Raw genomic sequence first — 55,327 nt, forward strand, 5'->3', positions numbered from 1 at the left:
CCGTTCGCGGGATGAGCGAGCGCCTCAGCCCTCTGGGAGAGGAAGACGTAACACAGGTGATCGACGTCCCGCTCCCACTTGTAGTACCACCTGCCTTTCGCGAAGCTTTCGGGCGGGGTGTCGCTGGCGAACTCGCCGCCGACCGGATGCTCGCCGCTGATCCGCGGATACATCTGCGAGTGGGTCGGCACCGCTCCGTCGTTCTCCCACCAGTCTCTGGCGTCGAATCCAGCGACCGGAATCGGCGGCCGCAGGAACTGCTTCTGGCCGATGTAGGTGGCATGGGGGAGCATCGCCGGGTTCATCCGTAGGCGCGGGTAGTATCGTCCACTCAGCCAGCTGCGCTCGCTCTGCTCGGTGATGTGCGAGAAGTACCAGGTCTGCGGGTGCGTCTGCCAGACGGCATTGTCGGCGTAGGCGCCCTGCAGCGTCAGCGAGTGGCAGGCGTTGTCCTTGCCCTTGAGGAAGCGGGAGCGCGCAACCCGCGCGAGGTATTCGACAACGCTTTCGCTCCTGCCGCGCGCGATTTCCCAATGATCCAGATCGAAGTTGTAGATGGCGTCCTGCACGCCGCGGGTGGCGTGGCCATAGGCCTCGACGGCCAGCAGCAACAGCGTTGCGAGACTCGCCTTCTTCACCAGCCCGGTCCGCTCGTCTGCGCCGAACAGATAGGTCACTGTACTGCCGTTCGACACACCCGAAATCGTCGTGATCGAGCGGATCCAGGCGGCGTTGCTGCCCCAGCCCCAGTAGTCCAGCGCCAGCAGGTGCTGCAGGCAGCGAACGGTCGGCGAGCCGAGGCTATGCCCGACCAGATGCACCGGCGAGGGCCCGTCCCAGCCGGGGACGGAGCCCATGCCGGTGAAATCATGACCGTACCGCGACGCCGACGGTTCCTTTCTGCGGTCGCGGCGTCAATCGCCGCAGACCTGCTGCAGGATCTACTGAGCTAGCGCCAGCGGGCTGTCGGCGTTGCCCGGACGCACGCGCGAGCCATGGCCGATGAGAATCTTGAGAGTGGTCACGGTCGGTTTCGGGGGGCGGTGCGGTGCTGCATGGGACGCCGCGTGCGCCTTGCAGACTGGCACGCATCGCGGCCGGAGGCAAGCCCGCGGCGATGATCAGCCTGTCGCGCGCCAGGTCCTGGCTTGGCCGGCCGCGCGGTGGCTGCGAGGCCCGGTGCCGTACGGGATTCGCCAGTCCCGGCGTCGGCATCTCGGTCGGAGAGCGGCTTCCCGCCGTGGCTTTGGCAACAGCGCCGCTTGCATCGAAGAGGGCAATCGCCGATAATCCAACAAGCGCTTGCTTGCCTAAAATTTGATCGGCCCAGCCTCGACTACCTGTCCCAGGAGAACCCCTGCATGTACCAGAACGCCTATCCCCATCTGCTCGCCCCGCTCGACCTCGGTTTCACGACGCTCAGGAATCGCGTCCTGATGGGTTCGATGCACACCGGTCTCGAAGAGGCGCCGCAAGGTTTCCACCGTCTCGCCGCCTTCTACGCCGAGCGCGCGCGCGGCGGCGTCGGCCTGATCGTCACCGGCGGCATCGCGCCCAACCAGGATGGGGTGGTCATGCCCGGCGCGGCGGCGCTGGAGAACGAGGCACAGGTGGTCAAACACCACCTGGTCACCGATGCCGTGCATGCGGCCGGCGGCAAGATCGCCATGCAGATCCTGCACACCGGCCGTTACGCCTACCATCGCGGGGCGGTCGCGCCGTCGCCGGTGCAGGCGCCGATCTCGCCGATTCGCCCGCGTGAGCTGAGCGCCGAGGACATCGAGCGGACGCTCGACGATTACGCCCGCTGCGCCGGGCTGGCACAGGCGGCCGGTTACGACGGGGTCGAGGTGATGGGCTCGGAAGGCTACCTGATCAACCAGTTCATCGCCCGCCAGACCAACTTCCGCGAGGATGGCTGGGGCGGCAGCTTCGAGAACCGCATCCGCTTTGCTCTCGAAACGGTGCGCCGCGTGCGGGCGACGACCGGGCCGAATTTCATCATCATCTTCCGCCTGTCGATGCTCGACCTCGTCGAGGGCGGCAGCACCTGGGACGAGATCGTCGCGCTCGCCAAGGCGGTCGAGGAGGCCGGCGCAAGCATCATCAACACCGGCATCGGCTGGCACGAGGCGCGCATCCCGACGATCGCGACGATGGTGCCGCGGGCGGCCTTCGTCTGGGTGACGAAGCGGCTGATGGGGCAGGTGGGCATCCCGCTGGTGACCACGAACCGCATCAATGCGCCGGAGGTGGCGGAGGAGGTGATCGCTTCCGGTTGTGCCGACATGGTGTCGATGGCACGCCCCTTTCTCGCCGACGCCGACTTCGTCAACAAGGCTGCGGCCGGCCGTGCAGGCGAGATCAATACCTGCATCGCCTGCAACCAGGCCTGTCTCGACGAGATCTTCGAGGGTCGGCTGACCTACTGCCTGGTGAACCCGCGGGCGTGCCGCGAGACGGAACTGGTGATCGCGCCGGCGTCAACGCCGAAACGGCTTGCCGTCGTCGGTGCCGGTCCCGCCGGCATGGCCTGTGCGCTCACCGCCGCCGAGCGCGGCCACTGGGTGACGCTGTTCGACGCCGCGGCGGAAATCGGCGGCCAGTTCAACCTGGCGCGTCGCATCCCCGGCAAGGAGGAGTTTGCCGAGACGCTGCGCTATTTCGATCGCCGGCTGAACGGCGCCGGCGTCTCGCTGCAACTCGGCAGGGAGTGCACTGCCGCCGAGCTGGTGGAGGCTGGCTTCGAGCACGTCGTTCTCGCCACCGGCATCGTGCCGCGGTGGCCCGAGCTGCCGGGAATCGAGCACGAGAAGGTGATTTCCTACGTCGATCTGATCGAGGGCTATCGCGTCGCCGGCGAGCGTGTGGCGATCATCGGTGCCGGTGGCATCGGCTTCGACGTTGCCGAGTTCCTGACGCATGTCGAGGACGATCGCGATGAACTCGATCGCTTCCAGAGCGAGTGGGGAATCGACCCCGACTTCGGCAACCCGGGTGGCCTCAAGCCGCCCAGCGCCGAACGCGGCCGGCGCCAGGTCTGGCTGCTGCAGCGCAAGGCGGCGAAGGTCGGCGACGGCCTGGCCAAGACCACCGGCTGGATTCGCCGCACCCTGCTCAAGAAGCGCGGTGTGCAGATGCTCTCGGGGGTCACCTACGAGCGGATCGACGACGCCGGCCTGCACATCGTCGTCGATGGCCAGCGGCAGTGCCTGCCGGTCGACCACGTGGTCATCTGCGCCGGCCAGGAACCCCGGCGCGAACTCGAGGAAGGGCTGCGTGCTGCTGCCGTACCGTTGTCACTGATCGGCGGCGCCGACGTTGCGAACGAGCTCGACGCCAAGCGCGCGATCGACCAGGGAACCCGCCTCGCGGCGACGCTCTGAGCTGGATGTCGGCCGGGCACAGAAGGGCGCGTGCGGCGCCCGAGATCAACCGCCGCGACGACCTGCTGCGCGCCGCGGCGCGCCTGTTCGTCGAGAAGGGGTTTGCCGCGACGACGACGCGCGACATCGCGCAGGCAGTCGGCATGCGTTCGGGCAGTCCCTTCTATCACTTCCGCAGCAAGCAGGATCTCCTCAAGGCGGCGATGATCGAAGGGCTGGAGGCGGGAAACCGGCGCCTGCAGGCCGCCATCGCAGGGGTCAACGATCCCGAGCGACGCCTGCGGCTGATGATCCGGATCCATTTCGGCAATCTGCTCGAGGGCGATTGCCATACGCCGATGCTGATTCACGAATCCCGTTCGCTCGATGCCGTGGCGCGGGCCGAGATCGCCGCCGCCAGCGACCGTTACCAGGCGGCGTGGCAGGGCACGCTCGACGAGCTGGCGGCATGCGGCCGGTTGCGCAGCGCGGCGAGCCCGGTTCGGCTGCTGCTCTTCGGCATGCTCAACTGGAGTGGCCAGTGGTATCGGCCTGATGGCCCGCTGTCGCTCGATGAGATTGCCGACGCGGCCAGCGAGCTGCTGTTGCGGTGAAGGCACCGCTCGCACGCCGCTTTCGCTGCCGCTGCGGTCAACCGCACGCGAGGCGGCCGCCGCGCTCATCGGGGAAGTGACATCGGCCGGCGTGCCAGGGGCGTCAGGCGCTGATGGCCGACGTGCGACAGGCCATCGGTCGTGCCGGGTCGCTGCACCATTCGCTCCACGAACCCGCGTACAGGCGGGCGCCCGGGAGGCCGGCGAGCTCCATCGCCAGCAGGTTGTGACAGGCGGTGACTCCCGATCCGCAGGACATCACCACATCGCGTGCGTCGAAGCCGGCGAGGAGCTCGTTGAACTCACGCCGCAGGTCGGCGGCCGGCCGAAAACGGCCGCCTGCATCAAGGTTGTCGCGAAAGAAGCGGTTGTCGGCGCCGGGTATGTGTCCGCCGAGCGGATCGAGGGTTTCGTTCTCGCCACGGAAGCGGTCGGGGCTGCGGGCATCGATCAGCCGGAATTTCCGGCTTGCGAGATTGGCCAGCACGTCGTCGGCGCTGACGACCCAGTCCTGCTGCTGGATCGCGATGGTCGCCGGTTGTTCCTCCGGCACTGCCGTCGTCAACGGGCGACCCTCGGCCAGCCAGGCGGCGATGCCACCGTCGAGGACGGCGACGCGATCGTGGCCCAGCCAGCGAAGCAACCACCACAGGCGAGCGGCAAAGGCGCCACCGGCATCGTCGTAGGCGACCACCTGCGTGCCGCACGAGACGCCGACAGCGCCGAGCCTGTCGGCAAGTCCTTGCGGGTCGGGCAGCGGGTGGCGCCCGTTGCGGCCGTTCGTCGGGCCCGACAGGTCGTCGTCGAGGTGCAGGAAGAACGCACCCGGCAGGTGCCCGGCGGTGTAAGCCTGCCGCCCGGCAGCCGGATCGCCGAGCAGGTGACGGCAGTCGAAAATCCGCCACTCAGGGTCCCGCAGGTGCGCGGCGAGAACTGCGCCATCGACCAGCGTGCGGTAGCTCATTCCGCCTCCCCTCCGGCCCCGGCATCGTCGGCCAGCCAGGCGCGCGCCTCCGTTTCCTCGGCGAAGATGCGCATCTCGGCGCGGACGAAGATCTGCGACAACCAGGCGCTCCAGGCGACCCACTGGCTGTCGGTCAGCACGGCAATGCGGCTGAAGTCGTTGGCATGGGCGCGGGCGAAGACGATGTCTTCCCAAGCGACGTCGAGGGTGAAGTCAGCCATCTCGCGCAGGTCGAAGAGCAGGTCGACCGGTCCTTCGAAGCGGATCGCGTCGTTGACGACACTCTCGAATTCCCTGTAGTCGGACAGAGTGAACTCGGCGTACACGGTGACTTCGACGCGCTTGGGTTGATGCTCGATGACGATCATGTTCGGCTCCCTTCGTGTGCAGGGCAAGTTTAGCACCACTGTCGGGCGGGGAGTTCGCGGCCATGGCTGCCGACCGACCCGTTTTTGATTTGACCGCAAGCCCAGTAATAGGCTATTTTTGCCCGTTTGATTCGAGCCCTGCCCATGTCCCGACCGAAACCCGAGCCTGCTGCCGGCACTGACAGCGCCATCGTGTCGCCGACTGTCGTCGGCGAGATGAAGTTCGAGATGGCTCTGGCCGAACTGGAAGGCATCATCACCAGCATGGAGGGCGGCCGGCTGCCGCTTGCCGAGTCGCTGGCCGCCTACCGGCGGGGCAGCGAACTGCTGCGGCATTGCCAGCAACAGCTTGCCGATGCGGAACGCGAGATCCAGATTCTCGAGAACGGAAGCCTGCGCGATTTCGCGGCAGGCAACGGGCAGGCGGGATGAGCCCAATGGATACGACGTCGGGCGCGGCGACGCGGCTTCCCTTTCCGGACTGGATGCGCGGCGTGCAGGGACGCGTGGAAACGGCGCTCGCCCGCAATCTGCCAGCCGCCGAGGCGATCCCCGCCCGTCTGCACCAGGCGATGCGCTATGCCACGCTGAACGGTGGCAAGCGGGTGCGGCCCCTGCTGGTGTTCGCTGCCGGTGAGCTGAGCGATGCGCCTCTGCTCCGACTGGAGGTCACTGCCTGCGCCGTCGAGCTGATACATAGCTATTCGCTGGTGCATGACGACCTGCCGTGCATGGACGACGACGTGCTGCGCCGCGGTCGCCCGACCTGTCATGTCGAATACGACGAGGCGACCGCGCTGCTCGTCGGCGACAGCCTGCAGTCCCTGGCGTTCGAGATCCTCGCGCGCAGCGATTTTGCTGACGGTCCGCGGCAACTCGAGATGCTGGCCCTGCTCGCCCGAGCCAGTGGCTCCTGCGGCATGGCGGGCGGCCAGGCGATCGACCTCGCGGCCGTTGGCAGGACACTCGATCAGCCCGAACTCGAGTTGATGCACGCGCTCAAGACGGGGGCGCTGATCCGTGCCTCGGTCCTGCTTGGCGGCCTCTGCGGCACGGCGCTCGCTACCGAGGAAAGGGATTCCCTCGACCGCTTCGCCAAGCGCGCCGGCCTGCTCTTCCAGGTCGTCGACGACATTCTCGACTGCACGGCCAGCACGTTGACGCTGGGCAAGACGGCCGGCAAGGATGCCGCTGCGGCGAAGCCCACCTACGTCAGCCTGATGGGGCTGGAGCGGGCCCGCGAGTTCGCTGCCGACCTCGGACGGCAGGCCCTTGCGGCGCTGAGCTCATTCGGTGAGCGCAGCCGGCGCCTCGTCGAGTTGACCGATTTCATCACCCAGCGGAAATTTTGACCCGTTCGTGTGTGGTCAGTCGCTGCAGCAGGACAAGACAAGCCAATGATGCGTTATCCCCTTCTAGACACGATCAGCGATCCGGCGCAACTGCGCAAGCTCGATCGCCGACACCTGCCGCAACTGGCCGACGAGCTGCGCACCTTCCTCGTCGAGTCGGTGGCCAGGACCGGCGGCCACCTGTCGTCGAACCTGGGCACGGTCGAACTGACGATCGCGCTGCACCACGTCTTCGATACGCCGCATGATCGCCTCGTTTGGGATGTCGGCCACCAGACCTACGCGCACAAGGTGCTCACCGGGCGGCGTGCGGGCATGGCGAGGCTGCGCATGCAGGGTGGCGTCTCGGGCTTTCCGAAGCGCAGCGAGAGTCCTTACGACACCTTCGGTGTCGGTCATTCGTCTACTTCGATCTCGGCCGCGCTCGGCATGGCACTCGCCGCGAAGACCAAGGGCGAGGCGCGCAAGGTGGTGGCGATCATCGGCGATGGGGCGATGTCGGCGGGCCAGGCTTTCGAGGCCCTCAACAATGCCGGGGTTGCGGACGCCGACATGCTCGTCATCCTCAACGATAACGACATGTCAATCTCGCCGGCTGTGGGAGCCCTCAACCGCTACCTGGCCCGCCTCTTTTCCGGCAGCAGCTTCAACGCCGCCCGCAAGGCGGGGGAAAAGATCCTCGATTTCTCGCCGTCGCTGCGCGAGTTCGCCAAGCGCGCCGAAGAGCACGTCAAGGGAATGCTGACGCCGGGCACGCTGTTCGAGGAGATGGGCTTCAACTATATCGGGCCGATCGACGGCCACGATCTGGAGTCGCTGGTCCCGACGCTGCACAACCTGAAGAACCTGAAGGGGCCGCAGTTCCTGCACGTGATCACCAAGAAGGGACAGGGGTACAAACTGGCCGAGGTGGATCCGGTGCTCTATCACGGGGTTTCGAAGTTCCAGCCCGATGTCGGCATTGCCGGCGGATCAGGCGGTGGCAAGCCGAGCTATACGCAGGTTTTCGGTGACTGGCTGTGCGACATGGCGGCGGCCGACTCGCGGCTCGTCGGCATCACGCCGGCGATGCGCGAAGGTTCCGGGTTGCTGCGCTTCAGCGAGCGCTTTCCCGAGCGCTACTACGATGTCGGCATCGCCGAGCAACATGCCGTCACCTTTGCCGCCGGTCTCGCCTGCGAAGGGCTGCGGCCGGTACTGGCGATCTACTCGACTTTCCTGCAGCGGGGCTACGACCAGTTGCTGCACGACGTCGCACTGCAGAACCTGCCCGTGGTCTTTGCGCTCGATCGCGGCGGTCTCGTCGGCGCCGACGGTCCGACCCACCACGGTGCCTTCGATCTGTCGTTCCTGAGCTGCGTTCCCAATCTGCTGCTGATGACGCCTGCGGATGAGGATGAGTGCCGCAAGATGCTGACCACGGCCTTCTTCCACGACGGACCAGCTGCGGTGCGTTACCCGCGTGGCAGCGGCACGGGCGTCGCCGTCGACCCACAACTCGTCGGTCTGCCGATCGGCAGGGGCGAGATTCGCCGACATGGCCAGGCGGTGGCGCTGCTGGCCTTTGGCAGCATGCTGGTGCCGGCGCTGGCGGCAGCGGCCGAGATCGATGCCACGGTGGCCAACATGCGCTTCGTCAAGCCGATCGATCGCGAGCTGATCGTGTCGCTGGCGGCGGAACATTCGCTGCTCGTCAGCGTCGAAGAGAATGCCGTCATCGGCGGCGCCGGGGCCGAGGTCGCACGCGTGCTTGATGAGGCCGGCAGCGCCGTCCGTCTGTTGCGGCTGGGAATTCCCGATCGCTTCATCGAGCATGGCGACCAGGCGATGCTGCTGGCCGACATCGGGCTGGACAGCGCCGGCATCGTGCGTGCGGTTCGCGCCTGCCGGTCCTCGCCGGCAGATGCGGGCGATGCGCCGGGCGCACGCCCGGACTGACAACTACTTGGAGCAGCAATGAACGCCCCCGAAACACCGCGCAGTCCGGCCGTCATGGCCGATGTACAGGGCTCTGCCGATACGCGTCGGATCGCCATCAACAAGGTGGGAATCAAGGCGATGCGGCATCCGGTGCGGGTGCTGGACAAGTCTGGCGGCATCCAGCACACGATCGCGCTCTTCAACATGTACGTCGGCTTGCCGCACAATTTCAAGGGCACCCACATGTCGCGCTTCGTCGAGATTCTCAATGGCCATGAGCGGGAGATCTCGGTCGAGAACTTCCCGGCGATGTTGCGCGAGATGGTCAATCGGCTGGAGGCCGAGACCGGCCACATCGAGATGAGTTTTCCCTATTTCATCAACAAGGCGGCACCGGTTTCCGGTGTGCAGAGCCTGATGGATTACGATGTGACGCTCACCGGCGAGATCTGCCATGGGCGGATCGAGTCGACGATCCGGGTGGCGGTGCCGGTCACCAGCCTGTGCCCGTGCTCGAAGGAGATCTCGGAACGCGGTGCGCACAACCAGCGATCGCAGGTGACGGTGACGGTGCGCATCAACGAGCACCTGTGGATCGAGGAACTGGTCGAGATCGTCGAGGCGCAGGCATCCTGCGAGCTGTATGGCCTGCTCAAGCGTCCGGACGAGAAGTATGTCACCGAGCGTGCCTACGACAATCCCAAGTTCGTCGAAGACATGGTGCGCGACGTTGCCGCGCGACTCGGCAGTGAGGCCAGGATCGATGCCTTCGTCGTCGAGTCGGAGAATTTCGAGTCGATCCACAACCATTCGGCGTATGCCCTGATCGAGAGGGACCGAAGGCCGACCGGCAATTCCTGAGAGCTGGTGCAGACGTAGTAAGTCGTTGCGGGAGGAAAAAACGGGCGAGGTCCGCAGACTTCGCCCGTTTTTTTCTTCATGCCGCGCGGCAGCGGTTCAGCGCTGCTTGCGCACGAGCTTTTCCTTGATCCGTGCCGACTTGCCCGAGCGTTGCCGCAGGTAGTAGAGCTTGGCACGGCGGACGTCGCCGCGGCGCTTGACCTCGATCGACGCGACCAGCGGCGAATAGGTCTGGAAAGTGCGTTCGACACCCTCGCCCGAGGACACCTTGCGGACGATGAAACTGGAATTGAGGCCGCGGTTGCGCTTGGCGATGACGACGCCCTCGTAGGCCTGCAGACGCTCGCGCGCGCCCTCCTTGACCTTGACCTGGACGACGACCGTGTCGCCCGGAGCAAACTCCGGAATGACCTTGCCCAGACGGGCGATTTCTTCTTGCTCAAGTTGCTCGATCAGATTCATTTCTTGAACTCCATGGATGATTGTCAGCTCTTGTTATCCTGATCGCATTGCTCCTGAAACTTCACCAGGAGTTGCGTTTCCAGCTTCGACAGCGGGCGGCCAGCCAACAGCTCGGGCCGCCTCTGCCACGTCCGACCCAGCGCCTGTTGCAGGCGCCAGCGCCGTATCTCTTCGTGATGTCCGGACAACAGCACGTCCGGTACCCGCCAACCGGCATGTTCCTCGGGCCGCGTATAGTGCGGGCAATCCAGCAGGCCCGCAACGAAAGAATCCTGCTGCGCTGACTCGGCGTCGTTCAGTACGCCCGGCAACTGCCTGAGCACGGCGTCGAGCAGCGCCATCGCCGGGATCTCGCCACCGGAGAGAACGAAATCGCCGACCGACACCTCCTCGTCGACATGGCCGTCGATCACGCGCTGGTCGATTCCCTCGTAACGTCCACAGACGAGAACCAGTGCCTCGGCGGCCTGCGCCAGGCGTACCACTCGCCCATGCGTCAACAGCGGACCCTGCGGCGACAGGCAGACGACGCGACTGCGATCGGCGCCAAGCGCACGTTGTCGCTCTTTCGCTGCCGCGATGGCCGCTGCCAGCGGCGGCAGCATCATGACCATCCCCGGTCCGCCGCCGTAGGGACGATCATCGACCGTGCGATGCCTGTCAGCCGTGAAATCACGAGGATTCCACAGGTGCAGCTGCCAGCGGCCGGTTGCCAGCGCCCGTCGCGTGACACCCGCGCCAGTGAGCGCGGAAAACATTTCCGGGAACAGCGTCACGACATCGGTCACCAAGGGCCGCAGGTCTGTCGCTGCGTCCGCTGCGCCGCTTACCAATCCGCTTCCCAGTCGACCGTCATGTGGCCACCAGCCAGGTCCACTTCGAGGACGATTGCCGCGACGAAGGGCAGCAGTCTCTCGCCACCCGTGCCATCGGCCACCTGCAGGACTGCGTTCGCCGGCGTCTCGATCAGGCCGACGATGCGGCCGAGTGGCTGATGCCGGACGTTGCTCACCGCCAGGCCCAGCAGATCGGCCCAATAGTACTCGTCCGCGGCGGTCGGTGGCAGTGCAGACCGCGGAGCACCGACGAGAACGCCCCTGAGCGCCTCGGCCGCATTGCGGTCGGCAACGCCTTCGAGCTGCGCCGTCAGCCGGCCGTTGCGAAGCGAACATCCGATCAGTTTCCGTTGTTGCCAGCACGCGACCGCATCGCCCTCGCTGCCGAGCCACCAGTGCGCCAGGGTCGACCACTTGTGAGGGTCGTCGGCGAAGGGGTGAACATGCACCCCGCCCTTTACTCCGCTGGCTGCGCCAATCCTTCCGAGAACGACGATTTCCTGCGGCGTCGGCCGGCCATTCGTCACGCCGGCAGCGCCACCGGGCGGCTGCGCCTGTCCCGACAATGCCTAGGCCGCTACCTTGGCGGCGGCCTGCTTGAGCAGGCGGGTGACGGTCGGCGAAGCCTGCGCACCTTGCTGCTGCCAGTAGCTCAGGCGATCGGCCGCGACCTGCAGGCCCTGTTCCTTCTCCGTCGCGAGCGGATTGTAAAAGCCGATGCGCTCGATGAAACGACCATCGCGACGCGACCGAGAATCGGTCACGACCATGTTGTAGAACGGGCGTTTCTTGGCGCCACCACGGGCAAGACGAATAACGACCATGTGACTCTCTTCCAGAGCAGAAAAAAGCCCGGATTATAACAACAAAGTGCTCTCCGGACGTGCGCGATCGGCAGCGCGGGTGCAATCGAAAGTGCGACTGGCGCCGGCGCGAGGCGCCAGTGGCCACGGTAGACTTGTTCTGGCGCCAGCGCATGGAACTACCGTCATTCCGGCGCAGGCCGGAATCCAGCTCGTTCGTCAAGCTTCTCTCTTAGCAGTCGGTCGACAGTCGCACTTTCGATTGCACCCGGCAGCGCATTGCGGTTTCGGAACGGGCCCGTGGCGGTTTGCGGGGCCTCATGCGTCGCTTGAGTCATCCTTCGGAGAGTTGGGCAGCACACTTCCTTGTTTCCTGGCAGTATATAATCAGTGTCAGAGGCAGTTCAGGGCACGCAGTGGCGACGGGCTGGGGCCGCGCGATTCCGCCTTTCCAGCAGTTGCTTCGTTCCGTCGGGCAGCGAACGTTGCTGCAACTGCCCGCGCCGTGATGCAAACCTCCTTCGCAGGCAGCCTGATGACCGAGACCCCTTCTACCGCTACGGGCAAGGATCGCGGAGCCGCTCCGGAATCCGGACTCCGGTCGATCCTGCAATGGCTGGCGCTGCCGCTTGCGCCGCACCCCGTCGAGGAGTTGCCGTCGCTGCGCTCACACCTGATCGCCCTGCGCGACATCGGGGGGTCGGCTGAACAGCGCGCCCTTGCGCTGGATGGCCTGTACCGACGAAGCAGCACGGTGATCGACAGCCTGCTGCCGGCGCTGAGCATCGACCTGGTGCTGCCGGTGCCGCGAAAGGAGCGACGCATCGTTCGCAGTGTCCTCGACCTGTTGCAGATGCTCGCCGACGAAACACTGGCGTTGTTCGAGAGAGGGCCGCCGCCGAAGAACGCGGACCCATCCCGGGCGCTGGGCTTGGCACTGTGGCGCAGCGTGGATGCAGTCGCCAGGCAACTGATGATCAGCGACCTGATCGCTTCGCCGCCACGTGCCGGCGCTTGGCAGCAACTTCACCAGACCTATGCCACCGCGCAGCAGTCGCGGTTGCATACGGTACGCCCCGATGGCGCACCGCGCAGCCTGCAGGAGGTCTACCACGCGGCGGTACTCCTCGGGTGCGCGCAGCCGGCTTCGCTGACGCCGCGCGAAGTGCTGTTCCTCGCCAGCTATTTCGAGCGCTTCTGCCACCACATCGAGGCGGTTCCGAACGGTTCCCTGCGAGCACCCGGCGTTTTCTGGATCGACCCGTCGCGTGACGTGCCGGCGCTGTCCTCATTGCGCAAACCGATACAGGCAGACTGGCCGGGAAGCGGGTTTTCGAGTTCCGCCCTCTGTCTGTTGCTCAAGGCGCAGATCGATCAACTCGAGGGTGGTGCGCTGCCGCAGGACTTGAATTTGCCGGATTTTGCTGGCACGGCCGCCGGCCGGGGAGTGCTGCAGAGACTCTCGACGAGGTGGGGCGATGCCGGGCGACGCCGCTTCCATCGCCGGCGGCAGAACCATCGCACGCTTCTCGCTGCCGGTATCGATGGGTTGTGGCACCTGTCCCGCAAGGGGGAAGGGGTTAACGTCGATCTGTCGACCTGGATGATCACCAATGAAAGTCCCGAGGGTTATGCCGTGATGCATGTATCCGGCAAGCCCGGGGCCCTGACGGTAGGCGACGTGGTGACGGTGCGTACCGCGCTCGACCCCAACTGGCAGATCTGCCTGGTGCGCTGGGCGATCTCGGAAAATCCCGAGCATCTCGAACTCGGACTACAGGTTCTGGCGCCGAAGGCGGTTCCGGCGACTCTGGCTCTGCCGGGCGGAAACGGCAGCACGGATCTGCAGCGGGTGCTGATCCTGCCGGAGATTCCCAGGCTGCGCTCACGGCAAGCGTTGATCGTCGCTGCCGGCGTCGTTCCCCGGGAGAGCAGGAAGCTGTTGCTCCTGATCGAGGGCCAGAATCTCATCGTGCGCGAGGTCAACCGGACCTGTGTCGACGAAGAGACGGGCAGCATCGAGATCCTTTCGATCGAGCCGGACCAGAATCCGCATTAGGGCGGCAAGTCTTTTCCGCAACGAGCGCTGAACTCTGGCAGAGTGGCAGCCACCAGTGCGCCCAGCAGGACGACCGCCCAGGACAGGTAGAGCCAGAGCAGGAACACCGGCACCGTCGCAAAGGCGCCATAGACCGCGGTGTACGATGGGAATCTGGCGAGGTAGAGCTCGAAGCCCTGCTGCAGGATGATGAAGCCGACCGTCGCGACGATGCCCGCGCAGGCTGCGTCGCGAGCCGCGACGCGGGTATTCGGCAAGGCGTGGTAGAGTCCGCCGAGGAAGAGTCCGGCGATCATCAGGCCGAGAGCCCTGAACAGCAACCGTCCCAGCCACCAGGGTTCATGCAGCAGGCCGAGGGAGACCGTCACGGCATGGGAGGTTGCCAGCAGGACGCCTCCGATGACCAGTGGCCAGAGGACGATCAGGCCTGAATAGAGGCGAGCGCGCTGCCACCAGGAGCGTGTTTCGCGTACCAGCCAAACGTGGTTGAAGGCACGTTCGATGGTCAGCAGCAGCATCGTTGCCGTCGCCACCAGCACCAGGGAACCGACCGCAGTGACCTTGATCGCCTGCCGTGAGAACTGCAGGACGTGTTCGATGATCATCCCGGCACTGCGCTCGGGCAGGAAGCTGCGCGCCAGGAAGAGTTCGAGCTGCTCGACCATGCTGGGAAAGAACGGCACCGCGGCGACGATGCTGAGGACCACGGCGACCAGCGGCACCAGCGACAGCAGCGTCGTGAAGGCGAGACTGGCGCTGATCTGGTCGAAGTTCTCTTCGACGAAGCGACGCGCGATGCGCCCCAGAAAGCGGCGCCAGGGGAAGCGTGAGAAGAACATGAGGTGGATATAATAAGCCGATGTCGGAGATTCTCGTCCTTTACTACAGCCATCGGGGTTCCGTACGGGCCCTGGCTCAGCAGATCGCACGCGGCGTCGAGTCCGTCGCCGGCGTCACGGCTCGCCTGCGGACGGTGCCGCGGGTCGCCAGCGTGTGTACCGCCGGCGAGCCGGAGATCCCGCCGGTTGGGGCGCCGTACGCCGATGCCGCCGATCTTGACGAGTGCATCGGGCTCGCGCTCGGTAGTCCCACCCGCTTCGGCAACATGGCGGCGCCGATGAAGTACTTCTGGGACAGCACCGCGGTGCATTGGTCGGCCGGCGTTCTGACGGGAAAACCCGCGTGCGTCTTCACCTCGACCGCCAGTGCGCACGGCGGTCAGGAGAGTACGCTGCTGTCGATGATGCTGCCTTTGTTGCACCACGGCATGCTGCTGCTCGGCCTTCCCTACAGCGAAAGTGCGCTCTCGGTCACACGTAGCGGTGGTACGCCGTATGGCGCCAGCCATGTGGCTGGACCGGAAGGGAGCCCGATGCTCACCAACGACGAGCGGCAACTCGCCTTCGCGCAAGGACGCAGACTGGCATCGATCGCCCTGCAACTGCGTCCGCGATGATCCGTGTCTTCTATCTGGGCGCTTGTGGCAGCCTGGTTGCGCTGATTTTCCTCTGCCTTGCGTGGGAGTTGCGCCTGGCGCCGGTCTTACCCGGGGGTACCTGGCTGGCACTGAAGTGCTTGCCGTTGCTGGCGCCGCTTTTCGGCATTCTCAACGGACGGCGCTACACCTACCAGTGGGCGTCGATGCTGATCCTGTTGTACCTCACCGAAGGTATCGTGCGGGCAACCACCGAGCACGGTGCGGCACAACTGATGGCCATCGCCGAAATCGTCCTGGCGTCGATCTTCTTCTGTTCCAGCGTCGGCTACGCACGCCTCACGCGGCCGTCCGCACGCTGAGGGCGGCCGCTCCAGCTGGGCCGCCGCTGCGCGCAGCGATCGACGATTTGGTCAGACGTCGCCCTGCGGGTCCAGCCGGTCAGGAAACTGCAGTTTGTTCAAGGCGTTGAGATAGGCTCGTGCGGAAGCGATGACGATGTCCGTATCGGCACCGTTGCCGTTGACGATTCTCCCCTGCCGCGCCAGGCGAACCGTGACTTCGCCCTGTGCGTCGGTGCCGGTGGTGATCGCGTTGACCGAGTAGAGCAGCAACTGTGCACCACTGGCGGCGATCGACTCGATTGCCTTGAACGTTGCGTCGACCGGGCCGCTGCCGATGCCTGCAGCCTTCCGCTCGACCCCGCCGACGGTCAGTGTGACGTCGGCTGCCGGCGTCTCGCCGGTTTCCGAGCAGACGCGCGAGTAGACCAGCTTGAAGTGCTCACCCGGTGGCGTCATTTCATCATCGGAGACCAGCGCCTGCAGGTCCTCGTCAAAAATCTCGTGCTTCTTGTCCGCCAGTTCCTTGAAGCGGCCAAAGGCGGCGTTGAGCGCCTCCTCGCTTTCGAGAACGATGCCGAGTGCCGACAGGCGGGACTTGAACGCGTTGCGTCCCGAATGCTTGCCGAGCACCAGCTTGTTCTGTGCCCAGCCGACATCCTCGGCCCGCATGATTTCGTAGGTTTCCCGATGCTTGAGGACGCCGTCCTGATGGATGCCCGACTCGTGGGCAAAGGCGTTGGCGCCGACCACCGCCTTGTTCGGCTGCACCGGGTAGCCGGTGATCTGCGACACCAGCTTCGAAGCGGGAACGATCTGCGTCGTATCGATGCGGGTCTGTACCGGAAAGAGGTCGCTGCGCGTGCGGACGGCCATCACGACTTCCTCGAGTGAGGCGTTGCCCGCGCGCTCACCGAGACCGTTGATCGTGCATTCGACCTGACGTGCCCCGGCGAGTACAGCCGCCAGCGAGTTGGCGACCGCCATGCCAAGATCGTTGTGGCAGTGCGTGGACCAGACGACGCGCCCGGCCCCCGGGACCCGCTCAATCAGGGTGCGCATCAACTCGCCCCAGACCGTGGGAACGCTGTAGCCGACGGTGTCCGGCACGTTGATCGTGCTGGCACCGGCCTCGATGACCGCCGCGAAGACGCGGCAAAGGAAGTCGACTTCGGAGCGCACCGCGTCTTCGGCCGAGAACTCTACGTCATCGGTGTACTCGCGTGCCCAGTGTACGGCTCGTACGGCTGCTTCGACCACCTGATCCGGCGTCATGCGCAGCTTCTTCTCCATGTGGATCGGACTGGTGGCGATGAAGGTGTGGATGCGACCGCGTACTGCCGGAGCGATGGCCTCGCCGGCACGACGAATGTCGTTCTCGCTCGAACGGGCCAGGGAGCAGACCGTCGAACTCTTGATGACGCGAGCAATGTTCTGGATCGCTGCGAAGTCTCCCGGTGAGGCTGCCGCGAACCCCGCCTCGATCACGTCGACCTGCATGCGCTCCAGTTGTCGGGCAACGCGCAGCTTTTCTTCCTTGGTCATCGAAGCGCCAGGGCTCTGTTCGCCGTCACGCAACGTGGTGTCGAAGATTACCAGATGCTCTTTCATGTCCTGACTCCGCATGGAACGATGGAACCGCCAGCGTCATTGCCCAAGCCGGGCACGCGCCTGCAGGTGTTGTACGCAACCAGGGGGGGTGGCTTTCGTGGCGTGTGGCGCGCTGCCGCACCCATCGCAACAGTCAGGCACCGAGCGGGATGCGGCAGGACCATTGGCTGGGCTGAGGTACGCGCCGGACTATAAACAGTTTCGAATCGTCATGTCAATGAGGGCCACCAGTGGTTGCCAGTGGCACTGCAAGTGCCATTGCAGGTGCTCGCTGGGGTCAGGGAACCGTCGTCCGGGCTCAGACGGGAGGTGGTAGCGGTGGTTGCGTTCTGCGTCTGCATCGTTGCAGCAGCGCCACGATGTAGCCGGACAAGGAGTAGGCGACGAAGAGGCCGAACAGTGCGACCGGGGTGTCGTACGACAGGACGGCAAAGCCCAGGGCGATGCCGACGACGAAGATGAAAGGGACGCTGCGGCGCAGGTTGATGTCCTTGAAACTGTAGAAACGCAGATTCGAGACCATGGAAATTCCGGCAAAGACCACCAGCCCGCAGGTCAGCCAGCGGACTTCGGCAGCGGCGACGTTCTTGTCGATCATCACCCAGAAGAAACCGGTTACCAGCGCCGCTGCAGCCGGGCTGGGCAGGCCCTGGAAGTAGCGTCTGTCGACCACCTCCAGGCTGGTGTTGAAGCGTGCCAGGCGCAATGCTGCACCGACGCAGTAGACGAATGCGGCGATCCAGCCGAGGCGGCCCATGTCCTTCAGGGCCCAGGCATAGATGACGAGTGCGGGCGCGACGCCGAACGAGACCATGTCGGAGAGTGAGTCGTACTCGGCGCCGAAAGCGCTCTGTGTTCGCGTCATGCGCGCCACACGCCCGTCGAGACCGTCCAGGATCATCGCCACGAAAATTGCCACTGCGGCGCGCTCGAAGCTGCCGGTCATTGCCTGCACGATGGCGAAGAAGCCGCAGAACAGGGCGGCTGTCGTGAACAGGTTGGGCAGGACGTAGATGCCTCGACGCCGCAACTCGGGGTTGAAGAGTGTCTTGCGAGGCTTGATTTCGGGCATTGCTCTGTCAGGCTGGAGTCAGACGCGGAAGCCGCTGCCGGAAGCTTGGTAGGCGGGCTGCGGGCGGCCACCGCTGCCGTCTTGGCAGACCGCCGGCGGCCAGGTGAGCGGTGAGGTGCATGGGAGACCCGGCGCGGCGGCAGGGGTCCGGCTCTGGTGCCAGACCGGGCCCGCCGCCACGCCGGGGAGCAATCAGTTCCTGCTCTGGTCGACCAGACGATTCTTCTTGATCCAGGGCATCATGTCGCGCAGCTTGGCGCCGACGACCTCGATCTCGTGCTGCGCCGTCAGCCTGCGCCGAGCGGTCATCGACGGGTAGTTGGTACGCCCTTCGAGGATGAACATCTTGGCGTAGTCACCGTTCTGGATTCGCCGCAGGGCGGAGCGCATCGCTGCGCGTGAGGTCTCGTTGATCACCTCGGGCCCTGTGACGTACTCGCCATACTCGGCATTGTTCGAGATCGAGTAGTTCATGTTGGCGATCCCGCCCTCGTACATCAGGTCGACGATCAGCTTCAATTCGTGCAGGCACTCGAAATACGCCATTTCGGGGGCGTAACCGGCTTCGACCAGGGTCTCGAAGCCCATCTTGACCAGTTCCACCGCGCCACCGCAGAGAACGGTCTGTTCGCCGAAGAGGTCGGTCTCGGTTTCCTCGCGGAAGTTGGTCTCGATCACACCGCCCTTGGTACCCCCATTGGCGGCAGCATAGGAGAGGGCGATGTCGCGCGCCTTGCCTGAGCGATCCTGGTGCACGGCGATCAGCGAAGGCACGCCTCCACCCTTGAGGTACTCCGAGCGCACCGTGTGTCCCGGGCCCTTTGGCGCGACCATGATCACGTCGAGGTCCTCGCGAGGCACCACCTGGTTGTAATGGATGTTGAAACCATGAGCAAAGGCCAGGGCGGCACCCTTCTTCATGTTCGGCGCCACATCGGCGTTGTAGACCTGGGGGATGCTCTCGTCCGGCAGCAGAACCATCACCACGTCCGCACTGCGGACCGCTCTGGCGACCTCCTCCACCTTCAATCCGGCTGCCTCGGCCTTGCTCCACGAAGCACCGTCCTTGCGCAGCCCGACCGTGACCTTGACTCCGGAATCATTGAGATTCTGCGCGTGTGCGTGGCCCTGCGAACCATAGCCGACGATGGTGACCTTCTTGCCCTTGATCAGTGAAAGGTCGGCATCCTTGTCGTAGAATACTTTCATTTTATATCCTCTGCTTGCTGTTGTCGGTCTGCTCAGACCTTGAGAATGCGTTCGCCGCGACCGATGCCGCAGACGCCGGTACGGACCGTCTCGAGAATCAGCCCGGCGTCGATCGCCTGGATGAACGAGTCGAGCTTCGAGCCGCTGGCGGTCAGTTCGATGACGTAGGTCGATTCGGTCACGTCGATGATGTGGCCGCGGAAGATGTCGGCCAGGCGCTTCAGCTCCTCGCGGTCCTTGCCGGTGGCGCGCACCTTGATCAGCATCAGTTCGCGCTCGATGTGCGCCGCCTCCGAGAGGTCGACGACCTTGATGACGTCGATCAGCTTGTTCAGCTGTTTGGTGATCTGCTCGATCACCGCATCGGTGCCGGTGGTGACGATCGTCAGGCGGGACAGCGAGACGTCTTCGGTCGGGGCCACCGTCAGTGTTTCGATGTTGTACGCACGGGCGGAAAAAAGGCCGGCGACGCGCGACAGGGCACCGGCTTCGTTCTCGAGCAGGATCGAGATGATGTGTCGCATCTTGCTTCCCCCTACAGGTCTTCGGTGAGGATCATGTCCGCCAGACCCTTGCCGGCGGCGACCATCGGGAATACGTTTGCCTTCTGATCGGTGATGAAGTCAATGAACACGAGATCGTCCCTGTGGTCGATGAACGCCTTGCGCAGCGCCGGCTCGACATCCTCCGGCCGCTCGACGCGGATGCCGACGTGACCGTATGCTTCGGCGAGCTTGACGAAGTCCGGCAACGAATCCATGTACGACTCCGAGTAGCGGCTGCCGTAGAACATCTCTTGCCACTGCCGGACCATGCCGAGGTAGCGGTTGTTGAGGTTGATGATCTTGATCGGCAGGCGGAACTGCTTCGCCGTCGACAGCTCCTGGATGCACATCTGGATCGAACCCTCGCCGGTGACGCAGACAATCGGCATCTCCGGGTGCTGCAGGGCGGCACCCATGGCGTACGGCAGGCCGACACCCATCGTTCCGAGGCCGCCTGAATTGATCCAGCGCCGCGGTTCATCGAACTTGTAGTACTGCGCGGCCCACATCTGGTGCTGGCCGACGTCCGAGGTGACGATGGCCTTGCCGGCGGTCACCTCATACAGCTTCTCGATGACGTACTGCGGCATGATGACGTTTTTCTTCCTGGCGTACTTCATGCACTGCTTGGCGCGCCAGGCCGCGATCTCCTTCCACCACGCCGCCAGGGCCTGCGCGTCCGGAGCGGCGTTCCCAGCGTCGAGCAGGCGGATCATCTCCTCGATCACGTCGGGGACATTGCCGACGATCGGGATGTCGACCTTGACCCTTTTCGAGATCGACGAGGGGTCGATGTCGACATGGATGATCTTGCGCGGGATCGACGCAAAGTTGTCGGGATTGCCGATCACCCGGTCGTCGAAGCGGGCACCGATGGCGAGCAGCACGTCGCAGTGTTGCATCGCCAGGTTTGCCTCGACCGTACCGTGCATGCCCGGCATGCCGAGGAACTGCGGGTCGGTCGCCGGAAATGCGCCGAGCCCCATCAGGGTATTGGTGATCGGGAAGCCGAGGCGGCGGGTCAGGCGGGTCAGTTGCTCGGCGCCATTCGCCAGAATGACCCCACCTCCGGTATAGATCATCGGTCGCCGGGCTTCGAGCAGCAGGTGTACGGCCTTCCTGATCTGGCCCAGATGACCCTTGACCACCGGGTTGTACGAGCGCATCTGGATGGCTTCCGGGTATTCGAACTTGCACTTGGCGGCGGTGACGTCCTTCGGGATGTCGACGACGACCGGACCCGGGCGACCGCTGTTGGCGATGTAGAAGGCCTTCTTCAGCGTCAGCGCGAGCTTGTGTACGTCGTTGACCAGGAAGTTGTGCTTGACGCAGGGCCGCGTGATGCCGACGGTATCGCACTCCTGGAAGGCATCCTGGCCGATGTAGTCGTTTGGCACCTGTCCCGAGATGACGACGACCGGGATCGAATCCATGTAGGCGGTGGCGATCCCGGTCACGGCATTGGTCGCGCCCGGGCCGGACGTGACGAGCGCGACGCCGACCCTGTTCGACGAGCGTGCCAATCCGTCGGCGGCGTGTACGGCTGCCTGCTCGTGGCGGACGAGAACGTGCTTCACCTGATCCTGCTTGAAGAGCGCATCATAAATGTGCAGCACGGCGCCACCGGGATAGCCGAAAACGTACTCGACCTTTTCTTCCTGCAGGCACCTGATTACAATCTCAGCACCGGTCATCATCGTCATTGCCGTCGCCCCAGCAAGCAGTTGCGTTAAAAAAAGTCAGCAACGTTAAAGCTTTGGCCTCGATTGGTCAAGGCGTTCACGACGACCAGCGACTTCTGTAGCCGCTTCCAAATTGAAAATGCAAGGATTTTCGCTCTGGCCAGCCAACGCGAACTGTCGGATTTCCTGACTGCCGTCGAACGTCGTGCATTCAAGCAGGCCATGTTCGCCGTGCACAACGAAGAGTCTGCGCTCGACATCGTCCAGGATGCGATGATGAAGCTCGCCGAGAAGTACGGTGACCGCCCCGCCGAAGAACTGCCGATGTTGTTCCAGCGCATCCTGCAGAACACCATCCGGGACTACTATCGGCGAAGCCGGGTGCGCTCGCTGTGGACGACACTGCTGTCGGCGCTGTCGCCGAACGATGATGAGGACCACGATCCACTCGAAACCTTCGGCAGCGAATCGGGGTCCTACAGCCCGCAGCTACCCGAGGAGCAGCTCGAGCAAACGCAAGTCCTTGCCATCATTGAGAAAGAGATCGCGTCCTTGCCAACGCGTCAACGCGAAGCCTTCCTGCTGCGTTACTGGGAAGACATGGACGTCGCGACGACGGCAGCCGCCATGGGCTGCTCGGAAGGCAGCGTCAAGACGCATTGCTCGCGTGCCAATCACACGCTGGCGGCAGCACTGAAGGCCAAAGGAATCACGCTATGAACGAACAGCATTTTGCCTACAAGCTCAGGCAGCACCTGAACCGTGGCTTGCACGAGTTGCCGGGAGAAACGCGCTCGCGCCTGGAAGACGGGCGGCGGCTTGCGCTGGCGCGGCAGAAGGCGGCCGTTCGGCATGGCGTTCTGGCTGGGGTCGCCGGCTTTCTGCAGCAGCAGGCAGACCATCTGCGTCTCAGGCAGGTGGCACTTGTCGTTCTCCTGGTGCTCGGGATCGGTACCTACACGGTCTGGCATGCCGAGCAGAGCATTTCCGAGCTCGAGGTCATTGATAGCGCGCTGCTCTCGGACGAACTGCCGGTCGCTGCCTTCACCGACAAGGGCTTTGCTGCATGGCTGAAAAGCTCGGCGCCGCAGTAGCAGTCCTGGCAAGTCTCTTGGTGCTGCCGGTGGGGGCCGAGGTGTCCGGGCCGTCGGCGATCATCACTCCGGCGCAACCGCAGTGGACCGAACTGACCGTCGAGCAGAAGATCGTCCTCGCACCGTTGAGTGACGACTGGGATAGCCTGGAGTCCAACCGCCAGAAGAAGTGGCTTGGCATCGCACGGCGTTTTCCCAGCATGACGCCTGCTGAGCAGAGACGCATCCAGACGCAGATGCAGGAGTGGGGCAAGCTGACTCCGGCACAGCGCGCTTTGGCGCGTGAGAACTTCCTCAGCGCCAGTCAATTGCCGGCCGAGAAGAAGGAGCAGTTGCGGCAGAAATGGGAAGAGTATTCGAGCCTGCCGGAGGAGGAGAAGGAGCGGCTGCAGAAACAGGCCGCCGCGAGCAGGCCGCTGCCGAAGCCCGGGCACGCGCCGCTGAGCACGCCCCCGGCAGCCGCTCCACGCGAGACCCAGTCCGGTGTAGCGACCGGCAGGGCGACGAAGGACGGCACGGAGGGAGTCGCTGCCGTGCCGTCGTCGGCGCCTGGCAACGCGACGGTGCCGGCGGCCGAAGCGGTCCCGGCCGGTGGCGCTGGCGATTCGGGGCGCTGACTGCGTGCCGCCCGCACAGCCTGTCGTCAACCCCGGGATCGCCCGCCGGCTTGCCAGCATGTGTTACGAGTCGCTGCTTGTGCTGGCCGTGCTGGCCGTGCTTTTCGTCTTGCCGCACCTCATGCTTGGTGCCTTTGCGCAGCGCATGGTCTCTCCTGCGATCATCCAGGCGCATTGCTTTCTCGTCCTGCTTGTCTATTTCGTCTGGTTCTGGTTGCATGGTGGGCAGACACTCGCCATGAAAACGTGGCGCATTCGCCTGGTGAGTTGCGATGGGCTACCCCTTCGGCCGGGGCAGGCGCTGTTGCGCTACCTTCTCAGCTGGCCAAGCATTCTGCTTGGCGGAGCCGGTATCGTCTGGGCCCTTCTCGACCGCGACGGGCAGTTTCTGCACGATCGCCTTGCCGGGACCCGACTCATTTTCGCCTGAAGCGCGACTGCTCACCTCAGCGCCGTTCAACCCACCAGATCATCAGTCCCGCTGCCAGCAGGAACAGGGCCGACGGAGCCGCTGCACTCAGCAGAGGTGGCCAGCCATGGATTGCTCCAAGGTTCGATGACAGGCCGTTGAGGGTGTGAAAGAGGACTCCGATCATGACCCCGATGAAGATCTGCAAGCCGATTCCCGATGCGCGGTGATGGCCGGTGGAGAACGGCAGGGCCAGGGCAACCATGACCAGACCAGCGAGCGGATAGACGATCTTCTTCCAGAACGCGATGTCGTAGCGGTTGGTTCGCTGGCGATTGTCGGCCAGGTGCCTGGTATACGCCGACAGATGACGCAGCGACATGCGGTCGGGTGGAAGCATGAGCACCGCGAGCATCTCGGGATTCAGCGCCGAGCGCCACGACAGTTCAGCCAGCTTTTCGACCTTGGCGCTGTCCTTCTGCAGAACGGTATGGGCAACGTCAGTCAGGCGCCAGCCGTCGGCAGCCGTGAATTCCCCTTCGCCTGCCTCGGTTACGCTGCGCAGTCTGCCGTGGTCGTCAAACTGGAAGATCCGGATGCCGCGCAGGCTCCTGTCGGAGAGTAGGACGCGGATGTTGATGAAGTTCCTTTCGTCCTTGACCCATAGTCCGGAACGCAGATTGCGCACACTGCGCAGTTCCTGCATCGTGCGCCCACGTTCCTTCAGCCGCAACTGGCTGGCGGCATGCTCCGCCGGTGGTGCGACGTACTCGCCGATCAGGAAGGTGAGGACGGCAAACGCAGCTGCGATCTGGCACAGGCAGACGAGCAGCCGGCCGTTCGATAGACCGGAGGCACGCAGGACGGTGATTTCGGAGTGCCGCGACAGGTTGGCCAGCGCATACAGCGTACCAATCAGGATGGCCAGGGGCATCAGTTCATAGGCCCTGCCGGAGAGGCGCAGCAGGACATAGACAAAGGCATGCTGGATCCTGTAGCCACCCTGGCCGAGACTGCTCACCTCGCCGAGCAGGTCGAAAAAGGCAAAGAGCGCCAGAAAGGCGAGCAGGACGAGCAGGACGGCGATGACTACTTCGCGCGCGATGTAGCGCTGATAGACCTTCATCGCGCAAGCCGCAGAAAGGAGGATACGGCAATCCGTCGGTAGAAGAGCACGGGCAGGAGACACACCATCAGCAGATGAATGCCGAGCAGGGCGACGGCGAAGGAGAACTTCCCGCGCGCCACCCATTCCTGACCGATGGTCACCAGATTGTTGTAGAACAGATAGGCCAGAATCGCCAGCAGCATGTTGGCCGAGCGACCGGCGCGTGGATTGACGAAGGAGAGCGGAATCGACAGCAGCGCCAGAATCAGCGCCGAAATCGGCAGGCTGAGGCGGCCGAGCAGTTCGCTTCGATGTTGCCGCGAGTCGTTCGCCACCAGTTCCACAGTGCCCATGCTGCGGGGCGTCTGGACCACACCGCGCGCCTCCTTGGTTTCCAGGCGAACCGCATAGCGTGCGAACTCGATCTGACTGATCTCGACGCTTCCCGGCGCGAACTCATAGCGGCGGCCTTCCTGGAGAACGATGAAGCGATCGCCGTTGGCGGCGATCTCCTGGTATCCCGTGCCGGCGGTGGTGATGCCGAGGTGGTCGGGGCGCGTGTCACTGACGAAGACGTTGCGCACGTGGCTGGTGTCTTCGGCGACTTCTTCGACAAACACCACGCGGTTGCCCGTCGATGACTCCTGAAAGGTGCCAGGTGCCACCTGACCGGCGTCCCGGCGCGTGCTGAGCTTGTTGCGGAACTCGATGCTTTCGGACACGGCCCAGGGCGACAGGAAGAAGGCCAGTGCGGCGATGGTCGCCACCAGCGGCGCGGCGAAGCCGACCACGGGGCGGATCCATGCCGTCAGCGGCAGACCGCAGGAAAACCAGACGACCATCTCGGAGTCGCGGTAAGCCCGGGAGAGACTCAGGAGAATGGCGACGAACAGCGACAGGGACAGCAGGTGTGGCAGGTAGTTGAGTGCGGCAAAGCCAAGCAGTGCTGCAACGGCGTCCGCTTCGACCTTGCCCTGGACAGCCTCGTTGAGCAGGCGGATCAACTGCGTTGTCAGCATGATCGCGAACAGAGCCGTGAAGATACCTGCCGCCGTCTGCGCAAATTCGCGCCGCACCGCCCGCTGAAAGATCATTCTTTGACTTTGCTGAAATACTGCAGTGATAATCGATGCTTTTCTGAACCAGCACGCGCTTGACGAGGAGGGGGTCGGTGGAATTTAGCATAAAAAGTGGCAGCCCGGAGAAGCAGCGCAGTGCGTGTGTGGTGGTCGGCGTCTTCGAACCGCGGAAGCTGACGCTGACCGGCGAAGTCCTCGACAATGCGGCCCGGAACCATTTGTCGGACATCATCCGTCGCGGTGACATGGAGGGCAAGGCAGGTTCCACCTTGCTGCTGCACAACGTTCCCGGCACCCTGTGCGATCGGGTGTTGCTGGTTGGACTCGGCAAGGAGAAGGAGTTTGGCGACAAGGAGTTCGCTGACGCCATCCGTGTGGCGGTGCGCACGCTGAATGAAACAGGATCTTTCGACGGGACGGTCTTCCTGACCGACACGGCCGTCAGGAGACGCAGTACGGCGTGGCGTGTGCGACAGGCGGTTATCGTTGCGCACGAGGCGGTCTATCGCTTCGACCAGTTCAAGAGCAAGAAGGACAAGGTGCGCCGGCCGTTGCGCAAGCTGACCTTCGTCGTCGACCGGCGCAACGAGCTCGCCGCCGCCGAGGCGGCCCTGATCCAGGGCCAGGCGATCGGCGAGGGCGTCAACCTGGCCAAGGATCTTGCCAATCTGCCAGCCAATGTGTGTACTCCGAGCTACCTCGCGGAGACGGCACAGAAGCTGGCGGTCGAGCACAGGCTCGACTGCCAGATCGTAGACCGCGACGAGATGACCGCATTGGGCATGCATTCCCTGCTGGCCGTTGCCAGCGGTTCGCGCCAGCCAGCCAAGCTGATCGTCCTGCAGTACAAGGGGGGCAAGGGGGATGACAAGCCACTGGCGCTGATCGGCAAGGGCATCACCTTCGACACCGGTGGCATCTCCCTCAAGCCGGCGCCCGAAATGGACGAGATGAAATACGACATGTGCGGCGCTGCCAGCGTTCTCGGCACCATGAAGGCGGTGGCGGCGATGAGACTGCCGCTCAACCTGACGGTGATCGTTCCGGCGGCGGAAAACATGCCGGGCGGGGGGGCGACGCGTCCGGGTGATATCGTTACCTCGATGTCCGGTCAGACCATCGAGATCCTCAACACCGATGCCGAGGGCCGGCTGATCCTGTGCGATGCGCTCACCTATGCTGCGCGCTTCGACCCGGACATCGTGGTCGACGTCGCTACGCTGACCGGTGCCTGCGTGATCGCTCTCGGTCACGTCGCCACGGGGGTTTTCGCCAACAACGACACGCTCGCACGCGAGTTGCTGCACGCCGGTGACGAGGCGCACGATCGTGCCTGGCAGATGCCATTGTGGAGCGACTATCAGGAACTGCTCAAGAGCCCTTTTGCCGACATGTCGAATGTCGGTGGCCGCTCAGCGGGCAGCATCACGGCTGCCTGCTTTCTCGCCCGTTTCGCGAGGAAGTACGTCTGGGCGCACCTCGACATCGCCGGTACCGCCTGGAAGTCGGGGAACGAAAAGGGTGCGACGGGGCGACCGGTTTCGCTGCTCGTACACTATCTGCTCAAACGAGCCGGAAGACTTAATTGACCAGGATTTTCTTCTACCACAACGCCGCCGATCGGGTGGCAATGGCCGCCAGCCTGATCGCCCGGGCGGTCGGCCAAAAGAAGAGCTTGCTGGTCTACGCGCCCGACACCGCGGTTGCTGCGGCCCTCGACCGGCACCTCTGGCTGCATCCGCCGACCGGCTTCCTGCCGCACGTCGCCAGCGATTCTCCGCTGGCCGGAGAAACGCCGGTGGTGATTGCCGGCCGACTGGATGCCATCGATCGCGATGAGCGGCTGTTCAACCTGGCACCCGAGGTGCCGCCGGGCTTCGCCCGTTTCAATAGCCTGATCGAGATCGTCGGCCAGGGTGAGGAGGAGCGACTTGCCGGGCGCCAGCGCGCGCGGTTCTACCGCGATCGTGGCTACGACATCCAGTATTTCGATCAGGCAGGGAGAGTCTGATGGCGGACGATGGCGACCTGATCAGGCGTGCGGATTCGCTGATCGGATCCGATGCAGGTGCGACTGGCGCGGAACCTCACGGCACCCCGCGTCACGGGCGGCGTCGGCGCAGCTTCGTCGCATCGACTGCAGACCGGCCAGCCATCGAGGGCGGCACGATGGCCGGTGGCGAGGACGAGGATCTGCCGTTGCTCACTGAGGTCGTTCCGCCGGCAACGGGTGCTGCCACTGAGGTGCCGGCGGCAGTCGCCGCGTCCCTTCGCTCTCGTCTTGCCGGCGACCTTTGCCAGCAGCTCGAGCAGCGACTGGCGAGCGAAACGCCGGTCCTCATCGCGTCGACCCTGGACAGCGCAGGGGTGCAACTGCGACGGGGGATCACTGCAGCCATCGTGGCAGTGCTGGATGACTTCCTGGCGCAACGTGGCCAGCTGCCGCTGCCGGGGCTTGAGGAATGCTCGTCGCCGGCAACGGACCGAGCGCGGCGGGTGACCGCGGAGGCCACGGACGATCCGTTATAATGCGCTTCCCTGACTTCCCGTGATGCGTGCCCATGGAACTCGCCAAGAGCTTTGAACCGGCAGAGATCGAACGACGCTGGTACCCGGCCTGGGAGGCACGGGGCTACTTCGGTGCGGGCCTGGACGCGGACAAGGCCAGATCTTTCTGCATCCTGCTGCCACCGCCCAACGTCACCGGTACCCTGCACATGGGCCACGGCTTCAATCAGGCGATCATGGACGCGCTGACGCGCTACCACCGCATGCGGGGTGACAACACACTGTGGCAGCCGGGTACCGATCATGCAGGAATTGCGACGCAGATCGTCGTCGAGCGCCAACTCGACGCCGAAGGGGTCTCGCGGCACGATCTCGGGCGCGAGAAGTTCCTGCAGAAGGTGTGGCAGTGGAAGGAGTTTTCGGGTAGTACCATCACTCGCCAGATGCGCCGCCTGGGCACCTCGCCCGACTGGAGCCGCGAACGTTTCACGATGGACGCCGGCCTGTCGCGAACGGTCACGGAGACTTTCGTCCGACTCTACCGGGAGGGGCTGATCTATCGCGGCAAGCGTTTGGTGAACTGGGATCCCGTCCTGCAGACCGCGGTTTCAGACCTGGAAGTGGTCCAGGAAGAGGAGCGCGGACAACTTTGGCACATTCGTTACCCATTGGCTGACGGCAGCGCGTCGCTGGTTGTTGCGACGACCCGCCCTGAGACGATGCTCGGTGACACTGCGGTGATGGTGCACCCCGAAGACGAGCGCTACCGCCACCTTTTGGGGAAGATGGTCCGCCTGCCCCTCTGTGGGCGCGAAATTCCGATCATTGCCGATGCCTATGTCGATCTCGCTTTCGGCACCGGCTGTGTCAAGGTAACCCCGGCACACGATTTCAACGACTACGCGGTCGCTCAGCGTCACCGGCTGCCGATGATCCCGATCCTGACGCTCGACGCGCGCGTGAACGACCACGCTCCGGAGCGCTATCGCGGTCTCGATCGCTTCGCTGCGCGAGAGCTGGTCGTCAGTGATCTCGAGCAGCACGGCTTTCTGGACAAGGTCGAGCCGCATGTCCTCAAGGTTCCACGTGGAGATCGAACGGGTGTCGTCATCGAGCCGATGCTCACCGACCAGTGGTTCGTGGCGATGAGCAAGCCCGGTGCCGACGGCCGCAGCATCGCCGGCAAGGCCCTCGACTGCGTCGCTTCGGGCGAGATCCGCTTCTTTCCGGAGAACTGGGTCAACACCTACAACCAGTGGTTGAACAACATCCAGGACTGGTGCATCTCGCGGCAACTCTGGTGGGGTCACCAGATTCCCGCCTGGTACGGCGAAGACGGACGGGTCTTCGTCGCCCACGACGAGGACGAGGCGAGGGCGGAAGCGAACGCTGCCGGCTGCCAGGGTCCGCTGGTGCGTGACCCGGATGTCCTCGACACCTGGTATTCGTCGGCGCTGTGGCCGTTCTCGACGCTCGACTGGACGCCGCGGTGGCCGGTGGAGAGCAACCCCGCACTGGACCTCTACCTGCCGTCGACGGTCCTCGTCACGGGGTTCGATATCATCTTCTTCTGGGTTGCACGGATGGTCATGATGACCCGGCACGTCACCGGCCGCATCCCGTTCAGGCATGTCTATGTCCACGGCCTCATCAGGGACGCTGAAGGACAGAAGATGAGCAAGTCGAAGGGCAACGTGCTCGACCCGATCGATCTCATCGACGGCATCGGTCTTGATGCGCTGATCGAGAAGCGTACCAGCGGACTGATGAACCCGAGGCAGGCGGAGCAGATCGAGAAGCGAACGCGCAAGGAGTATCCGCACGGGATTGCCGCCTTTGGTACCGATGCCCTGCGCTTCACCTTCCTCTCACTCGCCAGTCCCGGACGGGACATCAAGTTCGATCTCGGCCGCTGCGAGGGGTACCGAAATTTCTGCAACAAGCTGTGGAACGCCAGCCGCTTTGTCCTGATGCACACTGCCGGGCACGATCTGGGTCTCGATGACTGCACGCCCGGCGGTTGCACGACCCGACTCGCCTTCTCCTTCGCAGACCGCTGGATCGTCAGCAGGCTGCAGCGTACCGAGGCCGAACTGGCGCAGCATTTCGCCGACTACCGTTTTGATCTGCTGGCGCGGTCGCTCTACGAGTTCGTCTGGGACGAGTTCTGTGACTGGTACGTCGAACTGTCGAAGGTCCAGCTGCAGTACGGGAGCGAAGCCGAGGTCCGGGGGACGCGTCGGACGTTGGCGCGCGTCCTGGAGGCGGTTCTTCGCCTGGCACACCCGCTGCTTCCGTTCATCACGGAAGAACTGTGGCAGGCGGTGGCCCCGCTAGCGGGTCGCAAGACGCATGACTCGGTGATGCTGGCAGCCTATCCGCAGGCACAGCCGGAAAAGATCGATGCGCAGAGCGAAGCCAGCGTGCAGGAGTTGAAGTCACTGGCATATGCCTGTCGCAATCTGCGCGGCGAAATGAGCCTGTCGCCGGCCGTGCGGGTGCCTTTGGTCGCTTGCGGCCAGGCGCGCGTGTTGGCCGATTTCGCTCCCTATTTGAAGGCGCTTTGCAAGCTGTCCGAGATGCAAATCGTTTCCGAGATGCCGGGCAGCGCCAATGCGCCGGTTGCCGTCGTCGGTGAAACCAAACTCATGCTGCAGGTCGAGATCGATGTCGGCGTCGAGTGCGAAAGGCTCGACAAGGAGATCGCCCGGCTCAGCGGTGAGATTGGCAAGGCGAGGGCGAAGCTGGCCAACGCGAGCTTCGTGGCCCGTGCTCCGGCTGCGGTGGTGGAACAGGAACGACGGCGCCTCGACGCTTTCGTCGCGACACTCGCCGAACTCGAGCCGCGGCGTGCGAGCCTTGACAGCAGCCGGACGCCAGCCGGCTGCTGACGAAGCGCGACCGGTGCCGGTCGTCGGTGACGCCGGAGAAGTCTCGAGGAAATCGTCGCCAGCAGGGCGAGATGCCGGGCGTGAGCGAGCGGGCGACGAGACACATCCAGTCCATGGGCGAGGAGTGAGCGACCAGGGAAGGGGCAGATCGGTTGCGCAGTCGATTGATTCTCAGTCTCTGAGCATCTCACGCCCACAGATCACGCGCCCGGTGTTCTCCAAGAATCAAGTGCTTGTGATTTTGTTTCTGGAGAGCCGTTCAGCTGGTCAGGGTTACCGCCACCAAGCCGCGCAGGGCGTTGCCGAGGTAGAGGGCGGAGGCCCGCTGCAGGTCGGTCTGCCTGAGGACCCGTTCGACCGCCCGGCCTGATTCGAGCAGCTTTCGCCGCAGGACTCCCGGTAGCAGACCGCAGGACAGCGGGGGGGTCAGGAGCAGTCCGCCGTGCGCGACGAAGACGCTGCTGCGCGCGCCTTCGCAGACCTCGCCGCGTTCGTTGCAGAAGATTGCATCGAACACTGCGGGACGATCAGCCAGTGCTGCCAACGCGCGATCGCATCGAGACCGCAGCGTCGTCTTGTGTCGTAGCAGGTAGTCATCGGCCGACACGGCTTCGCTGGCGAATACCGCAGTCCGTTTCGCCGCGGCGTCGTCGGTCAGTGGCGACACGTTGGTAGCATGGCTCCCGTCATGCCGGAGCAGCAGGCGAACCCGGAAAACACCGTCTGGATGGCTGGTGGCGGCAGCGGCCAGCGCGGCCGACACGTGGGGCAGCGCACAGGTGAACCCAAGGCTGGCTGCCGATGCCTGCAGGCGATCGAGATGGAATTGCAGCAGGGGAAAGCGGCCGGCTTCGAGGCGCAGTGTCTCGAAGAGCTCGAACCCGGGGTCGGAGTCGATCAGAAAACGCGCCTTCAGCAGACATTCCGCGTATTCACTTGCCGCATCGGCGTCGGCGACGATGCCGCTACCGACGCCCATCCGCGCGTGCCCGGTAGGGCCGAGTTCCAGCGTGCGGATTGCCACGTTGAAGCGGCAGTCGCCACCCGGGGCCAGCCAGCCAAGAGCTCCGGTGTACAGTCCCCGCGGCTCCTGCTCCAGTTCCGCAATGCGCTGCATGGCTCTGATTTTCGGTGCGCCGGTGATCGAGCCGCACGGAAACAGGGCGCGGAACAGGTCCAATAAACTGGCGCCTGGCACTTCGGCCGTCACCGTGGAGACCATCTGCCATAGGGTCGGGTAGGCCTCGGTCTCGCAGAGGGCAAGCACGTGAACCTTTCCGGGTTCAGCAAGTCGCCCGAGATCATTGCGGAGCAGGTCGACGATCATGACGTTCTCCGCTCGCTCCTTGGGCGAAGAGACGAGAGCTGCACGCCGCGTTTCATCCTCCGCCGCCGTTCTGCCGCGCGCCGCAGTGCCTTTCATCGGTCGCGTCTGCACCTGGTCCGCTCGGCGCTCGAAGAACAGCTCGGGCGAAAACGAAAGGATCTTCTCGCCGGCGATCGTCAGGTAGGCTCCATAGCGGACAGGTTGTCGTGCTCGCAGGCGCAGGTACAGCGCCAGCGAGTCGCCATAGACGCGGCAGCGCATGGGGAACGTGAGGTTGATCTGATAGCAGTCGCCGTCCGCGATCCACTGGCGAATCTGTCCCACCTGGTCTGCATACCGTGAAGACGAGACAGTCGGCAGCAGATCGGCTACTCCTGCTGTTCGTTGCGCTTCCGGAAGGAAGGCGACGCGGGCGGCCAGGAAAGCGTTGACTGCCTGCGCGTCCAGCCAGTCGCCACGCTGGAATACCCAGGCACGGATGACCGGTCCCGCTCCGGCCAACGCCGCGGCGGTCGCCTCCAAGGAGGTCGCGAGTGCGTAATCGGCAGCCATCGCAACCCACCGCCCGGCCGCGAGTTCCCCCTCGATGGCGGCGAAAAGAGGAGTGTGATCGCCGCTGACGGCGAGCCGGAAACTACGGCAGTAGCCGTCAAGCAGCAGCGCATCGCCGCGATCACCATCGAACAGCGCAAAGTCGCTACTGCCAGACATCAAGCTGCGGGCGCCTGAGCCCTCACGCGCCACGCGTTGTGATGGCTGCGCGTCTCACTTGCGCCGGAGAAAGAACTCGAAGACCTTGCCGGTTTCGGAACGCGACAGCAACTCGTTGCCCGTCTGTCTGGCGAAGGCCTCGAAATCCTTGACGGCGCCGGGGTCGGTCGCCAGTACATGCAGCACCTCCCCTGCCGACATTTCGGCAAGCGCTTTCTTGGTCCGCAGGATGGGCAAGGGGCAGTTGAGGCCCTTGACATCTAACTCTCGATCGAAATGCATGTCGTGATCCACAAGAAAGCCAAGCGACTATTGTAAGCGCTGGAAGCCGCTTCTTCTCTGCTTCGCTTCCTCGGCCTGCAGTCTACGCAGTTCGCGCAGGCGTGCGTCCACTGCCGACTGCTCGAAGAAACTCCCGTCAGCCGCCTGTTGCGCAAACTGCAGTTGCTCGACAGCGGGTCCGAGTTGTCCCTGCAGAAAATAGAACTCGGCTTGCGCGCGATGCTGCTGCAGGCGCTTGCCCGTTGCCGAAAACGTCCTGGCCAACAGGCCGTAGAGTTTGTAGTCCGACGAACGAAGCTGCAACTGCCCATCGAGGAAGATGCGGGCTTGCTGGTACTCCTTCGCCGCGAGGAGCGCGTCAGCGTAACCATAAGCCAGCGCCATGGACTGCGGATAACGCTGCAAGCTCTCACGATAGATCGTCGCTGCGCCGACCGGGTCGTTGTCGGCGAACCTGATCGCCGCTGCCAGTCCGGCAAGCAGCGGTGACGAGGGCTTCAGGGCGGCCAGTGCGTCGTACTCGCGCTGTGCTCCCGCCGTGTCCTTTGCTCGCAGTAGCGAGTAGCTCAGCCCGTAACGAGCTGCCACCTCTGAGGCATACTTCTTCTCCCGCAGTTGTCTGGTGAACTCGCTGATTCCCTCCTGCGGTGTGCTCGCCTGGGCTCGCAGCTTGGCCCGCACGAGCTGGAAGTCGAGACTGTCGGCCACCTGGCGATAGGGGGCGCTCTGCGCGCGGTTCTGCATGTCCGACATTCGCTCGACGGTCAGCGGATGTGATCGCAGGTAGACCGGGGCGCTGTTTTCATAGACCCTGCCCGCCTGTTGCAGGCGCCCAAAGAAGTCCGCCATGCCGCGCACGTCGAAGCCCGCCTGCCCCAATGTCTGAAAACCCACGCGATCGGCCTCACGTTCGAAATCGCGGCTGTAGGCAAGCTGTGCCTGTATCGACCCGGCTTGTGCCGAGGCGATGGTGGCGTGTGCCACTTGCGAGTTGGAGCGAGCGGCGAGCACGCCGACGGCCATCGCGATCATGGTGGCGACCGAGCTCTGCTTCTCGCGCATGATCTGTCGCGCCAGGTGTGCCTGCAGTACGTGCGAGATTTCGTGCGCCAGGACCGCGGCCAGTTCGGACTCCGACTGCGCCGTCAGCAGGGTGCCGGTGTTTACGCCGATGAAACCACCGAACATGGCAAAGGCATTGACCGTGTTGTCGCGGACAAGAAAGAAGTAGCAGTCGGCCGTGGGGTCCGCGCTGGCCGCGAGCAGACGAGCTCCCAGGCGGTTGAGGTAATCCGACAACTCCGGATCGTCGACATAGCTTGGCTCGCGCAGGCGGATCTCGTTCAGAATCCGCTCGCCAATCTTACGTTCCAGTTGCGGCGACAGTTCGGCACGGGCAGCCTCACCCAAATCTGGCAGTTCGTCCGTGGCCAAGGCCGCCGGGGACGTCATGGCGGTTGCCAAGAGCACGATGGAGACGAAACGCGGCAGAGGCATCAAACGGGCTTTCCAGTCTTCTTGCGGAGGCGACGGGTGGTATGATACCGAAGCGGACGCCGACAAAGTGTGACTGAGCGTTACAGAGTCTGTCTGCGGTCCGGCCCCCTTGACCCGCCTGTCGCAAGAGATTCTTTTAGCGATGCCTACGAGCCCTTTCTCCCATTTTGATCGGCATGGTCAGGCGCAGATGGTCGACGTCACGGCGAAGGCGGAGACCCTCCGGCACGCGACTGCCTCTGGCCTCATCTCGATGCGCCCGGAGACCTTGTCGCTCATCGTTCAAGGTTCGGCGAGCAAAGGGGACGTGCTGGCCGTTGCCCGGATCGCGGCGATACAGGGTGCCAAGCGCACGTCGGACCTCATCCCGCTCTGTCACCCGATTCCCGTGACCCGAATCACGGTCGATTTCGAGATCGATGGACGGACCAGCAGCGTCGCCTGCAAGGCGCGTGTCGAGACTTTCGGTCGCACGGGTGTCGAAATGGAGGCTCTGTCGGCGGTCAGCATCGGTTTGCTGACGATCTACGACATGTGCAAGGGGGCCGATCGCGGCATGCGCCTGGAAAGTGTTCGCCTGCTCGAAAAGGGCGGCGGTCGCTCCGGGCACTGGCAGGGTGACTGAGGCCATGCTGCAGCCAGACGCGGCTGACGTGGACCGCCTGCGTCGTCTGCTTCTCAGGGCAGCCACTGCTGGCGTGGTGGTGGCAGGGGACCTGCTGCAGCCCCCCGCTGTTCTGGCGGCCGACTGGAACCGTGAGGCCTTTACCGCCACCGGTCTGTCTGAAGCCATGCGTGCGGCAGGCGCAGGCGGTTCCAGCGCCAGTGGCGGGATCGTCATCAAGACCGTCGACATCGCCGAGAATGGTGCCCAGGTGCCCGTCGAGGTGATCAGCAACATACCCGATAGCCAGAGCATCAGCATCTTCATCGAGAAGAACCCCATGCCCCTGGCGGCCAGCCTGACATTCGCCGGACGCGCGCAGGCGCGCGTCCGGCTGCAAGTCAAGATGGCCGAGTCATCTCGCATACGCGTCGTCGTCAGGGCGGCTGACGGAAAGAACTACCATGCGAGCCGCGAAGTCAAGGTGACGCTTGGCGGGTGTGGCGCCTGAAGGATGCCGGTCGGGGATGGGTGAAGCAATCCGGATTCGCGCCAGCCTGCAGGGCGAACTCACCGAGATCCGCTTCCTCATGCCGCATCCGATGGAGACGGGTCAGCGCAAGGACGCCGGCAGCGGACAACTGGTTCCTGCGCACTTCATACAGACCTTTTCGCTCACCGCGAACGGTGCGCTCCTCGTCGGCGGCCAGCTGAACACGGCGATCTCGCGCAATCCCCTGTTCTCCTTTTACGCTCGCGGACTGAAGGCGGGCGACCGGATTGCGGTCGAGTGGTCCGATAGCAAGGGAGACAGGCGTCGCGACGAAGTCATCATCGCTGAGCCATAGGCGGCGACCCGTCGAAGCAAGCGCGGCAAAAAAAAACCCGCCGGAGGCGGGTGCTTGGTGCGTCGCCGAAAGTATCAGGCGCGCGCGATGTTCGATGCTTGCTTGCCCTTCGGGCCCTGCGTCACGTCGAAGGAAACCTTTTCGCCCTCTTTGAGGGTCTTGAATCCGCCCATGCTGATCGCGGAGAAATGGGCGAAGAGATCCTCGCTGCCATCGTCCGGAGTGATGAAGCCGAAACCCTTGGCGTCATTGAACCACTTCACAGTACCAGTTGCCATATTGCCACTTCCTTCAAAAAAGACTGAATCCGGGCATCGCCCGACTTGCATGCGTCCAGATCAGCAATCGCCGACAAGGCCTGTCACACAGGTACAACTACCTCGCCGCGCAACTGATCCGGAGCATGCCGGCTTTTTACGCTAAAGCAGGCCGGAGCGTCAAGCTTTTTTGCTTGCCAGCGTCCGCGAGTGGCGCGCGAGTTGCCGAAAGCGACCGCGGGTGCTATTGCGCATCCGTATGGACTGGTTAGAATTCTGCCATGGCAACAAAGCATCAGGACGGATCACTCCTCGAAACCAAGCGTACGCAGCTAGCGCCACCGCCCCTGTACAAGGTACTGCTGCTGAACGATGATTTCACGCCGATGGACTTCGTCATCGTTGTCCTGCAGAGGTTCTTTGCAATGGATCGTGAACAGGCTACGCGGATCATGCTCAAAGTGCACACGGAAGGCAAAGGTGTCTGTGGAGTTTACCCGCGCGACGTCGCTGCCACCAAGGTAGAACAGGTTACAGGTTTCGCACGCAGCAACCAGCACCCGCTGGCGTGTGTCATGGAGGAGAACTGAATGATTGCGCAGGAACTTGAAGTGAGTTTGCACATGGCGTTTGTCGAAGCGCGGCAGAAGCGCCATGAGTTCATCACCGTCGAGCACCTGCTTCTGGCGCTGCTCGACAACCCGTCTGCAGCAGAGGCTCTGCGGGCCTGCGGGGCGAACATCGAGCAATTGCGCAAGGATCTGACCCGCTTCATCGGCGAACACACGCCAACGGTCTCCGGTGAGGACGAGATCGACACGCAGCCGACCCTGGGCTTTCAGCGCGTCATCCAGCGCGCCATCCTGCATGTCCAGTCCTCGGGGCGGAAGGAAGTGAACGGGGCGAACGTCCTCGTTGCGATCTTCGGCGAGAAGGATTCGCACGCGGTCTACTATCTGCAGAAACAGGGTGTCACGCGCCTGGATGTGGTGAACTTCATCTCGCATGGGATCAGCAAGGTACCTCAGAGCGCGCCACGAAGCGAACCCGAAGCCGAGCCGGAAGCCGACCAGCAGGCGGCAGCCGGACCCCTCGACAGCTACACGATCAACCTCAACGCGCTCGCCTTGCAGGGCAAGATCGATCCCCTGATCGGCCGTGACACCGAGCTGGAACGAGTGATCCAGACGCTGTGCCGGCGGCGGAAGAACAACCCCTTGCTCGTCGGGGAAGCAGGCGTCGGCAAGACAGCCATTGCCGAAGGACTGGCACGACGGATCGTCGAGAGCGACATCCCGGAGATTCTGGCGAAGGCCAACGTCTACTGTCTCGACATGGGTTCCCTGCTGGCGGGGACCAAGTACCGTGGTGATTTCGAGCAGCGCCTGAAAGGAGTTCTCAAGCAACTGAGCGAGAACCCGCAGGCGATCCTGTTCATCGACGAGATCCACACTCTGATCGGTGCCGGTTCGGCTTCCGGCGGCACCCTCGATGCTTCGAACCTGCTCAAGCCGGCGCTTTCCACCGGGCAACTGAAGTGCATCGGCGCGACGACCTACAACGAGTATCGTGGCATCTTCGAGAAGGATCATGCGCTGTCGCGACGCTTTCAGAAGATCGACGTCAATGAGCCATCGAGCGCCGAGGCCGTGGAGATCCTCAAGGGTCTGAAGTCCCGTTTCGAAGCACACCATGGCATCAAGTACTCGGCTGCCGCGCTGACGTCGGCCGTGGAACTGTCGGTGCGCTTCATCACCGACCGGCACCTGCCGGACAAGGCGATCGATGTCATCGACGAAGCTGGTGCCGCACAAAGGATTCTGCCAAAGTCGAAGCAGAAGAGACTGATCGGCAAGATCGACATCGAGGAGATCGTTGCCAAGATTGCCCGTATCCCGTCGACGCACGTGTCGTCGGATGACCGCAACAATCTGCGCAACCTCGACCGCGACCTGAAGGCGGTGGTGTTTGGCCAGGACGCCGCCATCGACGCGCTTGCCAGGGCGATCAAGATGGCCCGATCGGGCTTGGGCAATCCGACGCGACCGATTGGCAGCTTCCTCTTTTCCGGTCCCACCGGCGTCGGAAAGACCGAGGTCGCCAAGCAACTGGCCTACTGCCTGGGCAATGAGCTGGTACGCTTCGACATGTCCGAGTACATGGAACGGCACGCGGTCTCCCGCCTGATCGGAGCGCCGCCCGGCTACGTCGGATTCGACCAGGGGGGCCTGTTGACCGAGGCCATCACCAAGAAGCCGTATAGCGTGCTGCTGCTCGACGAGATCGAAAAGGCACACCCGGACATCTACAACATCCTGCTGCAGGTCATGGACCATGGCACGCTGACCGACAACAATGGACGCAAGGCGGATTTCCGCAACGTGGTGATCATCATGACCACCAACGCGGGGCAGGAGGCGATCCAGAAGGCGACGATGGGCTTCACACCGTCGCGGCAGGCCGGTGACGAAATGGCCGAGATCAGGCGCATCTTCACGCCCGAGTTCCGGAACCGGCTCGATGCAACCATCTCGTTCCGGGCTCTCGACCACGAGATCATCCTGCGCGTGGTCGACAAGTTCCTGATGCAGCTCGAAGCCCAGTTGCATGACAAGAAGGTCGAGGTGGTGTTCACCAGTGCCCTCAAGGAGCATCTCGCGGCGAAGGGCTTCGATCCCCTGATGGGGGCCAGGCCAATGGCGCGGCTGATCCAGGACACGATCCGCGCCTCGCTGGCTGACGAACTGCTGTTTGGCCGGCTGGCGCATGGTGGCCACGTCACGGTCGACCTCGACGACGACGAGAAGGTGAAACTGATCTTCGAGGAAGAGCCTGAGGTCGTTGCCTGAATGTTCCACTACCGACGGCCACACGCTGCGGTGTGGTCATTTCTCGCGTCACGCAAGGGCGAAAGGCCAACCATATGAGCATCAGCACCCCAGACCTGCTCGACAGACACGAGGCCATGGCGGTAGCTGGTGCCGTTCGCGTCGTTGCGCCGGTCTTCCAGCGTTATGGCGGGCGCTCCAGCTTCTGCGGGCGCATCGTCACGCTGAAACTGTTCGAAGACAACTCTCTGGTTCGTGAGGTGCTGGCCGAAGACGGCCAGGGCAAGGTGCTGGTGATCGATGGTGGCGGCTCGCTGCGCTGTGCCCTGGTCGGAGACCAGTTGGCGATCCTGGCGCAGCGCAATGGCTGGGAGGGAATCGTGGTGTACGGTTGCATTCGGGACTCGGAGCCGATCGCCCGCATCGATCTCGGCCTGCGTGCTCTCAACACGCATCCACTCAAGAGCATCAAGAAGGGCGTTGGCGAACGTGATCTGGCGGTCACCTTTGCCGGTGTGACGTTCCGGCCCGGCGAGTGGATCTACGTCGATGCTGACGGGGTCGTCGTCAGTGCTCAGTCCCTGGACTGAAGCGGAGGGTAACGAGTGAACTCTGCAATCGACCTGCTCAAGGCAATCCGTAGTGGACGTCTGCAGGAGGTGCTGGCGGTACTGGATTCAGGTGCTCCGGTCGAGCTGCTCGATGGACGTGGCGACCCGGGTTTGCCCCTGGGCGTGGCCTGCTTCATGGGTTTTCCCGACATCGTGCGCGAGTTGGTCAGGCGGGGTGCCAAGGTCAATACGGGGGACAACTCGCAGCCCACTTCGCCCGTGTCGATGGCCATTCGTGGCAAGCGGAAGGAGGTACTGAAGGCGCTGATCGAACTGGGCGCCGAGATTCCGCCCGGGATGAACACGGGGCTGACTGAACAGGAGATCCTGGTCGCACGCTGGCGAGGGCAGCACTATGGCGCAGCCATGCCCAAGGCCGCCGACGCCGCACCGGACGCGCCGGTATACGAGGAGATCGAGATGGTGCGTTGCTACGGAACGGACACCTCGGTGCTCGACGCAGATCTGATTCGTGCTGCACGAGAGATGGAGAAGAAGTAGGGCGAAAGCGAGCGCGGCAACTGCGAGCAGGCGCCTCGCCTTCTGCTGACCGCGCGAAATGTCTCGCCGTTGGCACGCTTGCAACTTGCCTGTCGGCCTGCTTGCAGCGACGTCTGCACAGCCTCTCAGGGCCTGCTGCCGGCCTCCGGCATGACGATGTTAACCTCCAGAACCTCGAAGTTGCCCTGCTTCTCCAGCGATACCTTGATGTCCTCCGGGTTCACCGCAACATACTTCGAGATCACCGCCATCAGTTCCTGCTGCAAGGCCGGCAGAAAATCCGGTTGGCTGCTGCCGCCGCTGCGTTCGTGCGCGATGATCAGTTGCAGACGTTCCTTGGCGATCGCTGCCGTCTTCGGTTTGCTGCCGAAGATGAGGGAGAACAGGGACATCCTCATTTACCCCCGAATAGTCGCTTCAACAGGCCAGGCTTTTCATAGTCGACGAAACGCAAGGGAATGCTTTCGCCAAGAAAGCGTCCGACGACGTCCAGGTAGGCACCGGCGACGTCGGTGCCGGCCAGATGGATCGCCGGCGTGCCGGCGTTGGACGACTGCAGGACCGCTTCGGATTCGGGGATGACGCCGATGATGGGAACGCGGAGGATCTCCTGGACATCCTTGTAGGACAGCATCTCGCCATCGTTGACCCGCTTTGGCGAGTAACGGGTGATCAGCAGGTGTTCCTTGACGGGCTCGACACCGAGCAGCGCACGCCGCGACTTGGCCTGGATGATGCCGAGGATGCGGTCGGAGTCGCGTACCGAAGACACCTCCGGGTTGCTGACGACCAGGGCCTCGTCGGCGAAGGTCAGAGCCATCACGGCACCTTTCTCGATGCCTGCCGGAGAGTCGCAGACGACGTAGTCGAAGCCCATGTGTTCGAGCTCCTTGAGGACCTTTTCCACGCCCTCCTCGGTCAGGGCATCCTTGTCGCGGGTCTGTGAGGCAGGCAGAACGTAGAGAGTCCCGCTTTCCACATGCTTGTCCTTGATCAGCGCCTGGGTGAGGGTTGCCTCACCGTTGAGGACGTTGACGAGATCATAGACGACCCTGCGCTCGCAACCCATGATCAGATCCAGATTGCGCAGGCCGACATCGAAATCGATCACGGCCGTTTTGTAACCGCGCAGGGCGAGGCCCGATGCAAAGCTGGCGCTGGTGGTGGTCTTGCCCACTCCGCCTTTGCCGGATGTCACGACGACAATACGTGTCACGGATGTTTCCCCGCAAGTCAAAGATGCGATTCTACCTGCAGAATGCGCAGTCTGTCGCAAGCCAAGCTGCCGCGGTGGCGTGTCAAGCCACCTCGTCACGGTGGCGTCAGTCGGTGCTCAGTGCCTCGACGAGCAACTGGTTGGTGTCACGGTCGGCACGCTCCGCCAGTCTCACCTGGACCGCTCGGCCAGCCAGTTCGTTCGGGACACCACCGTCGAACGTCCGATAGAGTCCAGCCACCGAAACGAGTTCGGCGTCGAAGCGCGTGCAGAGGATGCGCGCCTCCGCCGCGCCGCTTGCGCCGGCCAGTGCGCGCCCGCGCAAGGGCGCGTAGATGTGGATGCTGCCATCGGCAATCACCTCGGCACCCGCATTGACTGCTGCCAGCACAACCAGGTCGCCGCCACGGGCGTACACCTGTTGCCCGGAACGCAGGGGCCGATTGATGAACAGCGTTGGCGTCCTGGTGGAAGTCGGGACTGGCGGCGGCGCCGGATCCACCTGGATGGCGGGTGTCGTCTCGCCAGAGGTTGGGGGACTCGCTGTGGCCGCCCGTGCGGCCGTGGTGGTGGCCGGACGATCGTTGAACGCATAGGTCGGCAAGCCGGCGAAGGCGGCTCCATAACGCAATTCCTCGCTGCCGCCGCGAACGCCAATGACGTTCAGGCCGTGCGCCTTGAACACCTGTTTCAGCCGTCGCCAGTCTGGCTCGGGAACCTCGACCAGTTGCGCCAGGTCGAGGACGGCGGCATCGCCGTCAAAGAAATCGTTGTCACCAAACAGTCCCGTGGCTGCGCGCGCCAGTTCGTCTGCTTGCAGCGAACGCAGGGTGACGACGACTACCGGCAGGGTAGTGCCCTTGAATTCGATGGTCTGAGGAGTCCTGTCTGTTCGCTGCATGGGATCGTCGGGCGTGCTGGGCTGGAGTGGGCAGGCGAGCAAGTCTAGCCCAATCGGCGAGAAAGCGGAACATCGCCGGCCTCACATGGTTGCGGTCGCGTCGCTGGCTACGCGCGTGCGACGGGCAATGTGCCTACGGCCAGGCGCGCGCACCCCAGATCATTCTCCGGGCGACGAAGTGACGCAGCGGCGGCAGCAACTCCAGCGCCAGCAGGCCGAGTCCGCGTGCGTGGCGCAGCGGTGCCACATCGTTCGAGAAGGTGCGCACGATGCCGTCGGTGAAAGCGGCACTGCCGTTGCGGTCGAGCCACCGCCGACGTCCATACGCCGCGAGACCTGCCGCGTCCCCGGCATCGCCGCCAGTACAGCCGCGCAGCGTGTCGGCGAGTTCCCAGGCGTCGCGCAGGCCGAGGTTGAAGCCCTGGCCGGAGACCGGGTGCAGCGTCTGCGCGGCGTTGCCAATCCACACCTGCCGTCCGAGGGTGAGTTGCCGACGCATCCGCAGCGCCAGCGGAAAGCTGGCGCGCGGGCTGCAGGCAATGAAGTCGAGGCGACGCGCGAAGGGTATCCGGAGAGCGCTGAGGAAGGCGTCCTCGTCGAGTTCGAGCAACTCCCCGACCTTCGCCTGTGGCACCGTGAACACCAGCGAGTAGTCAGTGCCCAGTGGCAGCAGGGCGATCGGTCCGTCGCCCGTAAACCGCTCCCAGGCGCGATGATCGTGCGCCGCGGTCGGTTTGACCTCGGCGACCACGGCGTGTTGGCGATAGTCGCAGACGCGGACGGCGCCGTCATGGCTCGGGGTGCCCTCGGCATGGACGACGAGCCGCGCCTTGATGCGCCAGCTTTCGTCAGGGCGAGCAAGGATCAGCTCGGCACTGTTTCCGTCGCTGTCTACTCCCAGTACAGTGCAGTTGTCGAGCAACACGGAATCTTCCAGGCGTGCATCGAGGGCCGCAGCAAGTTCGCGGTAACGCATCACATAGCCCAGAGCCGGCAATCCGTAGTCACTGCAGTCGATGAGGGTGCGACCGAAGCCGGCGTGCTGCGAGACGTGAATCGACGAAATGGCGGTTGCCGCGGTGAGGTTCCACGCCTGCAGCCCTTCCAGAACCTGCCGCGTGCCGTGTGCCAGGGCAAGCGCCCGCGGGTCGCTGCGCCAGGCGCCGCGCCGCCGCGCGTCGATGAGCCGCAGGCGATGCGGGCCGCCGGCAAGTGCCAGCGCGAGCGCCATTCCCACCGGGCCGGCGCCGATGATCGCGATGTCGACCGAGTCCCGGTGCTCAGTCATGCTGCATGACCTCCTCAATCTCGGCGACGGTTTTCGGGGCGCTGGTATAAATCCGGCAGCCTCCTTCGCTGACCAGCACGTCATCCTCGATGCGCACGCCAATGCCATGCAGGTGGTCTGGCACGTTCGCTCCCGGACGGAAGTAGAGACCGGGTTCGACGGTGAGGGTCATGCCGGGCGCGAGTCGGGTCCACTCCTCGTTGCCGTTGCCGCTGCGGTAATCGCCGACGTCGTGCACGTCGAGTCCGAGCCAGTGGCCAGTCCGGTGCATGTACCAGGGCTTGTACGCATCACTCTCGATTGCGCCGTCGACACTGCCCCTGAGCAGCCCGAGATCGATCAGCCCCTGGACGAGAACCCGCAGCGCGGCGTGGTGGTAATCCATGAACGATGCACCGGGGACAATGGCGGCGATCGCTGCCTCCTGAGCGGCGAGGACGATTTCGTAGACCGTCCGCTGTTCGGCACTGAAGCGGCCGTTGATCGGGAAGGTGCGGGTGATGTCGGAGGCGTAGCCGGCCAGCTCGCAGCCGGCGTCGATCAGCACCAGGGAACCTCCTGCCAGCAGTCTGTTGTTCGCGACGTAATGCAGGATACAGGCGTTCGCCCCGCCTGCGACGATCGGTGGATAGGCGTGTCCATCGGCACCGCGGCGGCGGAACTCGTAAGCCAGTTCCGCCTCCAGCTCATGTTCGGCCATTCCAGGCCGGCAGGCATGCATGGCGCGTGCGTGGCCGGCCGAGGCGATGTCGGCAGCGCGTCGCAGGAGGTCGATCTCGTGCGCGTCCTTGATCAGCCGCATCTCGTCGAGCAGTGCCCGCAGATCACGGATCTCGCCGGGTGCACGCGCGCCGCTGCGGCTGTTCGCACGAACCGTGTTGAGCGCTGCGGCGATTCGGCGGTCCCATGTCGGTTCATGGCCAAGCGAGTGCCACAGGCTGCCACGATTGGCGATCAGTTCCGGCAGCTTCTCCTCAAGGGTCCCGATCGGGTGCGCTTCGCTGAACCCGAAGGCTTCGGCGGCTGTCTCCGGCCCGTAGCGGAAGCCATCCCAGACTTCGCGCGCCTCGTCCCTTTCGCGGCAGAAGAGAATCGATCTGGCTTCTTTGCCGCCAACCAGTACGATCGCCGCCTCCGGTTCGGGGAAGCCGCTGAGGTACCAGAAGTAGCTGTCGAAGCGGTAGGGATAATGGGCGTCGCGGTTGCGCAGCTTCTCTGCCGCGGTTGGGATGATGGCCACCCCGTCGCCCAGACGTTCCAGGACGATCTGGCGGCGGCGAGAATAGGGCTGGTGGTTCATTCTCTCCGTCCAAGCTCCAAGTCCAGCAGCGCGAGCCGTTCGCTGGTTCCGACGTCGACCCAGCGGCCCGCGTGCCGTTCGCCGCTGACGAGCCGACGGTGAACGCCGATGTCCAACAGGGGGCGCAGCTTCATGACGACGCCGGGCGCGACGCCGGCAAAGAACTCGGGCCAGAAGACGCCGATTCCGGAGTAGGTCAGTGTGTCCTCGTCGGTGGACGGGTTGGCAGCCAGGACCTCCTTGCCAGTCAGCTGGAAATCTCCCCTTGGATGATGCGGCGGGTTGTCGACGAGGACGAGGTGCGCGCCGCGCTGTCGAGGGTGCCCGCTTTCGACCAGTTGCCGGGCGCGGCCGACATCCCAGTCGCACCAGATGTCGCCGTTGATCGCCAGGAAGGGGTCCGCGCCGAGCAGCGGCAGGGCTGCGGCGATCCCCCCCGCGGTTTCGAGTGCGCCCTGTGGTTCGGGCGAGTAGCTGATCGACAGGCCGAACTCGGCGCCATCGCCGAGCGTCGCCACGATCTGTTGGCCGAGGTGGGCGTGGTTGATGACCACCTCGCGCCAGCCGGCTGCCGCGAGGCGCTGCAGGTGCCAGACGATCAGCGGCCGTCCGCCGGCGCGAAGCAGCGGTTTCGGCGTCGTGTCGGTCAGCGGGCGCAGCCGTTCACCGCGCCCCGCCGCCAGGATCATGGCCTTCATCAGAAGCCGAAGGCGACGCCAGGCCGCTGCCCTGCGACGCGTTCACACAATCTGGCGAGCGTTCCGAGTTCGCTGTAGCGCTCACAGGTGCGGCGCAGGTAGGCCATGACCCGTGGCATGTCCTGCAGGTAGTCGTTCTTGCCGTCGCGATGGCAGAGACGGGCGAAGATCCCCAGGACCTTGAGCTGACGCTGCACGCCCATCCACTCATAGTCGCGGTAGAAGTCATGGAAATCGTCCTGGACCGGCAGCCCGGCGCGGCGCGCCGCTTCCCAGTAGCGGATCACGAAATCGAGTTCCTGCTCCTCCGGCCAGTCGATGTACGCATCGCGATAGAGCGAGACGACGTCGTAGGTCAGTGGGCCATAGACCGCGTCCTGGAAATCGAGGATGCCCGGGTTGGCTGGAAAGGCTGCTGATCGCTCGCCAACCAGCATCAGGTTGCGCGAATGATAGTCGCGATGGACGAAGACCCGTGGCTGTCGCAGGCTGTTGGCCAGAACTGCGGCGAAGACCGCCTGCAGATCGCGCTCGAGCGCGGCGTCGACGGTCAGGCCGAGGTGTCGCCCCAGGTACCATTCGGGGAACAGGGCCAGTTCGCGCTCGAGCAGCACAGCGTCGTACTCCGGCAACCGTCCGGGCTGGCTGGCAAGTTGGATGGCGATGAGCGCCCTGTTGGCGTCGCGGTAGAGTGGTGCGGCGGCACTCCGGTCCGCCAGCGCTTGCAGATAGGTCGTGCTGCCCAGATCCGAGAGGAGCAGGAAACCGTGTTCGAGGTTCTCTGCGTGGACCTCGGGGACATGCGCGCCGGCACGCCGGAAGAGCGTCGCTATTCGCAGGAACGGGCGGCAATCCTCCTTGTCGGGGGGCGCGTCCATGACGATCCGGGTGCTGGCATCGGGTAGGGTGAGCCGGAAGTACCTCCGGAAGCTGGCGTCTGCCGAAGCCGGCTCCACCGGGATGGGCTGCCCAGGGAACTGCTCCGCGAACAAGGTCTGTACCCAGTGCTGCAACAGCGTTGTGCGCGGCATGCCGCCTCTCCTTTGACGATGATGCTAGAATTCGCCGATTCTAGCATCGGCCTGCGCACCCCATGTGCCGACGACCGACGACGCGCCCTCCCATCAACTGACACGCAGCGGAATGAAGCTTCCTTTTCGGCGCAAGCCGACGACCTTGATCTTCTGTTGCGCTGTCGCCGGTGCGTTGGCTGGTGGCTTCTCCACCGCTGCGCGCGCGCAGGGCACGGTACCCTTCCGGGTCGACCCGCGGCTTCTCGGCTTGCCGCCTGCTGCACCTGCACGACCGGCTGTCGAGGTGCCATCGGAGCGATCTGCGGCCGACGCCAGAGTGGTCGAGCAGCCGGTGGTGGAGGCGCGCCCGTTGCCGGGGCCGCCTGCCGCCGTAGCGGCCCCCACGGCAACAGGCGATTCCGCTTCGCGTGGCGGAACGGCGACGGCGCCGTCGGCAGCTGCGGAGTCAGCCCGGCGAGTCCCTACTCCAGCGCCGCCCCCGGCAGCAGCGACGACATCGCCAGCAAGGGCGGGGAGCACGGTCGGCGAAGTCGAGCCGCCGCTTCCTGCTTCCCGCGCTGCGGCGGGCTCGCCACGGGTTGGGCCGGCGGCGGTCGCCACCAGCCCGGCAACCGGCGGTGGTGGCCAGATGCCGGCAACACCGCCGGTACCGGCATCCGTCGCTGCACCGACGACCCGACCCATGGCTGGACCTCCGCTGGCGTTGCAGGCAGCCACCGCCGTGCAGCCGTCTCCGCCGGACAGCGATGTGCCGCGACCGGTGTTCCTGAGTGCGCGCAGCGTTGCGGGTGTTCTCGATCGAGAGGTCGTCGCCGAGGAGGAAGCCGAGCTGCGCAAGGCGGGCACCGTCCTCACCGCCGAGCGGATGACCTATTCGCCGGTCGAGGACGAGGTCGAGGCAACAGGCAACGTCGAGTTGCGGCAGGCCGAAGACCGCATTTCGGGTGCCCAGGCACGCCTCAAGCTCGACGATCAGGTTGGTTTTGTCGACCAGGCGTCCTACTTCATCAAGCGGCAACCGACGGTCGTGCCAGCCGCCGACGTTGAACAGACGACAGGTTTCGCGGCACCGCGGGTGATCGCCATAAAGCCGGGTCAGAGCAAGGTCAAGGCGGCGCAGAAGCCAGCCAGCGAGTTGACCGAGGCGCGCGGCGAGGCCGGGCGCATCGATCTGGAGGGCGAGAATCAGTTCCGCCTGAGCAACGCGACCTACACCACGTGCAAGCCAGGCGATGACGACTGGTATTTGACCGTCGCCGATCTCAAGCTTGATTACGACAACGAGGTGGGAACAGGAAGCGACGCCACAATCCGCTTCTTCGACGTGCCGATTCTCCACTCGCCATGGTTGTCGTTCCCGTTGAACAACGAGCGCAAGTCGGGTTTCCTGACCCCGAGCTACGGTTCCAGCAACAGCAGCGGTATCGAAGTGACGGTGCCCTACTACTGGAACATCGCGCCGAACATGGACGCTACCTTCGAACCGCGGCTGCTGACCAAGCGTGGCGTGCAGCTCGGCAGCCAGTTTCGCTACCTCAACGAGGCCTTTGGCGGTATCTACCGCGGCGATGTCCTGTTCGAGTACCTGCCTCATGACCGCTTGGCGGACCGGGATCGCTGGGGCGTTGGTGTGCAGTACTCGCAGGCGACGGCGAGCGGCTTCAGCGGGACGGTGAACTTCAACCGGGTTTCGGACAACGACTATTACACCGACCTGTCGAGCCGCATCACCGATACGTCGCGCGTACAACTCCTGCAGCAGGGAACCGTCACCTATAGCGGCGGTGGCTGGTGGACGGCGACGGCCAACGTCCAGTCTTTCCAGACGCTGGAACCGGATCCGAAGAATCCGGTCACGAAGCCGTATCGTCTGCTGCCACAGATCACCGTCAATGCCCGGCAGCCGGATCTGTTCTTCACTGACAGTTCCTTCTACGGGCAGTACACCTCATTCGTCCATCCCGAGAAGGCTCTGGTGGAAGGGCAGAGGATTGTCCTGCAGCCACAGATTTCGGTTCCGTTCGTGACCCCGGGGTGGTACGTCACCCCCAGAGTGGGCGTAAACATCACCCACTACGACCTTTCCTATCCTGCCGGCAGTGTTCTGCGACCGGAATCGATCAGCCGTACCTTGCCGATCTTCAGTGTCGATTCGGGAATGACTTTTGAAAGGTCGAGCGTCTGGTTCGACCGCGAGTACACGCAGACGCTCGAGCCCCGCTTGTTCTACCTCAACATTCCCTACAAGAACCAGGACGACATACCGATCTTTGATACCGCGCTGGCGGACTTCAACTTCGCCCAGATCTTTGCAGACAACCAGTTCTCCGGCTGGGATCGCTTCAACAATGCCAACCAACTGACAGCCGCCCTGAGTTCGCGCCTGATCGATCCGGTGACCGGGGCGGAGGTCATGCGCGCGATGATCGGCCAACTCTTCTACTTTGCCGACGACAAGGTGGCGTTGCCGGGTACCACCAATCGCAAATGGGGGTCGTCGGATTTCCTCGCGGCTTTCAGTGGTCAGATCTGGCCCCGGGTGTATGTGGACGCGGCGTTGCAGTATGACCCGAGCGACTCGCAGTTCGAACGCTACGCCGTTGGTGCCCGTTACCATCCATCGCCAGGCAGAGCGCTCAACGCGAGCTACATTTACAATACGGAGGCTTCGGTTCCCATCAAGCAGGTCGACCTTTCCGGATATTGGCCGATCGCTGGTCGCTGGCAGGCGGTGGGCCGCTACAATTACTCATTCCTGCAAAATACGCCGATCGAGATCATTGGTGGGCTGGAATACAATGCCGGTTGCTGGGCCGTGCGCACGGTGGCACACCGGTTGCAGACGGCGCAGGCCGAATCGACGACGCAGTTCTTCGTCCAGCTCGAACTCAATGGCCTGTCGAGCCTGGGTTCGAGTACCCAGAGCCTGCTGCAGCGCCGCATTCCTGGCTACGCGGGCGGGGTGACAGGCAGTGACCAGGGTCTCGCCCAGTGGTAAAGTCGATGATCACCTTACTGTTGCGTGGCGCGCTGGTCAGCTCCTGTCTCGTCGGCGCAGCGGTCGCGCAGCAGCGGCCTGGCAGCCAGCCTGTACCGGTTGACCGGGTGATTGCCGTGGTCAATGACGAGGTGATCACGAGACATGACTTGCGGGCGCGTCTCGATTCGGCACTGGCGCAGCTGAAACGACAGGGAATGCAGCCACCGCCCAGGGACGTGCTCGAGCGGCAGGTTCTGGAACGGCTGGTGGTCGACAGGGTACAACTGCAACTGGCTCGCGACATGGGCTTGCGTGTCGACGACGCACAGCTGGAGCAGGCGTTGCAGCGCATTGCCAGCGGCAATCGCATGACGCTGGGTCAGTTCCGGGCTGCGCTGGAGAAGGATGGTATCGTCTTTGCCAGCTTTCGCGAGGAAATCCGCGCCGAGATGACCATTGCCCGCGTACGCGAGCGCGAAGTCGACAGCAAGATATTCATCTCGGACGGTGAGATCGACAACTATCTGTCGGGTGTGTCGACTCCGGGGGGCGCGGGTGAGGAGTATCGGCTGGCGCACATTCTCCTGCGCGCGCCCGAATCCGCCAGCCCCGAGCAGATCCAGAAGCTGCGGGCCAAGGCCGAACAGGTGCTTGATCGGCTGCGAAAGGGTGATGACTTCGGCCAACTGGCAGCAAGCTACTCGGATGCCCCGGACGGCATGAAGGGCGGTGACCTCGGCTGGCGGCCCATCGATCGCCTGCCCGCCATCTTTGCCGAGGCCAGCGGCAGGCTGAAGGTGGGTGAGGTGTCACCGATTCTTCGCAGCTCCAATGGTTTTCATCTGGTCAAGCTGCTGGACAAGCGTGGCGGCGGCGCGGTGGCGGCTGTCGAGCAGACGCACGCCCGCCATATCCTGATCAAGGTGAACGAGATCGTCTCCGAACCCGAGGCGCGGCACAAGATCGAGGGTCTGCGGCAGCGGATCAGCCATGGCGAGCGTTTCGCCGAACTGGCGCGACTCTTCTCGCAGGACGGATCGGCGTCCAAGGGGGGCGACCTCGGCTGGATCTATCCCGGTGACACGGTTCCCGAGTTCGAGCGGGCCATGAATCAACTCGCACCAGGCGAACTCAGCCAGCCGGTGCAGTCACCTTTCGGCTACCACCTGATCGAGGTGCTTGAGCGGCGGGTGCAGGACGTGTCGAGCGAGCGACAGCGGGTGGCCGCCCGTCAGACGCTGCGCGAACGCAAGCGTGACGAGGCTTACCAGGACTGGCTGCGGCAGGCGCGCGACCGTGCCTATGTGGAAATCCGGCTGGAGGAGGGCTAGGTCGTGTCGCGCCTGCCGGTGATCGCGGTGACCGTTGGCGAGCCCGCGGGCATTGGCCCAGACATCTGCCTGCGCTTGCTTGATCGGGCGCGCCAGGAACCCTTTGCGGCCCGTATCGTCGTCCTCGCCGACCGCTTCCAGCTGGCCGAGCGCGCGGCGTCTCTGGGACTGCCGGTCAGCCTGCGTGACTGGGAAGCATCGCAGCCGGCGCGTGCGGACACCCTGGACGTGCTGCACCTGCCGTTGGCCGTACGGGCATCAGCCGGCCGCCTCGACGCCGCCAACGCGCCGCAGGTCCTGGCCATGCTCGATCGCGCTCTGGCCGGTTGCCGGTCCGGCGAGTTTGCGGCGATGGTCACCGGACCGGTACACAAGGGGGTGATCAACGACGCCGGCATGCAGTTCACCGGGCATACCGAGTACCTCGCCGAACAGACCGGCACCTCGCGTGTGGTGATGATGCTTGCCGGCGGTGGGCTGCGGGTTGCGCTGGTGACGACGCACCTGCCTCTCAAGCAGGTGCCGGCTGCCTTGACCCATGCGGCACTGGAGGAGACTCTGCGCATCCTGCACAGGGAGATGGGCCGCAAGTACGGCATCACCCGTCCTCGCATCCTGGTCGCCGGGCTCAATCCGCACGCCGGGGAGGGCGGTTACCTTGGTCGCGAGGAGATTGCTGTCATCATTCCAGTCCTCGAACGTCTGCGTGCGGAGGAAGGGATGACCCTGCTCGGCCCGCTGCCGGCAGACACGATGTTTTCGCGGCCGGTACTGGCGCGCGGTGACTGTGTTCTGGCGATGTATCATGATCAGGGCCTGCCCGTCCTGAAGTACGCGAGCTTCGGTCACGGCATCAACGTGACCCTGGGGCTACCGATCATCCGCACTTCGGTCGACCATGGTACCGCCCTCGACCTGGCAGGCAGCGGTCAGGCCGATCCGGGCAGCCTGTTCGTCGCCATCGAGCAGGCCATCGAGATGGCGTGCCGTTGACGGCGACCGCTGATCGGCTGCGGCCGCATCGCCCACGCAAGCGGTTTGGCCAGCATTTCCTGGTTGATCAGGATGTCATTGCGTGCATTGTCGCCTGCCTGCAGCTGCAACGCGGCGACCGGATGGTCGAGATCGGTCCCGGTCTGGGAGCCTTGACCGGCCCATTGCTGCAGCGGCTGGAGCACCTGCACGTGGTCGAAATCGATCGCGACATCATCGCCCGCCTGCAGCGAAGGTACCCGCCCGATCGCCTGACGATACACGCTGGCGACGCTCTGGATTTCGATTTCGACCGCCTGGAGGCGGCGACAGGCGCTAGGCTGCGGATCGTCGGCAACCTGCCGTACAACATATCGACGCCGCTTCTCTTCCACCTCGTGCGCTTCGCTCGCATGATCGGCGACATGCACTTCATGCTGCAACGGGAAGTCGTCGAGCGCATGGTCGCTGTTCCGGGCTGCAGCGTCTTCGGCCGCCTGTCGGTCATGCTGCAGTACCGTTTCGAGATGGAAGCATTGCTGCATGTGCCGCCCACGGCCTTCGACCCGGCGCCGCGGGTCGATTCAACGGTGGTGCGTCTGGTTCCGCGGCCACCGGAGAAACTGGTCGCATACGACGAGAAGCGTTTCGCCGCGGTCGTTGCCGCTGCCTTCGCACAGCGGCGAAAGATGCTGCGCAACAGCCTTGGCGGTTTGGTCGAGAGTTCGCAGCTGGCAGCGCTTGGTGTTGCCTCGAGCTGCCGCGCCGAAGACCTGTCGGTTGCCGACTACGTTCGCTTGGCGAACTCGAGGCAAGGCCGCTAGTTCGCGCGGTCGGCGTGATGGCAAACGTGATGGACGCCTGATCGGATCAGGCAGGACGCAGATCGCGGTCAGCGCCATGAACACGACGGGGGTTCCCGGCGCCGCATGCTGCGCAAGCCGATGGGGGGGCGCCGCGTGCGGATTGGCGGCCCCCATCTTGTCAGGCGTTCCCGGTCGCTGCCGGGCAGCAGGGATCCTCTTCAGGAATTCCTCTTCACCGGGCATGTATTCATGCCGAGCAGCGTGTAGGCAGGGCAGACTCCGAAGATGCCGGTCAGCAGGGGCACGACACCGATCCAGCCCCAAGCGCCGATCATGCCCAGGGCGGCCATGGCGATGAGCGCAATTCCGACTGCGATACGCAGCACTTTGTCTATTCCACCGACGTTGGTTTTCATGATGAACTCCGTTTTGCGGTTGTTGATGATCGCCGCAGGATAGGCAGCGATCGCCGCGATGTATGTAACCGTGGTCACAGAGGGTACTGCGCGGCCTGGGCGACTCGGCAAAATGCCGCGGGTTCAGCGCCCAGCGTCGGCCAGTTGCCGGAGGCCCGCACGATCGACGACGACGATCTGCTCGCGCGCGAGCGACACGAAGCCGGCGGCAGCAAAGTTCTTGAGCAGGCGACTGACGATCTCGCGAACGCTTCCGAGCTCTTCGGCGAGGGCTTGGTGGGTGCAGTAGATGGCATCGCCGCGGGCAAGCAGCAGCTTGGCAAGTCTCTGGTCGAGACGGTGGAAAGCGACCTCCTCGACGAGTTGCATCAGCTCGGCGATGCGTTCGGCAAAGAGTCGGAAGACGAAGTCGCGAAAGGGGCGGCTGGTGGCGACCAGTTCCTCGAAAACGGCGATTGGCAGGAGGAGCAGAGAGACCGGCGTCTCGGCTATGCCGCGCGCGGAATAGGGGCTGCCGGCGAGCAGGCAGCTCGAGGTGATGACGCACGAATCGCCTGCCGGGACCCGGTAGAGCAGTATCTCGCGTCCGCCCGCCGAGATCTTCACGACCTTGATCGTGCCGTGGAGGATCAGCGGGAAGCCCTTGCACGTCTGTCCTTCCGCGAACACCTCACGGCTGGTCGGCAACTGCAGGGGGGTCGCCGCCTGGCACAATGCCGCCAGCTGGCTGGCCGGCAAGGTGCGCAGTGCCGGGTAGAGCAGCAGTAGCGCCTGTTGCTGATCCGCTCGCTTTTCCATCAATCCGTCAGCTCTGCGGTGACCGGTGCATGGTCCGAGGGACGTTCGAGCTTGCGCATCGCGCGTCCGATGCCTGCGGCGGTGCAGCGGGCTGCCAGTGGCGAGGAGAGGAGGATGTGGTCGATTCGCAATCCATGATTCTTCTGAAAGCCGAGCATGCGGTAGTCCCACCATGTGAAGCTCCGCTCGGCCTGCGCGAACAGGCGAAAGCTGTCGTGCATGCCGAGGTCCAGCAGGGCCCGATAGGAACGGCGCTCGGCTTCCGAGCAGAGGACTTGTCCGGCCCAGGCGATCGGATCGTGGACATCGCGGTCTTCGGGCGCAATGTTGAAGTCGCCGGCGACGATGAGCTGCGGATTGTCGCTCAGGAGTTCGCTGATCCAGCGCTGCAGGGCATCCAGCCAGGCAAGCTTGTACCGGTACTTGTCGCTGCCGACTGCCTGGCCATTCGGGACGTAGGCGCAGACGACACGGGTTCCCCTGACCGTCGCCGTCAGCAGGCGCATCTGCTCATCAGGCAGCAGGGGGTTGCCGACCACCACGTCCGTCGCGGGCTCCCGGGTCAGCAGGGCGACACCGTTATAGGTCTTCTGGCCGGCAAATGCGCAGCGATAGCCATGGGCTTCGAGGTCCAGCCTCGGGAAACTGCAGTCCTCAAGCTTCGTCTCCTGCAGACAGACGATGTCCGGGCGCCCGCTGTCGAGCCACGCCAAGAGCTGTGGCAGGCGGATCTTGAGCGAGTTCACGTTCCAGGTAGCGATCTTCATCGGCGGACGACGGGGTGGCGCGAAGGGTCCCTCAGGGCGACCCTGCGCTGTCCGGTCACCCTTCTGTTGAGCACTTATATGAGCATGTTAGCGTATCGTCTGTTGTTTTCGCCGTCATTGCTCAAGAAATGGTGCGCAGTGTGCGTTAT

The 55,327-nt window shown here is 64.3% G+C and carries 56 protein-coding genes and 1 pseudogene; 28 read left to right on the forward strand and 29 right to left on the reverse strand.

Features of this window, described 5'->3' with window-relative positions; all coding sequences use genetic code 11:
• Nucleotides 1-857: pseudogene (locus NFW30_RS11585) on the reverse strand (hypothetical protein); the annotation flags it as partial.
• A gap of 504 nt (nt 858-1,361) precedes the next feature.
• On the opposite strand from NFW30_RS11585, the gene NFW30_RS11590 reads away from it, so the two are divergent.
• Entirely contained in the window at nt 1,362-3,386 is a 2,025-nt protein-coding gene (locus tag NFW30_RS11590; RefSeq protein ID WP_295372157.1) for an NADPH-dependent 2,4-dienoyl-CoA reductase, read from the forward strand.
• 5 nt (nt 3,387-3,391) lie between these two features.
• Nucleotides 3,392-3,979, forward strand: coding sequence for a TetR/AcrR family transcriptional regulator (locus NFW30_RS11595; protein ID WP_295355742.1), 588 nt, complete (start codon nt 3,392-3,394; stop codon nt 3,977-3,979).
• A 103-nt stretch (nt 3,980-4,082) separates the two neighbouring features.
• Here NFW30_RS11595 and NFW30_RS11600 read toward each other — a convergent pair whose 3' ends face one another.
• Together NFW30_RS11600 and NFW30_RS11605 are read right to left on the reverse strand one after the other, a co-directional pair.
• A complete protein-coding gene (locus NFW30_RS11600; RefSeq protein ID WP_295355740.1) occupies nt 4,083-4,943 on the reverse strand; it encodes a sulfurtransferase in 861 nt (286 codons plus the stop codon).
• On the reverse strand, nt 4,940-5,311 hold the full coding sequence (locus NFW30_RS11605) for an STAS/SEC14 domain-containing protein (protein ID WP_295355738.1): 372 nt from the start codon (nt 5,309-5,311) through the stop codon (nt 4,940-4,942). Before NFW30_RS11605 ends, NFW30_RS11600 begins: the two co-directional genes overlap by 4 nt.
• Before the next feature lie 144 nt (nt 5,312-5,455).
• On the opposite strand from NFW30_RS11605, the gene xseB reads away from it, so the two are divergent.
• The 4 genes from xseB to folE2 are packed head-to-tail and all read left to right on the forward strand — an operon-like array spanning nt 5,456 to nt 9,444.
• Nucleotides 5,456-5,743: an exodeoxyribonuclease VII small subunit gene (gene xseB / locus NFW30_RS11610; RefSeq protein ID WP_295355736.1), complete on the forward strand. Its 288-nt coding sequence runs from the start codon at nt 5,456-5,458 to the stop codon at nt 5,741-5,743.
• A 5-nt stretch (nt 5,744-5,748) separates the two neighbouring features.
• A complete protein-coding gene (locus tag NFW30_RS11615) occupies nt 5,749-6,663 on the forward strand; it encodes a polyprenyl synthetase family protein (protein WP_295372160.1) in 915 nt (304 codons plus the stop codon).
• Nucleotides 6,664-6,708: 45 nt separating this feature from the next.
• Complete coding sequence (gene dxs / locus NFW30_RS11620; RefSeq protein WP_295355732.1) at nt 6,709-8,601, forward strand: 1-deoxy-D-xylulose-5-phosphate synthase; 1,893 nt, start codon at nt 6,709-6,711, stop codon at nt 8,599-8,601.
• 18 nt (nt 8,602-8,619) lie between these two features.
• Nucleotides 8,620-9,444, forward strand: coding sequence for a GTP cyclohydrolase FolE2 (folE2, locus tag NFW30_RS11625; RefSeq protein WP_295355730.1), 825 nt, complete (start codon nt 8,620-8,622; stop codon nt 9,442-9,444).
• Between the two features lie 96 nt (nt 9,445-9,540).
• On the opposite strand, the gene rplS is transcribed toward folE2, so the two are convergent.
• From rplS to rpsP, 4 genes are read right to left on the reverse strand one after another with little or no spacing between them, the layout of a single operon-like run.
• Entirely contained in the window at nt 9,541-9,906 is a 366-nt protein-coding gene (rplS, locus tag NFW30_RS11630) for a 50S ribosomal protein L19 (protein ID WP_034935693.1), read from the reverse strand.
• Between the two features lie 23 nt (nt 9,907-9,929).
• The gene (gene trmD, locus NFW30_RS11635) at nt 9,930-10,697 is read right to left on the reverse strand and encodes a tRNA (guanosine(37)-N1)-methyltransferase TrmD (protein WP_295355727.1); all 768 of its coding nucleotides are present in this window, start codon (nt 10,695-10,697) and stop codon (nt 9,930-9,932) included.
• A gap of 35 nt (nt 10,698-10,732) precedes the next feature.
• A complete protein-coding gene (gene rimM, locus NFW30_RS11640) occupies nt 10,733-11,269 on the reverse strand; it encodes a ribosome maturation factor RimM (protein WP_363322103.1) in 537 nt (178 codons plus the stop codon).
• 42 nt (nt 11,270-11,311) lie between these two features.
• Nucleotides 11,312-11,566: a 30S ribosomal protein S16 gene (gene rpsP, locus NFW30_RS11645; RefSeq protein ID WP_034935690.1), complete on the reverse strand. Its 255-nt coding sequence runs from the start codon at nt 11,564-11,566 to the stop codon at nt 11,312-11,314.
• 514 nt (nt 11,567-12,080) lie between these two features.
• Between rpsP and NFW30_RS11650 the strand changes: the two genes are divergently transcribed.
• Nucleotides 12,081-13,604, forward strand: a complete 1,524-nt coding sequence (locus tag NFW30_RS11650; protein WP_295355724.1) for a hypothetical protein — start codon at nt 12,081-12,083, stop codon at nt 13,602-13,604.
• On the opposite strand, the gene NFW30_RS11655 is transcribed toward NFW30_RS11650, so the two are convergent.
• On the reverse strand, nt 13,601-14,443 hold the full coding sequence (locus NFW30_RS11655) for a YihY family inner membrane protein (RefSeq protein WP_295355723.1): 843 nt from the start codon (nt 14,441-14,443) through the stop codon (nt 13,601-13,603). The two genes, NFW30_RS11650 and NFW30_RS11655, sit on opposite strands and share 4 nt — an antisense overlap.
• A gap of 20 nt (nt 14,444-14,463) precedes the next feature.
• On the opposite strand from NFW30_RS11655, the gene wrbA reads away from it, so the two are divergent.
• Nucleotides 14,464-15,060 carry an NAD(P)H:quinone oxidoreductase gene (wrbA, locus tag NFW30_RS11660; protein WP_295355722.1) on the forward strand — a complete coding sequence of 199 codons (597 nt, stop codon included), beginning with the start codon at nt 14,464-14,466 and terminating at the stop codon, nt 15,058-15,060.
• Nucleotides 15,057-15,401 (forward strand): DUF2069 domain-containing protein, encoded by a 345-nt coding sequence (locus tag NFW30_RS11665; RefSeq protein WP_295355720.1) that lies wholly within the window; start codon nt 15,057-15,059, stop codon nt 15,399-15,401. Before wrbA ends, NFW30_RS11665 begins: the two co-directional genes overlap by 4 nt.
• 51 nt (nt 15,402-15,452) lie before the next feature.
• On the opposite strand, the gene NFW30_RS11670 is transcribed toward NFW30_RS11665, so the two are convergent.
• The 5 genes from NFW30_RS11670 to ilvB all read right to left on the reverse strand — a co-directional run bounded on the left by NFW30_RS11670 (nt 15,453) and on the right by ilvB (nt 21,520).
• Nucleotides 15,453-16,991: a 2-isopropylmalate synthase gene (locus tag NFW30_RS11670; RefSeq protein ID WP_295355718.1), complete on the reverse strand. Its 1,539-nt coding sequence runs from the start codon at nt 16,989-16,991 to the stop codon at nt 15,453-15,455.
• 298 nt (nt 16,992-17,289) lie between these two features.
• Nucleotides 17,290-18,063, reverse strand: a complete 774-nt coding sequence (gene pssA, locus NFW30_RS11675) for a CDP-diacylglycerol--serine O-phosphatidyltransferase (protein WP_295355716.1) — start codon at nt 18,061-18,063, stop codon at nt 17,290-17,292.
• A gap of 192 nt (nt 18,064-18,255) precedes the next feature.
• The gene (gene ilvC / locus NFW30_RS11680) at nt 18,256-19,272 is read right to left on the reverse strand and encodes a ketol-acid reductoisomerase (protein ID WP_295355714.1); all 1,017 of its coding nucleotides are present in this window, start codon (nt 19,270-19,272) and stop codon (nt 18,256-18,258) included.
• A gap of 32 nt (nt 19,273-19,304) precedes the next feature.
• Nucleotides 19,305-19,796 carry an acetolactate synthase small subunit gene (gene ilvN / locus NFW30_RS11685; protein ID WP_034935674.1) on the reverse strand — a complete coding sequence of 164 codons (492 nt, stop codon included), beginning with the start codon at nt 19,794-19,796 and terminating at the stop codon, nt 19,305-19,307.
• 11 nt (nt 19,797-19,807) lie between these two features.
• Nucleotides 19,808-21,520, reverse strand: coding sequence for a biosynthetic-type acetolactate synthase large subunit (gene ilvB / locus NFW30_RS11690; RefSeq protein WP_295355711.1), 1,713 nt, complete (start codon nt 21,518-21,520; stop codon nt 19,808-19,810).
• A 135-nt stretch (nt 21,521-21,655) separates the two neighbouring features.
• Here ilvB and NFW30_RS11695 point away from each other — a divergent pair, with 135 nt between their 5' ends.
• From NFW30_RS11695 to NFW30_RS11710, 4 genes are read left to right on the forward strand one after another with little or no spacing between them, the layout of a single operon-like run.
• On the forward strand, nt 21,656-22,219 hold the full coding sequence (locus NFW30_RS11695) for an RNA polymerase sigma factor (RefSeq protein WP_295355754.1): 564 nt from the start codon (nt 21,656-21,658) through the stop codon (nt 22,217-22,219).
• Nucleotides 22,216-22,593, forward strand: coding sequence for a DUF3619 family protein (locus NFW30_RS11700; protein WP_295355709.1), 378 nt, complete (start codon nt 22,216-22,218; stop codon nt 22,591-22,593). Before NFW30_RS11695 ends, NFW30_RS11700 begins: the two co-directional genes overlap by 4 nt.
• A complete protein-coding gene (locus NFW30_RS11705) occupies nt 22,566-23,210 on the forward strand; it encodes a DUF3106 domain-containing protein (RefSeq protein ID WP_295355707.1) in 645 nt (214 codons plus the stop codon). Before NFW30_RS11700 ends, NFW30_RS11705 begins: the two co-directional genes overlap by 28 nt.
• 4 nt (nt 23,211-23,214) lie before the next feature.
• Complete coding sequence (locus NFW30_RS11710) at nt 23,215-23,640, forward strand: RDD family protein (protein ID WP_295355705.1); 426 nt, start codon at nt 23,215-23,217, stop codon at nt 23,638-23,640.
• Between the two features lie 16 nt (nt 23,641-23,656).
• On the opposite strand, the gene lptG is transcribed toward NFW30_RS11710, so the two are convergent.
• Both lptG and lptF read right to left on the reverse strand, forming a co-directional pair.
• Entirely contained in the window at nt 23,657-24,745 is a 1,089-nt protein-coding gene (lptG, locus tag NFW30_RS11715) for an LPS export ABC transporter permease LptG (RefSeq protein WP_295355703.1), read from the reverse strand.
• Nucleotides 24,742-25,821, reverse strand: coding sequence for an LPS export ABC transporter permease LptF (gene lptF, locus NFW30_RS11720; RefSeq protein ID WP_295355701.1), 1,080 nt, complete (start codon nt 25,819-25,821; stop codon nt 24,742-24,744). The genes lptG and lptF overlap by 4 nt, the downstream gene beginning before the upstream one ends.
• Nucleotides 25,822-25,898: 77 nt before the next feature.
• Here lptF and NFW30_RS11725 point away from each other — a divergent pair, with 77 nt between their 5' ends.
• The 4 genes from NFW30_RS11725 to NFW30_RS11740 are packed head-to-tail and all read left to right on the forward strand — an operon-like array spanning nt 25,899 to nt 31,205.
• Complete coding sequence (locus NFW30_RS11725; protein WP_295355699.1) at nt 25,899-27,395, forward strand: leucyl aminopeptidase; 1,497 nt, start codon at nt 25,899-25,901, stop codon at nt 27,393-27,395.
• Nucleotides 27,392-27,817, forward strand: a complete 426-nt coding sequence (locus NFW30_RS11730) for a DNA polymerase III subunit chi (protein ID WP_295355697.1) — start codon at nt 27,392-27,394, stop codon at nt 27,815-27,817. The genes NFW30_RS11725 and NFW30_RS11730 overlap by 4 nt, the downstream gene beginning before the upstream one ends.
• Complete coding sequence (locus tag NFW30_RS11735; RefSeq protein WP_295355695.1) at nt 27,817-28,335, forward strand: hypothetical protein; 519 nt, start codon at nt 27,817-27,819, stop codon at nt 28,333-28,335. Before NFW30_RS11730 ends, NFW30_RS11735 begins: the two co-directional genes overlap by 1 nt.
• Before the next feature lie 32 nt (nt 28,336-28,367).
• Nucleotides 28,368-31,205, forward strand: coding sequence for a valine--tRNA ligase (locus NFW30_RS11740; protein ID WP_295355693.1), 2,838 nt, complete (start codon nt 28,368-28,370; stop codon nt 31,203-31,205).
• Nucleotides 31,206-31,464: 259 nt separating this feature from the next.
• Here the strand turns inward: NFW30_RS11740 and pabB are convergent, their stop codons facing one another.
• From pabB to NFW30_RS11755, 3 genes are read right to left on the reverse strand one after another with little or no spacing between them, the layout of a single operon-like run.
• Nucleotides 31,465-33,243, reverse strand: a complete 1,779-nt coding sequence (gene pabB / locus NFW30_RS11745; protein WP_295355691.1) for an aminodeoxychorismate synthase component I — start codon at nt 33,241-33,243, stop codon at nt 31,465-31,467.
• A 54-nt stretch (nt 33,244-33,297) separates the two neighbouring features.
• Nucleotides 33,298-33,525: a sulfurtransferase TusA family protein gene (locus NFW30_RS11750; protein ID WP_295355690.1), complete on the reverse strand. Its 228-nt coding sequence runs from the start codon at nt 33,523-33,525 to the stop codon at nt 33,298-33,300.
• Nucleotides 33,526-33,552: 27 nt separating this feature from the next.
• Nucleotides 33,553-34,977 (reverse strand): M48 family metalloprotease, encoded by a 1,425-nt coding sequence (locus NFW30_RS11755; protein WP_295355688.1) that lies wholly within the window; start codon nt 34,975-34,977, stop codon nt 33,553-33,555.
• Nucleotides 34,978-35,164: 187 nt separating this feature from the next.
• Here NFW30_RS11755 and moaC point away from each other — a divergent pair, with 187 nt between their 5' ends.
• From moaC to soxZ, 3 genes are read left to right on the forward strand one after another with little or no spacing between them, the layout of a single operon-like run.
• Nucleotides 35,165-35,647, forward strand: coding sequence for a cyclic pyranopterin monophosphate synthase MoaC (gene moaC / locus NFW30_RS11760; RefSeq protein WP_295355752.1), 483 nt, complete (start codon nt 35,165-35,167; stop codon nt 35,645-35,647).
• Between the two features lie 4 nt (nt 35,648-35,651).
• Nucleotides 35,652-36,137 (forward strand): thiosulfate oxidation carrier protein SoxY, encoded by a 486-nt coding sequence (soxY, locus tag NFW30_RS11765; protein WP_295355686.1) that lies wholly within the window; start codon nt 35,652-35,654, stop codon nt 36,135-36,137.
• Nucleotides 36,138-36,153: 16 nt separating this feature from the next.
• Nucleotides 36,154-36,474: a thiosulfate oxidation carrier complex protein SoxZ gene (soxZ, locus tag NFW30_RS11770; protein WP_295355684.1), complete on the forward strand. Its 321-nt coding sequence runs from the start codon at nt 36,154-36,156 to the stop codon at nt 36,472-36,474.
• Nucleotides 36,475-36,548: 74 nt separating this feature from the next.
• Here the strand turns inward: soxZ and NFW30_RS11775 are convergent, their stop codons facing one another.
• Nucleotides 36,549-36,752, reverse strand: coding sequence for a cold-shock protein (locus NFW30_RS11775; RefSeq protein WP_034889703.1), 204 nt, complete (start codon nt 36,750-36,752; stop codon nt 36,549-36,551).
• A gap of 260 nt (nt 36,753-37,012) precedes the next feature.
• Between NFW30_RS11775 and clpS the strand changes: the two genes are divergently transcribed.
• The 4 genes from clpS (at nt 37,013) to NFW30_RS11795 (ending at nt 40,671) form a co-directional block, all read left to right on the forward strand.
• Complete coding sequence (gene clpS, locus NFW30_RS11780; RefSeq protein WP_295355680.1) at nt 37,013-37,321, forward strand: ATP-dependent Clp protease adapter ClpS; 309 nt, start codon at nt 37,013-37,015, stop codon at nt 37,319-37,321.
• Complete coding sequence (gene clpA, locus NFW30_RS11785; RefSeq protein ID WP_295355678.1) at nt 37,322-39,580, forward strand: ATP-dependent Clp protease ATP-binding subunit ClpA; 2,259 nt, start codon at nt 37,322-37,324, stop codon at nt 39,578-39,580.
• A 74-nt stretch (nt 39,581-39,654) separates the two neighbouring features.
• A complete protein-coding gene (gene rraA, locus NFW30_RS11790; RefSeq protein ID WP_295355677.1) occupies nt 39,655-40,149 on the forward strand; it encodes a ribonuclease E activity regulator RraA in 495 nt (164 codons plus the stop codon).
• 15 nt (nt 40,150-40,164) lie between these two features.
• Nucleotides 40,165-40,671, forward strand: coding sequence for an ankyrin repeat domain-containing protein (locus NFW30_RS11795; RefSeq protein ID WP_295355675.1), 507 nt, complete (start codon nt 40,165-40,167; stop codon nt 40,669-40,671).
• A 125-nt stretch (nt 40,672-40,796) separates the two neighbouring features.
• Here NFW30_RS11795 and minE read toward each other — a convergent pair whose 3' ends face one another.
• The 7 genes from minE to NFW30_RS11830 form a co-directional block, all read right to left on the reverse strand.
• Nucleotides 40,797-41,063 (reverse strand): cell division topological specificity factor MinE, encoded by a 267-nt coding sequence (gene minE / locus NFW30_RS11800; protein WP_295355673.1) that lies wholly within the window; start codon nt 41,061-41,063, stop codon nt 40,797-40,799.
• Between the two features lie 2 nt (nt 41,064-41,065).
• Complete coding sequence (gene minD / locus NFW30_RS11805; protein ID WP_295355671.1) at nt 41,066-41,887, reverse strand: septum site-determining protein MinD; 822 nt, start codon at nt 41,885-41,887, stop codon at nt 41,066-41,068.
• A gap of 106 nt (nt 41,888-41,993) precedes the next feature.
• Entirely contained in the window at nt 41,994-42,788 is a 795-nt protein-coding gene (gene minC, locus NFW30_RS11810) for a septum site-determining protein MinC (protein ID WP_295355669.1), read from the reverse strand.
• Nucleotides 42,789-42,921: 133 nt separating this feature from the next.
• Nucleotides 42,922-44,076, reverse strand: a complete 1,155-nt coding sequence (locus NFW30_RS11815; protein WP_295355667.1) for an FAD-dependent monooxygenase — start codon at nt 44,074-44,076, stop codon at nt 42,922-42,924.
• Nucleotides 44,069-45,376: an aminopeptidase P N-terminal domain-containing protein gene (locus tag NFW30_RS11820; protein ID WP_295355665.1), complete on the reverse strand. Its 1,308-nt coding sequence runs from the start codon at nt 45,374-45,376 to the stop codon at nt 44,069-44,071. Before NFW30_RS11820 ends, NFW30_RS11815 begins: the two co-directional genes overlap by 8 nt.
• A complete protein-coding gene (gene murU / locus NFW30_RS11825) occupies nt 45,373-46,074 on the reverse strand; it encodes an N-acetylmuramate alpha-1-phosphate uridylyltransferase MurU (RefSeq protein WP_295355663.1) in 702 nt (233 codons plus the stop codon). Before murU ends, NFW30_RS11820 begins: the two co-directional genes overlap by 4 nt.
• Nucleotides 46,074-47,105 (reverse strand): phosphotransferase, encoded by a 1,032-nt coding sequence (locus tag NFW30_RS11830; protein WP_295355661.1) that lies wholly within the window; start codon nt 47,103-47,105, stop codon nt 46,074-46,076. The genes murU and NFW30_RS11830 overlap by 1 nt, the downstream gene beginning before the upstream one ends.
• Nucleotides 47,106-47,790: 685 nt before the next feature.
• On the opposite strand from NFW30_RS11830, the gene NFW30_RS11835 reads away from it, so the two are divergent.
• The 4 genes from NFW30_RS11835 to rsmA are packed head-to-tail and all read left to right on the forward strand — an operon-like array spanning nt 47,791 to nt 53,215.
• Nucleotides 47,791-50,106: an LPS-assembly protein LptD gene (locus tag NFW30_RS11835; RefSeq protein ID WP_295355659.1), complete on the forward strand. Its 2,316-nt coding sequence runs from the start codon at nt 47,791-47,793 to the stop codon at nt 50,104-50,106.
• Between the two features lie 5 nt (nt 50,107-50,111).
• A complete protein-coding gene (locus tag NFW30_RS11840) occupies nt 50,112-51,419 on the forward strand; it encodes a peptidylprolyl isomerase (RefSeq protein WP_295355657.1) in 1,308 nt (435 codons plus the stop codon).
• Nucleotides 51,420-51,422: 3 nt separating this feature from the next.
• Nucleotides 51,423-52,412 carry a 4-hydroxythreonine-4-phosphate dehydrogenase PdxA gene (gene pdxA, locus NFW30_RS11845; RefSeq protein ID WP_295355655.1) on the forward strand — a complete coding sequence of 330 codons (990 nt, stop codon included), beginning with the start codon at nt 51,423-51,425 and terminating at the stop codon, nt 52,410-52,412.
• A 17-nt stretch (nt 52,413-52,429) separates the two neighbouring features.
• Complete coding sequence (gene rsmA, locus NFW30_RS11850) at nt 52,430-53,215, forward strand: 16S rRNA (adenine(1518)-N(6)/adenine(1519)-N(6))-dimethyltransferase RsmA (protein WP_295355750.1); 786 nt, start codon at nt 52,430-52,432, stop codon at nt 53,213-53,215.
• Nucleotides 53,216-53,415: 200 nt separating this feature from the next.
• Here the strand turns inward: rsmA and NFW30_RS11855 are convergent, their stop codons facing one another.
• The 3 genes from NFW30_RS11855 to xth all read right to left on the reverse strand — a co-directional run bounded on the left by NFW30_RS11855 (nt 53,416) and on the right by xth (nt 55,178).
• Complete coding sequence (locus tag NFW30_RS11855) at nt 53,416-53,613, reverse strand: DUF2892 domain-containing protein (protein ID WP_295355748.1); 198 nt, start codon at nt 53,611-53,613, stop codon at nt 53,416-53,418.
• 123 nt (nt 53,614-53,736) lie between these two features.
• The gene (locus NFW30_RS11860; RefSeq protein WP_295355653.1) at nt 53,737-54,411 is read right to left on the reverse strand and encodes a Crp/Fnr family transcriptional regulator; all 675 of its coding nucleotides are present in this window, start codon (nt 54,409-54,411) and stop codon (nt 53,737-53,739) included.
• Nucleotides 54,411-55,178 carry an exodeoxyribonuclease III gene (gene xth / locus NFW30_RS11865; RefSeq protein WP_295355651.1) on the reverse strand — a complete coding sequence of 256 codons (768 nt, stop codon included), beginning with the start codon at nt 55,176-55,178 and terminating at the stop codon, nt 54,411-54,413. Before xth ends, NFW30_RS11860 begins: the two co-directional genes overlap by 1 nt.
• Between the last annotated feature and the right edge of the window lie 149 nt (nt 55,179-55,327).

The sequence above is a fragment of the Accumulibacter sp. genome (genome assembly GCF_023806635.1).
Taxonomy (GTDB): domain Bacteria; phylum Pseudomonadota; class Gammaproteobacteria; order Burkholderiales; family Rhodocyclaceae; genus Accumulibacter.

Bases quoted from the DNA above. Each gene is read 5' to 3' on its own strand.
- minC (WP_295355669.1), bottom strand. From the start codon at position 42,788: ATGCAGCGAACAGACAGGACTCCTCAGACCATCGAATTCAAGGGCACT.
- NFW30_RS11650 (WP_295355724.1), top strand. From the start codon at position 12,081: ATGACCGAGACCCCTTCTACCGCTACGGGCAAGGATCGCGGAGCCGCT.
- ilvN (WP_034935674.1), bottom strand. From the start codon at position 19,796: ATGCGACACATCATCTCGATCCTGCTCGAGAACGAAGCCGGTGCCCTG.
- ilvB (WP_295355711.1), bottom strand. From the start codon at position 21,520: ATGACGATGATGACCGGTGCTGAGATTGTAATCAGGTGCCTGCAGGAA.
- soxZ (WP_295355684.1), top strand. From the start codon at position 36,154: ATGGGTGAAGCAATCCGGATTCGCGCCAGCCTGCAGGGCGAACTCACC.
- NFW30_RS11590 (WP_295372157.1), top strand. From the start codon at position 1,362: ATGTACCAGAACGCCTATCCCCATCTGCTCGCCCCGCTCGACCTCGGT.
- lptG (WP_295355703.1), bottom strand. From the start codon at position 24,745: ATGAAGGTCTATCAGCGCTACATCGCGCGCGAAGTAGTCATCGCCGTC.
- NFW30_RS11840 (WP_295355657.1), top strand. From the start codon at position 50,112: ATGATCACCTTACTGTTGCGTGGCGCGCTGGTCAGCTCCTGTCTCGTC.
- NFW30_RS11860 (WP_295355653.1), bottom strand. From the start codon at position 54,411: ATGGAAAAGCGAGCGGATCAGCAACAGGCGCTACTGCTGCTCTACCCG.
- NFW30_RS11755 (WP_295355688.1), bottom strand. From the start codon at position 34,977: ATGACGTCCCCGGCGGCCTTGGCCACGGACGAACTGCCAGATTTGGGT.
- NFW30_RS11655 (WP_295355723.1), bottom strand. From the start codon at position 14,443: ATGTTCTTCTCACGCTTCCCCTGGCGCCGCTTTCTGGGGCGCATCGCG.
- NFW30_RS11820 (WP_295355665.1), bottom strand. From the start codon at position 45,376: ATGAACCACCAGCCCTATTCTCGCCGCCGCCAGATCGTCCTGGAACGT.
- NFW30_RS11615 (WP_295372160.1), top strand. From the start codon at position 5,749: ATGGATACGACGTCGGGCGCGGCGACGCGGCTTCCCTTTCCGGACTGG.
- NFW30_RS11835 (WP_295355659.1), top strand. From the start codon at position 47,791: ATGGCTGGACCTCCGCTGGCGTTGCAGGCAGCCACCGCCGTGCAGCCG.
- pabB (WP_295355691.1), bottom strand. From the start codon at position 33,243: ATGTCTGGCAGTAGCGACTTTGCGCTGTTCGATGGTGATCGCGGCGAT.
- NFW30_RS11595 (WP_295355742.1), top strand. From the start codon at position 3,392: ATGTCGGCCGGGCACAGAAGGGCGCGTGCGGCGCCCGAGATCAACCGC.
- NFW30_RS11665 (WP_295355720.1), top strand. From the start codon at position 15,057: ATGATCCGTGTCTTCTATCTGGGCGCTTGTGGCAGCCTGGTTGCGCTG.
- NFW30_RS11740 (WP_295355693.1), top strand. From the start codon at position 28,368: ATGGAACTCGCCAAGAGCTTTGAACCGGCAGAGATCGAACGACGCTGG.
- xth (WP_295355651.1), bottom strand. From the start codon at position 55,178: ATGAAGATCGCTACCTGGAACGTGAACTCGCTCAAGATCCGCCTGCCA.
- NFW30_RS11700 (WP_295355709.1), top strand. From the start codon at position 22,216: ATGAACGAACAGCATTTTGCCTACAAGCTCAGGCAGCACCTGAACCGT.
- NFW30_RS11815 (WP_295355667.1), bottom strand. From the start codon at position 44,076: ATGACTGAGCACCGGGACTCGGTCGACATCGCGATCATCGGCGCCGGC.
- wrbA (WP_295355722.1), top strand. From the start codon at position 14,464: ATGTCGGAGATTCTCGTCCTTTACTACAGCCATCGGGGTTCCGTACGG.
- NFW30_RS11750 (WP_295355690.1), bottom strand. From the start codon at position 33,525: ATGCATTTCGATCGAGAGTTAGATGTCAAGGGCCTCAACTGCCCCTTG.
- soxY (WP_295355686.1), top strand. From the start codon at position 35,652: ATGCTGCAGCCAGACGCGGCTGACGTGGACCGCCTGCGTCGTCTGCTT.
- clpS (WP_295355680.1), top strand. From the start codon at position 37,013: ATGGCAACAAAGCATCAGGACGGATCACTCCTCGAAACCAAGCGTACG.
- folE2 (WP_295355730.1), top strand. From the start codon at position 8,620: ATGAACGCCCCCGAAACACCGCGCAGTCCGGCCGTCATGGCCGATGTA.
- lptF (WP_295355701.1), bottom strand. From the start codon at position 25,821: ATGATCTTTCAGCGGGCGGTGCGGCGCGAATTTGCGCAGACGGCGGCA.
- NFW30_RS11855 (WP_295355748.1), bottom strand. From the start codon at position 53,613: ATGAAAACCAACGTCGGTGGAATAGACAAAGTGCTGCGTATCGCAGTC.
- NFW30_RS11670 (WP_295355718.1), bottom strand. From the start codon at position 16,991: ATGAAAGAGCATCTGGTAATCTTCGACACCACGTTGCGTGACGGCGAA.
- dxs (WP_295355732.1), top strand. From the start codon at position 6,709: ATGATGCGTTATCCCCTTCTAGACACGATCAGCGATCCGGCGCAACTG.
- NFW30_RS11605 (WP_295355738.1), bottom strand. From the start codon at position 5,311: ATGATCGTCATCGAGCATCAACCCAAGCGCGTCGAAGTCACCGTGTAC.
- rplS (WP_034935693.1), bottom strand. From the start codon at position 9,906: ATGAATCTGATCGAGCAACTTGAGCAAGAAGAAATCGCCCGTCTGGGC.
- pssA (WP_295355716.1), bottom strand. From the start codon at position 18,063: ATGCCCGAAATCAAGCCTCGCAAGACACTCTTCAACCCCGAGTTGCGG.
- NFW30_RS11705 (WP_295355707.1), top strand. From the start codon at position 22,566: ATGGCTGAAAAGCTCGGCGCCGCAGTAGCAGTCCTGGCAAGTCTCTTG.
- xseB (WP_295355736.1), top strand. From the start codon at position 5,456: ATGTCCCGACCGAAACCCGAGCCTGCTGCCGGCACTGACAGCGCCATC.
- rraA (WP_295355677.1), top strand. From the start codon at position 39,655: ATGAGCATCAGCACCCCAGACCTGCTCGACAGACACGAGGCCATGGCG.
- NFW30_RS11830 (WP_295355661.1), bottom strand. From the start codon at position 47,105: ATGCCGCGCACAACGCTGTTGCAGCACTGGGTACAGACCTTGTTCGCG.
- NFW30_RS11600 (WP_295355740.1), bottom strand. From the start codon at position 4,943: ATGAGCTACCGCACGCTGGTCGATGGCGCAGTTCTCGCCGCGCACCTG.
- minE (WP_295355673.1), bottom strand. From the start codon at position 41,063: ATGTCCCTGTTCTCCCTCATCTTCGGCAGCAAACCGAAGACGGCAGCG.
- NFW30_RS11735 (WP_295355695.1), top strand. From the start codon at position 27,817: ATGGCGGACGATGGCGACCTGATCAGGCGTGCGGATTCGCTGATCGGA.
- moaC (WP_295355752.1), top strand. From the start codon at position 35,165: ATGCCTACGAGCCCTTTCTCCCATTTTGATCGGCATGGTCAGGCGCAG.
- rpsP (WP_034935690.1), bottom strand. From the start codon at position 11,566: ATGGTCGTTATTCGTCTTGCCCGTGGTGGCGCCAAGAAACGCCCGTTC.
- clpA (WP_295355678.1), top strand. From the start codon at position 37,322: ATGATTGCGCAGGAACTTGAAGTGAGTTTGCACATGGCGTTTGTCGAA.
- NFW30_RS11775 (WP_034889703.1), bottom strand. From the start codon at position 36,752: ATGGCAACTGGTACTGTGAAGTGGTTCAATGACGCCAAGGGTTTCGGC.
- ilvC (WP_295355714.1), bottom strand. From the start codon at position 19,272: ATGAAAGTATTCTACGACAAGGATGCCGACCTTTCACTGATCAAGGGC.
- murU (WP_295355663.1), bottom strand. From the start codon at position 46,074: ATGAAGGCCATGATCCTGGCGGCGGGGCGCGGTGAACGGCTGCGCCCG.